This is a genomic window from Microbispora sp. CL1-1 (genome assembly GCF_012034195.1).
In the GTDB taxonomy this organism is placed as follows: domain Bacteria; phylum Actinomycetota; class Actinomycetes; order Streptosporangiales; family Streptosporangiaceae; genus Microbispora.
Genome location: NZ_JAATEK010000012.1, coordinates 115,343 through 172,321 on the forward strand (window position 1 = coordinate 115,343; position 56,979 = coordinate 172,321).

The window sequence follows — 56,979 nt, forward strand, 5'->3', positions numbered from 1 at the left end:
ACGCCCGCTCAGGCCGTCGGATACTGGGCCGACCCGGCGGAGACCGCCGAGGTGTTCGTCGACGGGTGGGTACGCACCCGCGACCTGGGCCACTTCGACGAAGACGGACGGCTGTACCTGACGGGGCGGACACGGGACGTCGTCATCGTCAACGCCAACCTCTACTACACCGGCCCGATCGAGCGGGTCCTCGCCGCGTCCCCCGGCGTCGCGGAGGCGTACGTGGTCGGCGCCCCGGACGAGGACACCGGCGAGGCGGTGCACGCGTTCGTGGTGCCGGCGGCGGGCCGGACCCCCGACCTCGACGCGCTGCGCAGGCTGGTCGGCGAGCGGCTCGGCGCCGAGTGCGTTCCCGCGGCCATCACCGTCCTCGACGAGGTGCCGCTGACGCCGAACGGCAAACCGGACAAGCGCCTTCTGGCGACCGCGATCTCCCGTGCCGGGCACGCCCCGCCGGACGAACCCGTCTGACGCCCAACCGCCGCCTACAGCGAGCGGGCCGGCTCGCCCGCGTGCGGCGCGGTCGGCCCGGAAGTGGGCTCGGCGGTGGGCCTGGAAGTGGGCTCGGCGGTGGGCTCGTGTGGCCGCGATGCCGTACGGCGCCGGGTGAGCAGCAGCGCGAGCGACCCGGCGGCCAGCCCCCAGAAGGCCGATCCGATGCCGGCGATGGAGGTCGCCGAGGCGGTGACGACGAAGGTGACCGCCGCCGCCTCCCGCAGGCCGGGCCCGGTGAAGGCGGTGGCCAGCGAGGAGGCGAGGGCCGGGAGCAGCGCGAGCCCGGCCACGGCGGTGACCAGCACCGGCGGTGAGGCCACGACGAGCGCGGTGGCGAAGGCGGCGCCCAGCCCCAGCGCGAGCTGCCCGGCGCCGAGGGCCAGGGTGGCGATCCAGCGGCGCGCCGGGTCGGGGTGGGCGTCGGGCCCGGCGGTCAGGGCCGCCGTGATGGCGGCGAGGTTGACGGCGTGCCCGCCGAACGGCGCGGTGGCCGTGCTGACGAGCCCCGTCGTCACCAGTGCGCCGCGCAGCGGCACGGAGTAGCCGTACGTCGAGAGGACGGCCGCCCCGGGCACGTTCTGTCCCGCCATGGTCACCAGGAACAGCGGCAGCGCGATGCCGACGAGGGCAGGCAGGGTCACGGCGGGCATCGTGAACACCGGGTCGGGGCGCAGGGACGCGGCCGGAAACGCGGTGCCGCTGACCGCGAGGCCGGCCACGGCCGCGACCAGCGCCCCGGGGATCGCCCACTGCCGGGCGTACCGCATCAGCACGGCCCAGGTCAGCGTGACCGGCCCGGCCAGCAGCGGAACCTCGGCCATCGCGCGGAGCGGGGCGGTGCACAGCGGGACCAGGACGCCGGCGAGCATGGCCGCCGCGATGGGGCCGGGGATCGCGGCGACGCCGCGGGCCAGCCACGGGACGATCCCGGCGAGCACGGTCAGCACCCCGCACACGGCGAAGGCCCCGACCGCCGCCGGGTAGCCGCCCTCCACGTGGCCGGTCGCGACGAGCAGCGCCGCGCCCGGCGTGGACCACGCGACCGCGACGGGCATCCGATAGCGGACGGACAGGACGGCGGCGGCGATCGCGATGCCGACGCACAGCGCGAGCAGGCCGGAGGCCGCCTGCCGGGAGTCGGCCCCGACCGCCCGCAGGCCCGCGAGGACGATCGAGAACGCGCTGGCGTATCCGACGACCGCGCTGACCAGACCGGTGAGCACCGGCTGCAGTGTCCGCACCATCATCGGCACCGCCTCTCTCACGAACACGACCGTTCCGTATACGGAACGATTTCCGGTGACACCATAGCCACGTGGGTACAGATGGGACAAGCCGGATAGACCCGGCCATCGGGCGGCGGCTGCGCGGGCTCCGGGAGGAACGCGGGCTGTCGCTGTCGGAGCTCGCCCGCAGGGCCGGCGTCGGCAAGGCCACCGTGTCAGGGCTCGAACACGGAACGCGCAACCCAACGCTGGAGACCATGTACGCGATCGCGGCGGCACTGTCGGTCCCGATGAGCGCACTGACGCTGGACCCCGGCGCCCCGGCCGGCGCCGCCTCGGCGGTGCGGGGCACGGCCGTCGTCTCCACCCTGCTGGAGGTGTTCAGGGAGCCGGGCGCGACCTACGAGATGTTCCGGCTGCGGATCGTCGCCGGGGTCGAGCAGACCTCGCCCGCGCATCCGCCCGGTGTGACCGAGCACCTGTCGGTCGTCGGGGGGACGATCAGGACCGGCCCCGCCGCCGCGCCGCTGACCGCGGGCCCGGGGGAGCACGTCTCGTGGGCCGCGGACGTCCCCCACGTCTACGCGGCCCTCGGCGGCGAGGACGCGCACGCGATCCTCCTCATCCGCACCCCTCACGACACCCCCCACGACCCTCCGGCCGGGCCGGTCGGCGGGGCAGGGAGCGTGAGCGGGTGAGCGCGGTGCCGACGGGTGGGCCCGGACAGGTGGGCGCGGGCGGGTGGGCGCGGGCGGGTGAGCACAGTGCGGGCGCGTGGGCGTCAGCGGGTGAGCAGGCGGCGCAGGCGTGAGGCCGGCGGCGCGGGCGGCTGTGCGGGCGGCTGTGCGGGTGACTGGGCGGGCGGGGGAAGCGGTGGCTCGATCAGGCCGAGCGACTCCAGCCTGCGCTTCTTGAAGTAGCGCGCGGGGCCGTGGGCGTCCACGTAGGCCGCCGCGGTCTCGCGCAGGCCGGGGTGGGCCGCGCTCTGCATGCAGTAGCCCACGGCTCCCACGAGGGCGGTGAGGTCGGCGGCGGGCGGCTCGGTGAGCGTGCCGTCGGCCTCCAGCCGGGGCAGCGTGGCGTCCACGATCGTCGCCGGGATCCGGTTGCTGTTCTCGTACGGCGTGAGCCGTTCGAGCACGAGATCGGTGCCGGTGGCCGCGACCGGCAGGCCGAAAAGCCGCCGCGCGGTCACCAGCGCGGTGGAGAAGCACCCGGCGACCAGCTCGGGGCGGTGCGCGGCGAAGCACGCCTCGGCGGGCGTCGCCTCGGGGGCCACGAGGAGATCGACCCCGAGCTCCGCGGCGACCGGCCGCAGCTCGCGGGCGTGCCGCCGCCCGGCGGCGGGGTGCGGTTTGAACAGCACGGTCCGGTGGCCGCGCGCCGCGACGCCGCGCAGCACGCGCTCGTGCAGCGCGGCCTCCTCGGCGGGCGTGATCAGGCCGAGCGCGGACAGGTACTGACCCAGGATGACCGCCTCGGCGCGGGGGGCCTCCTCGGCCGCCGCCGCGACCCGGCCGGTCACGCTCGTGAACGACGCGTCGGCCAGGGCCTCGGCCGGCACGCCGTGCTCGGCCAGGAGCAGGGGCGCGAGGCCGGGGACCAGGTCGAGGTGGAGCAGCCGGGTGATCCGCCCGGCGATCTCCCGCGGCAGCGGGTCGCGGGTCGGCCCATAGCTCATGAGGCCGTCGGAGTAGACGGTGATCGGGCAGTCCTTGACCAGGCCCGCGAGCGTGCGCGACGGGGGCACCGCGATCGACTCCAGGACCAGCTCGCCCGGCTCGCCGACCAGGTCGCGCAGCAGGCGGCCGAGCATGGGCGTCTCGATCGAGCGGGGTTTCCAGTCCGACGGGTGCAGCGGCGCGATGATCTCGTTCCAGGACAGGACGCGGTCGAACCGGTCGCGCAGCGCGGCGAACCCCGGCGCCTCGTCCAGCGCCGGGGTGACCTCCGGGATCGCCGCGTTGTTCGACACGAGGAGCACCCGGCCGCCGTCGCGGAACCGCCCCTCGTCGATCGCCGCCGCGAGCGTCATCGCGCCGAACAGCGTGGAGGCGTAGAACAGCGTGGTGTCAGGCACGCGGCCCTCCTGTCGGGTCGGGGTCCGGCAGGTGGGAGCCGAGCAGCGCGGCACGCTCGGGTTCCAGCCCGCCGAGCGCCTCGGTCAGCGTCTCGTGGGGCAGCCGGGCGAGCACCGCCCGCGCCCGCTCGTCGAACCGGGCGCGTACGGCCGGGGTGAACCGGCCGGCCAGCTCCACGTGATGGGCGAGCAGCGCGCACAGGTTGCGGGCCGCCTTCGGCAGATAGCGCGGCCCGGCCTCGTCCAGCACCATCTCGTAGGCGTCGAAGAAGTGGAGCTGCCGCTCGTCGCCGATCTGTGTGAGCGAGGCCGTCAGCCCCCGCCGGTAGAACACCCCGGCGAGGGAGACCACGGCGTACGACCGGGCCAGGCGGTGCAGCCGCCAGATCCACGGGCGGTCCTCGGCGGTGTGCAGCCCGGCGGGGAAGGTCAGCAGGTCGTCCAGCTCCCGCCGGTAGATCCCCGCCCAGGCGTAGGGGTAGTCGACCATGGTCTTGTGATCGACCGGGAGGATGCCGTCGCGGGGGTCCAGCACGACGCCGCGCCGGGGCTGCGGCGCCCGGTGCGTCTCCCGCCTGCGGCCCTCGACCTGGACGTGGTCCACGCGCACGAAGTCGCACCCGAGCCCGTCGATGGCGGCGACGAGGCGGGGCAGGTAGCCGGGCGCGAGCCAGTCGTCGGCGTCGAGGAAGGTGACGTAGCGGCCCGCGGCCAGCTTCAGCCCGGTGTTGCGGGCGGCGGCCAGCCCCAGCGGCACCGGGTTGCGGACGACGGTGAGCCCCGGCAGATCGCGCCGGAAGTCCTCGGCGACCTCCGGCGTCGCGTCCGCCGAGCCGTCGTCCACGACGACGACCTCGGTCTCGAACTCGGGCGTCCGGTTGCGCACCAGCGACGTGAGGGCGTCCGCGAGGTACGCCTCGCCGTCCCGGACCGGCACCACCACCGAGAGAGTGATCATGCGGTGACGCGGCGCAGCCGGGCCCGCGGGGCCTGCTCGCCCGGGTAGACGCGCTTCACGCCGTCGCCGAGCGCGGTCTCGATGATGCGGATGTCGCGGACCAGGTGCTCCAGGCCGGTGGGCTCCAGCGAGGCGGCGTGGTCGGAGCCCCACATCGCCCGGTCGAGCGTGATGTGCCGCTCGACGGTCACCGCGCCCAGCGTCACGGCGGCGAGCGAGATCTGCAGCCCGCGCTCGTGCCCCGAGTAGCCGACCGGCACGCCGTACCGCTGCCCGAGCGTGGTGATCATGCGGAGGTTGGCCTCCTCCGGCGGCAGTGGGTAGGTGGAGGTGGCGTGCATCATCACCAGGCGCTCGGTGCCGAGGATCTCCACCGCCGCGTCGATCTCCTCGATCGTGGACATGCCGGTGGACAGGATGACCGGCTTGCGGGTGGCGGCCAGCGCGCGCAGCAGCTCGTGGTCGGTCACCGAGGCCGAGGCCACCTTGTGCGCGACGACGTCCATCTCCTCCAGGAAGTCCACCGACGGGACGTCCCAGGGCGAGGCGAACCAGTCGATGCCGCGCTCCTCGCAGTATTTGGCGATGTAGCGGTATTCGTCGGCGCCGAACTCGGTCCGGATCTTGTACTCCATGTAGGTCATCTCGCCCCACGGCGTCTGCCGGATCTGGTCGCGCTGTTCGAGCGGCACGCAGATCTCCGGGGTCCGCTTCTGGAACTTGACGGCCTGGCAGCCGGCGTCGGCGGCCACGTCGATCAGCTTGCGGGCGATCTCGACGTCGCCGTTGTGGTTGATGCCGATCTCGCCGATCACGTATACGGGCTGCCCGGGGCCGACCAGCGACCGGCCGATCCGCACCGGCCGCGGCTGCCCGAGATGACCGGGCGCGCGGACGGGCGCGGGGGTGGTGACGGTCTCCAGCGCGGTGGACGGCCGGGCCGCGAGCACGCGGTCGGACAGCTCGCGTACGGCCCCGGCGCCCCCGGGGGCCGACAGCACGACGCGGGCGGCGGCGCGCACCCGGGGGTGGGCGTCGGGCACCGCGACCGGCCAGCCGACGATCGCCATGCAGGACAGGTCGTTGACGTCGTTGCCGACGTACGCCACCCGCTCGGGGGCCAGGCCCTCGGCGGCCAGCCACTCGCGCAGCGCGACGTCCTTGGCGCCGAGGCCCTGCACCACCGGCACGCCGAGCTTGGCGGCGCGGGCGGCGACGACCGGGTTGCGCTCTGTGGACAGCACGAGCACCTTAACGCCGGCCCGGCGCAGCAGCGCGATCCCCATCCCGTCGGAACGGCTGACCGCGACCATCTCCCTGCCGTCGGAGTCGACGAACGCACGGTCGTCGGTGTGCACGCCGTCGAAGTCGGTGACGACGGCGTCCACGTCGATCGGCAGCGGCTCGTCCACGAACGGCGCGAGCGCGCGGGCGATCTCCAGGTCCTCCGGAGTGTCGATCTCGACGGCGTGCCCGGCGGGCACCGGCTGGACCGCGACCCTGCCGAAGAAGCGGTGGCCCCGCTCCCGCAGCCCCTCCGTACGCATGACGTAGAACGCGCCGGTCTCGCGGAAGTGGGGCTCGCGGTCCTGGCGGCGCGGGCGCACGGCCGGGTCGTGGTTCACGCCGTGGCCGGCGCCGGTCCAGACGAACTCGTAGGTCTCGGTGCCGGAGAAGACCGAGTCGGCCTCGCCGTCCAGCACCTTCTCGACGGCGGCGTCGAGGTCGCGGGGGTCGAGGAACGCGCTCGTGCACTGGACGAGCACGACGATCTCGGGCGTCTCGCCGCCGAGCTCGGACAGGGCGTGCAGCACGGCGGACTCGCTGGAGGCGGTCGGGCCGCTGAGCTCGGCGGGCCGGCGCACGATCCGGGCGCCCGCGCTCCGCGCCACCTCGGCGATGCGGTCGTGGTCGGTGCTGACGACCACGTCGTCGACGAGTTCGGCGCGCAGACAGGCGTCCACCGCCCGGGCGACGAGCGGGACGCCGCCCACCTTCTCGAGGTTCTTCAGCGGGACGCCCACCGACCCTCCACGGGCGGGGACGACGGCCAGCACTCGCACGAGTGACTCCTCTACCTGCGACAACGGGGACCCCAGGGGGCCGGGGTGTCCCGAAAACTAGCCAGCAGGTTCTCCCGTACGGGGTTACTGGGCTGAACGACCAGGGGCGCTGTCCTTAACTTTGGGTGTCACCGCCCGGGGAACTTCGGGTGTCACTGCCCGGGGCGCCGCAGTCGCGGGCGGGAAGGTCGGAGACACGGTAGTCCGCGGCGAGATCGCCGGCGTCCGGCTCGTCGGCGTCCGGAAAGCAGTCGAGGGGGTCCACGGCGTCGGCGCCGGGATCGTCCGCGGCCTCCGGGGACAGCGGCAGCGTGATCACGAAACGCACGCCGGGTTCGCCGTCCGTGACGTCCTCCACCCGGATGGAGCCGCCGTGGGCCTCCACCACCTCACGGGCGATGGCCAGGCCGAGGCCCGTGCCGCCCCGGTCGCGGCTGCGTGCCGCGTCGGTGCGGTAGAACCGCTCGAAGATCCGCTCACGGTCGGCCTCGGAGATCGGCAGGCCGTCGTTGCGCACGTACAGGACGGCCGCGTCCTCGGTGGACGTGACCCGCACGCAGACCACCGTCAGCGCGTGCCGCTCGGCGTTGTCGAGCAGGTTCGCCACCACCCGGGCGAGGTGACGGCGCACGCCCCTGACCATCACCCCCGGGGTGTCGTGGAGGTGGACCGGCAGCCGTTCCGGCCGCCGCTCGATTTCGGCGACCACCAGATGGGACAGGTCGACCTCCTCCCGGGCGGTCTCGGGGACCGTCGGGATCCGTGCGAGCAGGAGCAGGTCGGCGACGATCGCCTCAAGGCGGTCGGTGTCGCGGAGCGCGGCGCAGAGCGCCTCGGCGGTGTCCTCGGGGTGCAGCCGCGCGCTCTCCAGTTGGGCGCGTATGCCGGCGATGGGGGTGAGCAGTTCGTGGGAGGCGTCGGCGGCGAACTGCCGCTGCCGCTGGATCGAGGTGTCCAGCCGCGACAGCGCGTCGTTGGCGGCCTGCGCCAGCCGGGAGAACTCGTCGTCGCCGGGCGGCTCGGGCACCCGGCCGCCGGGATTGCGGTCGGTGATCTCGGCGAGCTCCGACCGGATCGCCTCCACCGGCCGCAGCGCGCGGCCCGTGACGTTGTAGGCCGTCCAGCCCGCGAGCGCGGTGAGCAGCAGGGCCGCCAGCAGCAGCGCCGGCAGCGTGACGGAGGTGTCGAGGATCCCCGGAGCCGCCCGGCCCGCGTAGACGAGGTCGGAGCCGGAACCCGGGGAGACCCGCAGCACCGTGATGTAGAGGCAGTCGCGCCCGGCGGGGGAGCAGGCCGTCGTCTGGGTGACCTCGCGGTCGGGGGCCGGGCGTAACGGGCTCAGGCGGGGCAGGTGCTCGGCCGCCGGGCTCTCGGCGACGACCCGGCCGTCCGGCCCCGTCACCTCGATCAGGTTGATGTCGTTCCCGCCGGTCGGTATGGGATTGGGCAGGTGGCCACCGCGGATCTGCGCGGCGACGGACGTGGCGGTGTCGAGGCTCCGATCCCAGATGCGGTCCGCGACCATGTCTCGGACGAGCACGTGCACCACGATCGCGAGCGGGATCAGCAGGATCGCCGCTGTCCCGGTGGCGAGGAGGGCCAGCCGGGCTCGCAGCGACGGGGAGCGCCTGGGGAGGAGCATTACCCGAGGTTACTGATGGTCATCCTTAGGGAAACTCGCGACATCGGAAAGCTCGCCCCAAAGTTGCCCAAAGTCTCTCAAGGGGTGCAACCGGGTGCGGGTTTCCGCACCTGGTCGTACCCCGTGGGCGTCCCTGCGACTCCTCGGGAAACACCCCGGCCGTACGGGCGGCACGGCCGGGGTGCCGCTTCACGCCGCCTCGACGAACACCCCGGCCGTACGGGCGGGCACGGTCAGCGTGCCGGTCGCCGGATCGGCCGACGCCTGCCGCACCATCGGGTCGGCCGACGCCGCCTGCACCGGGTGCGGCGCGACCCGGGCGCCCTTCAGCGCGGGCACGACGGGGGCGGCGGTCTTCCCGGTGGCGTTGAACACCACGTAGATCGTCTTGTTCGCGGGATCGACCCCGGCGGCGTCGATGCGCATGACGATCACGCCGGGGATGCCCGACGGCGGGAAGGAGACCCGCCTGGCGATCTCCGCGGCCGAGCCGAGCGAGAAGGCCGGGGAGGAGTAGCGGATCCGCAGCAGCTCGCCGAACCGCGCCCGGGCCGCGCCGATCGCCGCGCAGTCCGGCTTCAGCGCGGGGTCGGCCAGCAGGGGCCGCGCGTACGGCCAGCGCGCCTCGTTGTCCCGCGCGGGCGGCAGGCCGCCCCCGAAGCCGTTGCCCTGACGGCAGTCCCACAGCAGGCGGTTGAACCAGTCGCCCGAGTCGTAGGAGTTGCGGTCGAGCGACTTCGACCGCAGCCGCTCGCTGCCTGCGTGGACGAACGCGGTGCCCTGGCCGAGCAGGACCGTCGCCAGCGAAAGCGACTGCATCCTGACCCGGTCGGCCATCGGGGTGTCCTTCGGCAGCTTGTAGGCGAGCGCGTCGAACAGCGTCTCGTTGTCGTGGGCGTCCACGTAGGTCACCGTGTCGGCGGGCTCGGCGGCATACCCGGCGGGCCCGCCGTTGTAGTCGACCTGCGAGCCCTTGACGGGCGTGCCGGACGACCCGGTGAACGCGAAGTCGCGCAGGTTGCCCGCCAGGCCCAGCTTCACCAGGTCTTCGGCGTGCGCGAGCCGGCCGTCCTGCGCCGAGTCGGCCAGGCCCGAGCCGAAACCCTGGACGCCGGGGTCGGCGTCGAACGGCGAGCCGCCGCGCACCGCGTCGCGCAGCCGGTCGCTGAACGTGCCGATCCCGGTGCCCGCCATGTTGGCCTGGGTGGCCTGCTCGAACCTGGCGTCGTCGGCCACCTCGCCGAAGTTCCAGCCCTCGCCGTACAGGATGATCGACTTGCCGTCCACGCCGTCCTTGGCGGGCGTGAGCGCGTCGAGGGCCTTGCGCACGGCCAGGATGTTCGCCTTCGGGTGGTGGCCCATCAGGTCGAACCGGAAGCCGTCCACCTTGTACTGCTTCGCCCAGGTGACGATCGAGTCGACGACGAGCCGGCCCATCATCGCGTGCTCGGGCGCGGTGTTCGCGCAGCAGGTGGAGGCGGCCACCGTGCCGTCGTCCATGAGCCGGTGGTAGTAGCCGGGGACGACGCGGTCGAGCACGCTGCCCGGGTCCTGCCCGGCGGCGTGGGTGTGGTTGTAGACCACGTCCATGACCACCCGCAGGCCCGCCCCGTTGAGCCCGGCGACCATCTCGCGGAACTCCTTGATCCGCTTGTCCGGGCCGGTCGCGTACGACCCCTCGGGCACGGTGTAGTGCAGCGGGTCGTAGCCCCAGTTGAACGAGTCGTTCGCGGCGGTCTCCGCCACGCACGCCTGCTGCCGGTCGGAGTCGGGCGGCAGCGCGGCGAGGTCGCAGGCGGGCTCGGTGCGGTCGGCCTTCCGGTCGGGCACGGTGGCGAAGTCGAAGGCCGGCAGCAGGTGGACGTGGGTGAGGCCGTCCTTCGCCAGGCTCCGCAGCTCGGTCATCCCCGCGCTGCCGGTCTCGGTGAACGCCTTGTAGGTGCCGCGCTCGGCCTCGGGGACCGTGGTGTCGGAGGCCGAGAAGTCGCGCACGTGCAGCTCGTAGATCGACGCCCGGTCCTGGCGCACCGCGGGCGGCTTCTTCAGGCTGGTCCACCCGTCGGGCCGCAGCGACCGGTCGTCGAGATCGACGATCTGGCTGCGCCCCGAGCCCGCCGAGACCGACAGGCTGTAGGGGTCGGTCACCTCGTTGGTCACGATCTTCCCGGCGGCGGGGGCGTAGACGGTGACGAGATAGGTGTAGTACCTGCCCTTCCATGACGCCGGGCCGTCGATCGACCACACGCCGGTCGCGTCGTCCCTGCGCATCCCGTGCACCGTCCTGCGTCCGCCCTCGGGACCGTCATAGAGGGCCAGCTCGACCTTCCGGGCGGTCGGCGCCCACACCGCGAGCCCGCCGCGGCCCGTCGGGCCCAGCGGGACCTTCGCGGCCCCGGCGTACAGGTCGTCGAGCACGCCGGGGATCTGCACGCCGGTGGCGGTCAGCAGCGCGCCCGAGGGCCCGCGCTCGATCGCCACGACCTGGCCGCGCAGCGCGTCGCGCACGAGGCCGGCGTCGCGCGGGTCCACCTTCAGCGCGCCGTACGCCGCCAGATGCGGCCAGGCGGCCTTCCGGGCGTCGCCGAGCGTGCCCGGCGTCAGCCGGATGAGGTGGACGTCCCCGGACAGGTCGCCCTTGGCGTACGCGATGTCGCCCGTGGGGGAATAGGCCAGCGCGTAGTGGTTCGCCTCGGCGACCGTGCCCTTCCACGCGACCGTGTCCCTGTCGATCCACTGGGCCGTGGCCTTGGACAGGTCGGCGTCCGCACCGGAGGCCGCGGGCTGCGGCAGCAGATATCCGTCCACACCTGACAGTTTCCACACCTCGTGGCCGGTCACGCCCAGGTCGAGCGACTGGTCGGCCTGCTGGTCCTTCTCGTCGCCCTTGTGGATGATCCAGCCCAGCGTCTTCGCGTCGTCCTTGAGCGGCACCTCGAACCACACGCCGAAGGCGTCGGCGCCGGCCGGCTTCAGCGGGTCGCTCCACTCGACCGAGCCGGACGCGTCGCCCCAGAAATGCAGCCCCCAGCCGTCGTAGTCGCCGTCGTCGCGGTGGTAGTGCAGCACCGCGACGTTCCGCGCCGCCGCCGCGCCGGCGTGGATCTGCGTCCCGCCCGAGTTCACGTACGCCTCGGGCTGCCGGGCCGGGACGAACGACTGATCGGGACCGGGGTCCTTGGTGTCGCCCTTGTGGACGATGTAGTTCAGCGCCGCGTCGGCGTTCTTCAGCGGCACCCGCCAGAAGGCACCGAAGGAGTCCGTCCCGTCCGGCGGGCGCGGTGCGCCCCAGTCGGTGCCCGCGCCGTCGGCGATCGCGTCGCCCCACAGGTGCAGGCCCCAGCCGTCGTACGCGCCGTCGGGGCGGCGGTAGTGGATCGTGGCGAAGCCCTCGGCGGCGGCCCGGGAGGCGTACACCTCGGGCCTGCCCTCGACGAGCCACACCTCGCCCGTGCGCACCGGGTCGACCATGCGGTCGCCCTGGTCCTTGGTGTCGCCCTTGTGGGTGATCAGGCCGACCTCGGTGGCGCCGGGCTTCAGCTTGAGCCAGGCGAAGCGGCCGAAGGCGTCCTCGCCCTCGAAGGCGACCGGCGAGCCCCACTCGACCGTCTGGTCGATGTCGCCCCAGGCGTGCAGGCCCCAGCCGTCGTAGTCGCCGCCCTCGCGCTTGTAGTGGACCACCAGGTGGTCGCGTGTGACCGCGCCCGGCTCCTCCTCCGCGGGCACCGGCCCGGCCGTCGCGGTCGCCGTGGCGGAGGCGTACCGGCCCGCCGAGTCCTTCACGACCGCCTTGTACGTGAGCGGGGCGCCCTCGGGCATGCCGGTGAGGTCGTGGAAGACGCGATAGGTGCGGCCGTTGGGCGCGTCGTCGGTGCCGAGCACCCGCCACGGCGCGTCCCCCGCCTTGACGGCGAAGGTGACCTGGGCGAACCCGTCGCCGGGCACCTCGGCGGAGATCGGCACCCGCCCGTCGGCGGCCGTGCCGCGCAGGGTCTCGCCGGGCAGCGTGAGGGTGACCCGCGGGGCCGCGCCGGGGGCGGCCAGAGGCTTGTCCGCGCGGTAGACGACGGCCGACAGCGGCGGCACGGTCACGGCCAGCGTGCCGCCGGAGCCGCTCGTGAGCCGCTGCGTCCCGCCGTACACCTGGGTGAAGGAGGCGCCGGGGGAGTAGTAGGTCGGGATGCGGACGTCCGCGGCCGTCGCGCCGTTGTTGAGCGCCACCACGAACTCGACCCGCTCCCCGGCGGCGATCCGGGAGAACGCGAACACGTTCCCGCTCGCCAGCCGCACGATCTGCGCGCCGTCCGCCAGCGCGGGGTAGCGGTCGCGCAGCCGGGCCAGCTCGGCGATCGAGATGTAGAGGGGATGGGTGGTGACGTAGTTGGCGGTCGCGTGGGTGGCGGTGGTGCCGATGAGGTCGTCGTCGAGATAGCCGGCCGTCTTCGAGGCGAACATCGGCTGCCGGGCGTCCTTGTCGCCTCCGCCGCCGGTGAAGCCCTGCTCGTCGCCGTAGTACACGACCGGCTGGCCGCGGGTCAGGTACATGAGCTGGTGGGCCAGGCGATCGCGGGCGAGCAGTGTCGCGTCGTCCGCCGAGGGGGCGTCCTGCTTGAGGAAGTAGCCGATCCGGCCCATGTCGTGGTTGCCGAGGAACGTCGGCAGCGACGAGGCGTTGGAGTCGGCGTCGGTGAAGTAGTCGTCGGCGGCGTACAGCCTGCCGAGGCTCGCGGCGTCGCCGCCGCTCGCGAACGAGCGGGCCGCCTCCTGGAAGCCGAAGTCGAGCGTGGCGTCGAGCGTGCCGGTGGTCGTGTAGCGGCTCTCGAACGCGGGGTCGGAGCTGTAGACCTCGCCGAACATGAAGAACCTGTCGTTGCCGAGCTTGGCGGCGTAGCCGTGCAGGGCGGGCGCGAAGCGCTGCCAGAACTCCATGTTGACGTGCTTGGCGGTGTCGATGCGGAAGCCGTCGACTCCGGTCTCCTTGACCCACGTCCGGTAGATGTCGGTCATGCCCTTCACGACCTCGGGCCGCTCGGTCCACAGGTCGTCGAGGCCGGAGAAGTCGCCATACTCGGAGCTCTCGCCGGAGAAGGTCGAGTCGCCCCGGTTGTGATACATCGTCGGGTCGTTCAGCCACGACGGCACCTTCGACTTCGCCGTCACCACCGGCGTGTACGGGAACGACTCGGCGGTGACCTTCGGGAAGTCGTCGCGCAGGGCGTGGTCGCGGTCGTCGAAGACCCGGCCGGAGGCGTCCACGTAGGGATAGGCGGCCTTGCCGCGATAGCCGTACGTCTTCTCCTTGTAGTCGATGACGTCGGCGGTGTGGTTGGTGATGATGTCGAAGAACACCTTCATGCCGCGCCTGTGCGCCTCCTTGACGAGGCTCTTCATCTGCGCGTTGGTGCCGAGGTGCGGGTCGATCCTGGTGAAGTCGGTGATCCAGTAGCCGTGGTAGCCGGCGCTCGCGTCCGCGCCCGTGCCCTGCACGGGCCGGTTCTTGAACGACGGGGTGAGCCAGACGGCCGTGGCGCCGAGGCCCTTGATGTAGTCGAGCTTGCCGATCAGGCCGGCGAGGTCGCCGCCCTGGTAGAAGCCTTTGTCCGTGGGGTCGTAGCCGGTCGTGAGCCGGTCGCCGGACAGCCCGCCCCGGTCGTTGGACGGGTCGCCGTTCGCGAACCGGTCGGTCATCGCGAAGTAGAGCCGTTCGCGGGACAGGTCCGTACGGAGGGCGTCGCGGGCGAGCTCGGCGTCCGGCGGCGCGCCTGCCGCGCCCGTGACCGCGGAAACCGGGGCGGACGCCGCGGGGGGAGCGGCCAGGGGGACGGCGATGAGCGCGACGGTGAGCGCGGCGGTGAGCGCGGCGCTGAGGGCCGCGGCCGTGGAGAGTGCCACGGGCACGCGCGTACGCCGGTGCTGGGGGGTCACCATGGCCCGGAAGCTACTGGCGGCCCCAGGTCTGTGCAAGACTTTGCTGCAACTTCCAGAAACATTGCAGCCATTCCGTGACCCACCGGCGTAACAGGCGCGAAACGTGTGTCCGACACTGTTGGTGTCGCAATGAGAAGGAGGTGGTGGCGATGCTGCTGCGGCTGCGGGTCTCGCTCCCCGACCGGCCAGGGGTGCTCGGCCAGGTGGCGCGCGCGTTCGGGGTGATGGGCGCGGACATCCTCCAGGTGACCGTGCTGGAGCGGCAGTCGGGCCGCGCGGTCGACGACTTCACCGTCTCCTGGTCGGGCGTGTTCGAGCCCGGTGTGCTGCGCGAACGGATCGGTGTGGTCCCCGGCACGCGGGTGGAGGCCGTGTGGCCGACCCGCGAGGTGCCCGGATCGACCCCCGACTACGACCTGCTCGGCCACGTCGCCGCGGACCCCGACCGCGCGTACGTCACCCTCGTCGACGCGGTGCCCGACCTGGTCAGCGCCGAGTGGGCGGTGGCGGTCGACTCGGCCGACGGCACGATCGTCCACGGAAGCTGGCAGGCGCCGGAGACCGTCCCCGCGGCCGACCTCACCCCGCTGCGCGCCTCGGCCTTCGAGGAGGGCGGGCTGTATCTGGCGAGCGTGCCGATGGACGGGATCCACCTGGTGGTGGCGCGGTCTCAGGGGCCCGCGTTCCACCGGGCGGAGCTGGACAAGATCGTGCGCCTGGTGGGGATCGTCTCCGTGCTGGCCGGCGGCGTCAGCCGCACCGTCTGACCGGGGCTATCGTCTGACCGGGGTTATCGTGACCGGGGTTATCGTGACCGGGGTTATCGTGACCGGGGTTATCGTGACCGGGGTTATCGTGACCGGGGTTATCGTGACCGGGGTTATCGTGACCGGGGTTATCGTGACCGGGGTTATCGGCGCGGAGGGTCGATGCGGTTGCCGTCCATCGTGAACAGCATGAGCCGGGAGACGTCGACGGCGACCCGGCCGGCGTCGCCCGCGCGCCACACGGGCCGGTTGCCGAGCCGGACGATCAGGTCCGCGCGGCGGTGCGTGCCCGACTGCGAGAGCGGCGGCGGCTCCTCTTCCTCCACCGCGGCCGAGCCGTTCAGCAGGCGGCGCATCATCGACCGGGCCTTGCCGCCGCCCGCCGCGCCGTTGAGCTGGCGGCGGTCCGGAGGCTCCGGCACGTTGACGGCCGGGATCCCGGCCTCCAGGTAGGCGAGCCACTCGTGACCGTGATACTCCAGCGTCCTGACCCGGCCGAAGAAGGTCGGGCCCTCCGTACGCTCCGGCACCGGCACCAGCCCGTCCGGCCGGATCCCCACGATGATCTGCATGCCCGTGTGCTGCGACACCGCGTACGCCCGTGGATCGGTCCAGGGCATCGTGATCTGGTGAGGGCCGAAGTCGAGCATGATGAACTGGTTCTGCGGGGTGCGCACGGTCGCCGCGAGCAGGTTGAGCTGCTGGGAGTTGAGGAACGCGGCGGTGAACGCGGTCGCGGGGTCGTTGTAGACCTGCGCCGGCGTGCCGATGTCCTGCAGCACGCCGCGGTTCATGATGGCGATGCGGTCGGCCAGGGTGAGGGCCTCGACCTGGTCGTGCGTGACGTAGATGGTGGTGACGCCGAGCGAGCGCACCAGCGACGAGATCTCCATGCGCAGCTCGGTGCGCATGCCGGCGTCCAGGTTGGACAACGGCTCGTCCATCAGGAACAGCGAGGGCTGGCGCACGATGGCGCGGCCCATCGCCACGCGCTGGCGCTGGCCACCGGACAGCGTGCCCGGCCGCCGGTCGAGCGTCTCGTCGATGTGCAGCGCCCGCGACAGCTCGACGACCCGCTGCTTGACCATCGTGGGGTCCGCCTTGGCGATCTCCAGCGGGAACGACAGGTTGCCCCGCACCGTCCGGTGGGGATACAGCGCGCCGTTCTGGAAGACCATCGCGACGTCCCGGTCCCGGGGCGCGAGGTTGTTGGCGAGCTGTCCGCCCAGCCACAGGTCACCGGAGGTGATCTCCTCCAGCCCCGCGATCATGCGGAGCAGCGTGGACTTACCGCAACCTGACGGTCCCAGCAGGACGAGGAGCTCGCCCTCGTCCGCGCGCAGGTTCATGCGGTCGACCGCGAGGTACCCCCCCGGGTAGATCTTCGTCACGTTGTCGAGGACGACGGTGCTCATGCGCGCTCGTTCCTCCCGGGCAGGCACGCCCGGATCCCCAGCCTTCGGTGTGAATGATGAGGTAGTACATCGCGTCACGGGCACTCGTGTCCATACGTGTCGTGAAAGATCCGGCATCTACATGCAACTTCTCGTTACATGTGACTTTCTCATTGCTAAAGATGGCTGTCAGGGTCGCGTTGTGACCTCCTTGCGGCCCTCTTCGGCGCGTCAAATGTAACGAAATTGCTGAAAGTTTCTGCAACGTCTTTCATCCTGCTCGCACCCCTGTTACGTTCCGCTCAAATCCCCCTGAGCAAGGAGTGCGACTCACATGAGGCGAGTCCTCACGTCCGCGGCGGTGGCCGCGGCGCTCGCTTTGGCGGTCACCGCCTGTGGCGACGGTTCCGGCGACACCGGAACGGCCCCGGCCAAGAGCGCCGCCCCCGCCGAGGTGTCCGGAACGGTCACCTGGTGGGACACCTCGGACGCCACGACCGAGGCCCCGGTCTTCCAGGAGATCATCAAGGACTTCGAGGCGAAATACCCGAAGATCAAGGTCAACTACGTCAACGTGCCGTTCGCGAACGCGCGGGACAAGTTCAAGACCGCCGCGCAGTCCGGGGCGGGCGCGCCGGACGTGCTGCGCACCGACGTGGGCTGGGTCGCGGAGTTCGCGTCGCTGGGCTACCTCGCGCCGCTCGACGGCACCCCGGCAGTCGACAAGCCCGAGGAGTTCCTGCCGGTCCCGGCGGCGAGCGGCAGGTTCGACGGCAAGACGTACGGCGTGCCGCAGGTGACGGACACCCTCGGCCTCCTGTACAACAAGGAACTACTGAAGAAGGCGGGCTACGACCAGCCTCCGGCGACGATGGCCGACCTCAAGAAGGTGGCGCTCGACGTCAAGTCGAAGACCGGAGCGGGCGGCCTCGCCCTCAACGTGGACGCCTACTTCCTGCTTCCGTTCATCTATGGCGAGGGCGGCGACTTCGTCGACGTCCAGAACAAGAAGATCACGATCTCGTCTCCGCAGAGCGTGGCGGGGGTGAAGATCGTCGAAGACCTGATCACGTCCGGCGCCGCCGTCAAGCCCGCGCTGCAGGACAGCTACACGAACGCAGAGACCGCGTTCAAGGACGGCAAGGTCGCGATGATCTTCAACGGCCCGTGGTCCAACGCGGACAACCTCGGTGGCAAGGTGTTCAAGGACAATCCGGACAACTTCGGCGTCGCCCCGGTTCCGGCCGGCTCGGTGAAGGCGGGCTCGCCGCTGGGCGGCCACGACTACACCGTGTACGCGGGCTCGAAGAACCTGGACGCGTCCTACCTGTTCGTCCAGTTCATGGCCAGCGCGGAGAGCCAGGCCAAGGTCGCCGGCAAGCTCGGCCTGCTGCCGACCCGCCAGCCCGCCTACAGCGCGCCCGAGGCGACGGCCAACCCCAAGATCGCCCAGTGGCAGAAGCCGATGGAGACGGCCGTCGAGCGTCCCTGGATCCCGGAGGCCGCCTCGCTGTTCCAGCCGCTGGTCGAGGGCTACCAGAAGCTCGCGGGCGGGCAGACGACGACCGAGCCCATGCTCACGGACGTCGCCACCGCCTACCAGGGCATCCTCAAGGGCTGGAGCCTGTAGGCGATGACGGCTGACGTCGTCGCGACGAGAAGGGCCGCGCCCCGTCCGGGGGCGCGGCGCCTTCTGTCGCGCCACTGGTACGCCTGGGCGATGACCGCGCCGGTCGTCATAGTGACGCTGGTGCTCGTCGGCTACCCCCTCGTGCGAGGCGTGTACCTGTCGCTCACCGACGCGACCGAGGGCAACATGGGCCGCACGATCGGGATGAACGTCATCCCGTCCACCTACGAGTTCGTGGGCCTGAAGAACTACACCGACATCCTCACGTCCGCGGAGTTCCTCGGCCGGCTCACCTGGACGATCGTGTGGACCGTCGTCTGCGTCGCCCTGCACGTGAGCATCGGCCTGGGCCTGGCGCTGCTGCTGAACCGGCCCATGCGGCTGCGGTCGCTCTACCGGATCCTGCTCGTGCTGCCCTGGGCCGTGCCGGCCTTCGTGTCCGCGTTCATCTGGCGCTACCTGCTGAACGGCGAGTTCGGCGTGGTCAACGCCATGCTGCGGGCCGCGGGGTTCGCCGGCGTCAGCTGGCTCGACGACCCGTTCTGGGCCAAGGTCTCGGTGATCGCCTGCAACGTGTGGCTGGGCGTGCCGTTCATGATGCTCGCGCTGCTGGGCGGCCTGCAGGCCATCCCGCGCGAGCTGTACGAGGCCGCCGAGGTGGACGGCGCCACGCCGTGGCAGCGCTTCCGCCACATCACGCTGCCGGGCCTGCGCCCGGTGTCGAGCACGGTCGTGCTGCTCGGCACGATCTGGACCTTCAACCAGTTCCCGGTCATCTTCCTGCTGACCAGGGGAGGACCGGGCGGAGCCACGGAGATCCTCGTGACGTACGCCTACCGCCAGGCCTTCGAGGGCATCAGGAACTACTCGGGCTCCGCGGCCTGGGGCATGGTGATCCTCGCGCTGCTCGTCGTCATGGCCACGGTCTACCGGCGCGCGCTCAGGCAGCAGGGGGAGGCATGGTGAGCCGGGCCGCTCCCGCCGCCGCGTGGAGCCGCGACAGGCGCAGCCCCGGCAGGTCGATCGCCCTGCATCTCACGCTGATCGCGGCGAGCATCGTGTCGGTGTTCCCGGTCGCGTGGCTGGTGCTGACCTCGCTCAAGCCGCGGACGGTCATCGAGACCGCCTCGGTCGCGCCGATCGACCACCCCACGCTCGCCAACTACACGCAGGTCCTCGGGGAGACCCGGTTCCTCACCTGGGCCGCCAACTCCGTGATCGTGTCGCTGACCACGGCGGTGCTCGGCGTGCTGCTGTCGGCCACGACCGGCTACGCGGTCAGCCGTTTCCGCTTCCCCGGCTTCCGCTCGGTGATGTGGATGCTCCTGATCACGCAGATGTTCCCCGTGGCCATCCTGATCGTGCCGATCTACAACCTGATGGCCGGGCTCGGGCTGATCAACCAGTTCCCGTCGCTCGTCATCGCCTACCTCACCTCCACCGTGCCGTTCTGCGCGTGGATGATGAAGGGCTACTTCGACACCGTCCCCGTGACGATCGACGAGGCCGGCCGGGTCGACGGCCTGACCCCCTTCGGCACGTTCTGGCGGCTCATCCTGCCGCTGGCCAAGCCCGGCCTCGCCGTGGCCGCGTTCTACTCGTTCATCACCGCCTGGGCGGAGGTCGCGTACGCGACCGCGTTCATGACGGGTGACGACAAGTACACGCTCGCGGTCGGCCTGAGCCAGTTCGTCGGCCAGCACAAGGCGGAGTGGGGCCTGCTGACGGCCTCGTCGGTGCTGATCGCGATCCCGGCGGCCGTCGTCTTCCTGCTCGTCCAGCGCCACCTCGTGACCGGCCTGACGGCCGGCGCGACGAAGGCGTGACCCTATATGAGAATCGGGGGATCCCAATGACCGAACTCGCCGTCCAGCCGTCCGCGGTCTCGACGCGGTGGTGGCGCGACGCGGTGATCTACCAGGTGTACGTCCGCAGCTTCGCGGACGGCAACGGTGACGGGATCGGCGACCTGCTCGGCGTGCGCAGCCGCCTGGGCTACCTGTCCGACCTCGGCGTGGACGCGATCTGGCTGACGCCGTTCTATCCCTCGCCGATGGCCGACTTCGGATACGACGTGGCCGACTATCGCGACGTCGATCCGCTCTTCGGCGCGCTCGCGGACGCCCAGGCGCTGATCGCCGACGCCCACCGGCTGGGCCTGCGGATCATCGTGGACGTGGTGCCCAACCACACCTCCGACCGCCACCCCTGGTTCGAGGCCGCGCTGAAGGCCGGGCCGGGCAGCCCGGAGCGGGAGCGCTACATCTTCCGGGAGGGCAAGGGCGCGTCCGGCGAGCTGCCGCCCAACGACTGGGAGTCGATCTTCGGCGGGCCCGCCTGGACCCGCGTCGAGGACGGCCAGTGGTATCTGCACCTGTTCGCGCCCGAGCAGCCGGACCTCAACTGGGAGCACCCGGAGGTGCACGAGGAGTTCGCCGACGTGCTGCGGTTCTGGCTCGACCTCGGCGTGGACGGCTTCCGCATCGACGTGGTGCACGGCATGGTCAAGGCGCCGGGCCTGCCCGACGTGGGCGCCCGGGGCCAGGCCGAGATGATCGGCGCGCAGGTCGTGCCGTTCTTCGACCAGGACGGCGTGCACGAGATCCACCGGGCCTGGCGCCGCATCCTCGACTCCTACGAGGGCGAGCGGATCGGGGTGGCCGAGGCGTGGGCGCCCACCCCCGAGCGGCTGGCCAACTATGTCCGCCCCGACGAGCTGCACCAGGCGTTCAACTTCCACTTCCTCAAGACGCCCTGGGACGCGGCGCTCTTCAAGGAGGTCATCGACGAGTCCGTGCGCACGGCGGCGCTGGTGGGCGCGCCCTCGACCTGGGTCCTGTCCAACCACGACGTCAAGCGGCACGTCACCCGCTACGGCGGCGGCGAGCGCGGCCTGCGCAGGGCGCGGGCGGCGGCGCTGCTCATGCTGGCGCTGCCCGGCTCCGCCTACATCTACCAGGGCGAGGAGCTGGGGCTGCCCGAGGTGCTCGACCTGCCCGAGCAGTACCTCCAGGATCCGCAGCGGCTGCGCGACCCCGACAGCGGGCGCGACGGCTGCCGGGTGCCGCTCCCGTGGACCGCCGCGGGCGAGCCGCCGTACGGCTTCACCCCGCCGGGCGTCTACGAGAGCTGGCTGCCGATGCCGGCCGACTGGCGCGACCTGTCGGTGGAGGCGCAGCTGCGCGACGGCGCGTCGATGCTCAGCCTCTATCGGGCCGCCCTCGCCCTCCGGCGGGAGCACCCGGAGCTGGGCGACGGCACGCTGACGTGGCTCGACAGCCCGCCCGGCACGCTCGCGTTCCGGCGCGGCGACTCGTTCGCCTGCGTGATCAACATGACGCGGGAGTGGGTGGAGACGGAGGCGCCCGGCGACCTGCTGCTGGCCAGCGGAGGGCCCGAGACGTCCGGCGAAAACGTGCGGCTCGCTCCCGACTCGGCCACCTGGTGGACCGCGAGGAATGTCTAAAGTAATGCTCATGAACAACACACGGCTCGCCGACATCGCCGCCCAGGCCGGAGTCAGCGAGGCGACGGTGAGCCGTGTGCTCAACGGCAAGGCGGGGGTCTCCCCGGCCACCCGCCAGGCCGTGCTCACCGCTCTCGACCTGATGGGCTACGAGCGGCCCCAGCGGTTGCGCCAGCGCAGCAACGGCCTGATCGGCCTGGTGATCCCGGAGCTCGGCAACCCGATCTTCCCGGCGTTCGCCCAGGCGATGGAGAAGTCGCTGATCCAGCACGGCTTCACGCCGATCCTGTGCACCCAGGAGCCCGGCGGAGCCCCCGAGGACGAGTTCACCGAGATGCTCCTCGACCGGGGCGTGTCCGGCATCGTCTTCGTCTCCGGCCTGCACGCCGACACCACCGCCAGGATGGACCGCTACAACCGCCTCACCGACCGCGGGCTGCCGATCGTGCTCGTGGACGGCTACAACGAGGCCATCCCCGCGCCGTTCATCTCGCCCGACGACCGGCTCGCGGCGCGCCTGGCCGTACAGCACCTGGTGGACCTCGGGCACGAGCGCATCGGCCTCGCGCTGGGACAGCGGCGCTTCGTCCCGGTCATCCGCAAGATCGAGGGCTTCCGCCAGGCGATGGCGCAGCTGCTCGGCCTGGCCGACGTCGACGACCTCATCCAGCACTCGCTGTTCTCCGTGGAGGGCGGGCAGGCCGCCGCCTCGGCGCTGCTCGACCGGGGCTGCACCGGCATCTTCTGCGCGAGCGACCTCATGGCGCTCGGCGCGATCCGCGCCGCCCGCGAGCGCGGGCTGTCGGTGCCCGGCGACGTGTCGGTCGTCGGGTTCGACGACTCGCCGCTGATGGCGTTCACCGACCCGCCGCTCACGACCGTGCGCAAGCCGATCGTCGCGATGGCGGCCGCCGCCGTCGAGACCCTGCTCGAGGAGATCGGCGGCACTCCCGCCAAGCACGTCGAGCTGGTCTACCAGCCCGAGCTCGTGGTGCGCGGCTCCACCAGCTCGGGCCCGCTGGTCAACCGCTGAGCCCCTGCCGGGGTCTCGCCTTCCCCGGCCCGGCGGCCACGCGAGGTCGCCACGCCGGGCTCTCCCGACCTTCCGCGGAGCGTTGCCAATGACCGATCATCCCATCGACGTCCTGGTCGTGGGCGGCGCCGGCGTCGACACGACCGTCTACGTGCCCGAGCTGCCCCTGCCGTACGCCGACACCTACGCCGTGCCGCCCGTGGTGGACCGGATCGGCAACACCGGCGCGGGGGTCGCGCTCGGCTGCCACGCCCTCGGCCTGCGCGTGAAGTTCGTCGACCTCATCGGCGACGACCCGCAGGGCGCGCTGATCCGCGGCCACCTCGCCGCCCGTGGCGTGGACTTCGCCCACGCCCCGTCGGAGGCGGGCACCCGCCGCAGCGTCCTGCTCGTGGACCCCGGCGGCAGGCGCCTGTCGCTGTTCGACCCAAGGGCCGTCCCCGGCCAGCGGATGCCGCGCGACCTCTACCTGCCCGCGCTCCGGTCGGCCCGGCACGTCCACGTCTCGATCGTGGACTTCGCCCGGCACGTCTACGCCGACATCCCCGACGGCACGACGGTCTCGACCGACCTGCACGACTGGGACGGGAAGAACCCGCATCACGAGGATTTCGCCTACTCCTCCGACGTGGTCTTCCTGTCGGCGGCCAGGCTCGGCGGGCGGCGCGAGGAGATCATGCGGGCGATCGCCGGGCGGGGCCGCGCGTCGGTGGTCGTGTGCACGGACGGGGCCGCGGGCTGCCACGTGCTGGCCGGAGGGCGGATCCGCGCCTTCCCGGCCGCGCCGCCTCCCGGTCCCGTGGCCGACAGCAACGGCGCCGGCGACGCGTTCGTGTCCGGCTTCCTGTACGGACGCCTGACCGGCCGGCCCCTGGAGGAGTGCGTACGGCTGGGCGCGGTGGCCGGGGCGCACGCGTGCACCGCGGAAGGCACGCACGAGGACCCGATCGGCCCCGACGCCCTGCTGCGCGCGCTGTCCTAAGGCTGCCCGTCAGGCTGCCCGTGAGGCTGTGCGCGGGGGTTGGTTATGGGGTGACGCCGGGCTCGCCACCGCAGGTGAGCGGTCGCGGGCCCGGCACCCATGGACGTGTCCGGGTCGCGGTCACGAGCATGGCCGCCGGCTCCGCCGAGGGAGGAAGGACGGACCGGCGAGCTTGAGGAGCCCCGGAAAGCGCCCGGGGGCGGGGCACTCGGGACCCGGCATGGCTGGGAGCGAACCCAGAGACCGGGGAGTGCTCGGGGCCCCGGCGCGGGTGGGAGCGCTCTGGAACCCGGAAGCGCTCAGGGACCCGGATCCGCTCAGGGGCGTAGCGCTCAAGGACGCAGCGCGGCGGCCTCGGACGCGAGCTTCTCGATCCTGGCGAAGTCGCCCGCCGCGACCAGGCTGCGCGGGGTGAGCCAGCTCCCGCCGACGCAGCCGACGTTCGGCAGGGCGAGGTAGGCCGGCGCGTTCGACGGGGTGATCCCACCCGTGGGGCAGAACCGCACGTCGGGCAGCGGGCCGCCCAGCGACTTGAGATACGCGACGCCGCCGGCCGGCTCGGCCGGGAAGAACTTGAGCTCGCGCACACCGCGCTCGGCCAGCGTCATCGCCTCGGTGGCCGTGGCGACGCCCGGCAGGAACGGCACGCCCGAGGCGAGCATGGCCGCGAGCAGGCCGGGCGTGGTGCCGGGGGAGACGAGGAAGCGGGACCCGGCCTCGACCGCGGCCTCCACGTCCTCGGGCGAGCGCACGGTGCCCGCGCCGACCACGGCCTCCGGCACCTCGGCGGCGATCCGCCGGATGGCGTCGAGTGCGGCCGGGGTGCGCAGCGTGACCTCGATGACCGGCAGCCCGCCCGTGACCAGGGCCCGGGCGAGGGGGACGGCGCTGTCCACGTCGTCCAGGACGACCACCGGGACGACCGGCGCGAGGTCGAGAAGGTTGCTCATACCAGCTCCACATCGGGATTTCGTTGGGCGAGCCAGGCGGCCGCACCCGTCAGCGCGGGCTGCTCGGCGGTGATCAGGACGGTGGCGATCGCGGCGGCGTACTCCGTCAGCGCCGGCGCGGTCGTCTCGAACCGGGCCCGGAACGCGCTGCCCGGGATCCGCGAGAGCAGGCGGGGCAGCACGCCGCCGCCCAGGTATACCCCGCCCCGCGCGGCGAAGGTGAGCGCCACGCCGCCGGCGAAGCTGCCGAGCATGGCGAGGAAGACCTCCACGGTCTCGGCGCACAGCGGGTCGTCCGAGGAGGTGATCTGCGCGGCCGTGCGGTCCTCGGGCGTGACGCCGCGCACGAGCGCGAGCCCGCGGTGCAGGCGCGGCAGCCCGGTGCCCGACAGCAGGTGCTCGGCGTCCACGTACGGCAGGCCGTCCGCGCGCACCGCCCGGACGATCTCCATCTCCAGGTCGGTGACGGCGGGAGCCGCGATGTGCCCGCCCTCGCCGGGCACCGGCTGCCACCCCTCCCGTACGGGCACGAGACCGGCCACCCCGAGCCCGGTGCCGGGCCCGAGCACGACCTTCGTCAGGCCGGCCGTCGGCGGCGGGCCGCCGAGCGGCACGAGGTCGTCCCCCGCCAGGTGCGGCAGCGAGATCGCCAGCGCCTCGAAGTCGTTGAGCAGCACCGTACGCGGGATGCCGAGCTCCTTGACGGACCCGGTCCATCCCGCGTTCGTCAGCCGGTATCGGTCGTCCTCGACCGGACCGGCGATCGCCAGGCACGCGGCCCCCGGCCGAACTCCGCCCGCATGGTCTGCGAGATAGGCGGCTACGGCATCGGCAAGGCCGAGATGCTGGGAAACGTCGAGTACGGCTACCGCCTCCGGCTGCCCTCCGTGCCGGGTCACCAAACCGAACCTGGCGTTGGTTCCGCCGACGTCCGCGACCAGCCAGGGAAGGCTCACGCGGCACCTCCGAAGACGCTCGCGCCGCGCTCGGCCGGGCCGACCGTGCGGCGGAACGAGGCGAACAGCTCGCGGCCGGTGCCGGCCCACTGCTCGTCGGTCAGCGGGGCGCCTTCCGGCGTACGACCGGTGAGGTCGGCGAGCACGGTGAGGGTGCCGGCGGCCGAGTCGAGGCGGATCACGTCGCCGTCGCGCAGCAGCGCGATCGGCCCGCCGTCGGCGGCCTCGGGAGACAGGTGGATCGCCGCGGGGACCTTCCCCGAGGCGCCGGACATGCGGCCGTCGGTGACGATGGCCACCTTCTGGCCGCGGTCGAGCAGGACGGCCAGCGGTGGGGTGAGCTTGTGCAGCTCGGGCATGCCGTTGGCCCGGGGGCCCTGATAGCGGACGACCGCGACGAAGTCCTGCCCGTCGAGCTCGCCCCGCTCGAACGCGGCGAGCAGGTCGAGCTGGTCGTCGAACACCTTGGCGGGGGCCTCGATCACCAGGTGCTCGGGCTTGACGGCGGAGACCTTGCTCACCGCCCGGCCCAGGTTGCCCGTCAGCATGTGGATGCCCCCGTCGGGGGAGAACGGCTCGGCGACCGGCCGAAGGACGTCGGTGTCGGTGCTGGGCTCGGTCCGCTCGTCCCACACCAGCGCGCCGTCCTTGAGCGTGGGAGCCGAGCGGTAGAGGCCGAGTCCGCGCCCGGCGACCGTGAGCACGTCCTCGTGGAGCAGCCCGGCGTCGAGCAGGTCGCCGATGAACACCGCCATGCCGCCCGCGGCCTGGAAGTGGTTCACGTCCGCCTGGCCGTTGGGGTACATGCGGGTGATCAGCGGCACGACCTTCGACAGGGCCGCCATGTCGTCCCAGGTCAGCTCGATGCCGGCGGCCGCGGCCATGGCGACCAGGTGCATCGTGTGGTTGGTGGAGCCGCCGGAGGCCAGCAGCGCGACGACCGCGTTGACGATCGCCTTCTCGTCCACGACCTCGGCGACGGGCGTGTACTCCGCGCCGTGCGGGGTGATCGCGACCGCCCGCCGGGCCGCCGCCGCGGTCAGCGCGCGCCGCAGCTCGGTGTGCGGGTTGACGAACGTCGCTCCCGGCAGGTGGAGGCCCATGACCTCCATGAGGAGCTGGTTGGAGTTGGCGGTGCCGTAGAACGTGCAGGTGCCGGGGGAGTGGTAGGACGAGGCCTCGGCGTCGAGCATCTCCAGTCGGCCGATCTTGCCTTCCGCGAAGGCCTGCCGCGCCCTGGCCTTGACCTTGTTGGGCAGGCCCGAGGTCATGGGCCCGGCGGGGACGAATATCGCCGGCAGGTGCCCGAAGCGTAAGGCGCCGATGAGCAGTCCCGGGACGATCTTGTCGCAGACCCCGAGCAGCAGGGACGCGTCGAACATGTCGTGCGACAGCGCGATCGCGGTCGCCATCGCGATCACGTCGCGGCTGTAGAGCGACAGCTCCATGCCGGCCCGGCCCTGGGTGACGCCGTCGCACATCGCGGGCACGCCGCCCGCCACCTGTGCCACGCCGCCCGCCTCGCGGACCGCCCGCTTCAGCTCCGGCGGGTAGGTCTCGTACGGCTGGTGCGCCGACAGCATGTCGTTGTACGAGGTCACGATGGCCACGCCCGGCTTCGCCGTACCACGCAGGCCGATCTTGTCCTCGGCAGGTGCGGCGGCGAAGCCGTGGGCCAGGTTGGCGCAGCCGAGCCGCCCCCGGGCCGGCCCCCGCTCACGCAGTTCGGCCCCGGCGCGGCGCACCCGCTCCAGGTAGGCCTCGCGGCTCTCGCGGCTGCGCGCGACCACGCGTTCGGTGACCTCGGTGATAACGGGGTGCGTCACGGAAGGTTCTCCTCCTGCCGGGGCCGCCGCGAGGCGGGGTCCAACTCGCCCCGGATCCTTCGTCCCGGGACGTGTGCCCGGCCTGACGTCCGGTCTTCGACCCGTTGATCGGGCACCAGGTGTCGATCGGGCACGGAAGGGACAGTATCGGGAAGTTATGCGACTTTTCAAGCCGACTTTTGTAACTTCGAATGAATAAGTCATTGAACTTAGGTGAGCTTCTGTGCTTCACTTACGCTCGATGTCACGTCTAGCCACGACCGGCGAGGTCCTCCAGCTCATCCGGAGCGGGGAGGCGGTGACGCGCGCCGACATCGGCCGTGTGACGGGCCTGTCCCGCCCGGCCGTCGCGCACCGCGTCAGCGACCTGCTGCAGCGCGGGTTGATCGTGGAGGACGCCGAGGGGCCGTCCACCGGCGGCCGCCCGCCCATGCGACTGCGCTTCGCCACCTCCGGGGGAGTCGTCCCGGTGGCCTCGCTCGGCGCCCGCCGTACGCAGATCGCGCTGTGCGACCTCGCGGGCGAGGTGCTGCACCGCACCGACCTGGACATCGACGTCGAGGAGGGGCCGGGCGTCGTCCTGCCCCTGCTCATGGACACCTGGGAAAAGCTGCTCGACGGGCGCGACGACGTCGTCGGCATCGGCCTGGGCGTGCCTGCGACCGTGGAGTTCGCCGCCGGCCGGGTCGAGAGCGCCCGCGTGATGGCGAGCTGGACCGGCGTGGTGATCCCGCCGATCATCGCCGAGCGGTTCGACGTGCCGGTGCTCGTGGACAACGACGTGAACGTCATCGCGATGGGCGAGCACCGGGTCGTCTACGCCTCGGAGCTCGACGACCTGCTGTTCGTGAAGGTCTCCACCCGCATCGGCGCCGGAGTCATCTCCGGCGGCGGCATCCTGCGCGGCGCGCTCGGCGCGGCCGGGGAGATCGGGCACATCCCCGTGCGGGACGGCGGCGGAGTGCTGTGCCGCTGCGGCAACCTCGACTGCGTCGACTCGGTCGCCAGCGGCACCGCCATCCTGCGCGACCTGCGGGCGAAGGGCCGCGACGTGATGTCGCTCGCCGACGTGACCGCCCTGGTCCGGGCAGGCGACGCGGAGACCATGGCCGTGGTGCGGCAGGCCGGCCGCTGGCTGGGCGAGGTCATCTCCGGTGCGGTCAACCTGCTCAACCCCGCCGTCGTGGTCCTCGGCGGCGACGTCGCCGAGATGTTCCAGCCGCTCGTGTCGGGCGTGCGCGAGGTCGTCTACCGGCGCTCGACCCAGCTCGCCACCCGCAGCCTGCGCATCGAGCGCAGCCGCCTCGGGCCCGGCGCCGGCATCACCGGCTGTGCCCTCATGGTGCTCGACCACGTCCTGTCGGCCCAGGCCGTCGACGCCGCCGCCCGCTGAAGTCCGCCGTCTGGCAGAGCGGCGTTGTCGGGCGGAGTGACGCTGTTGGGCGGAGTGCGCCGGCGAACACATGGCCTTCGTCGCGGCGCCCGTGAGCGGCTCGCCTGACAGGAGGCCGGACGGAACCCTGCCGCGAAGCCGCACATCACAGGATCACGCGGTTCGCGGGGTGCGCAAGGAGTGCCACGTGTTGGCCGGGCGGGCGTGATGCTCAGGGCGTGATGCTCAGGGCGGGATGCTCAGGGCATGGTGCCCGGGCAATGCCCGGCGAATGGCCGGTGGACGCCCTGGTTCGCCACGCGGGCAGCCAGGAGAGTGGAGCCATGACCGGTGCATGCACGCCGACGCGCGGCGGGGAGCGCCGCTGTTTCCCCGCTCCGGCGTCGCCGACGTGAAGGTCCGCACGAGGCGGTCCTCCGGAGACGGTACGGCGCTCCGCGGACCGCTGACAGCCGCGACGACCGGCGCCGGTCACGCCTGACGGATGCGATCGGAAGGACGACATCATGACCGTGCGCTCCTTGACGAAGACGACCATCGGACTGGGTGCGGCGTTCGCGCTGATGGCGGGGGCCATCGCGAGCGCAACCCCAGCCAATGCGCAGGTGCGGGGGGAGGTGCGGCGGGCAGTGGGGGTGCAGGGGGATGCGGGGGTGCACCCGGAGGTGGGGGTGCAGGGGGAGGTGGGGGTGCAGGGGGAGGTGCAGACGCAGGTGAGGGCGGAACCTGCCACGGCCGGGTTCGCGCCCGCCGTGAGCTGCTCGATCTCGCTGCCTCCGTCGGGCTCCTTCCTGGAGGCCACCTACTCCCAGCCCAACGCGTGCGGGAAGTGCGTGGCCGCGGGCAGCGCATATGAGGCGACCGGGAACTACCGCGCCTACTGCCGGAACCTCCGTGACGGCGGCACCGTCGTCGCGGTCCAGCTCTGGCTCTTCTGCGTGGTCTGCAGAAGCGGTGAGCCGCTTGCCAGCCGTGACCGTGATGGCCTGAGACCGCCACCCGCGGCGCGCTTCCCCGGTGACGTTCGGGAAGCGCGCCGCGGGTCGTCACGTCGGCACCGGCCGCAGGTGTCCGGGTGACCGGAACTGGGGTGACCGGCATGGGCTCGGTGATCAGTGCCAGGCGTCCAGACGCGACCGCCACCGGTGCGACCGGCAGCGGCACGCGGATCCGACCCGCACGGAGGCGGCCTCACTGTCTTGCCGGACCGGTTCGCGGCACGCGGCCGCGGCGAGCAGGGCCCGCTCCCGCCCGTCCAGGCCCAGCGCCTCGGCCAGCCGCCGAAGCGACGCGCTGCGGGGCCGCCCCACGGCGTCGCCCTCGATCCTGCCGATGGTGCGGACGTTGACGCCCGCCCGGTCGGCGAGCTGCTCCTGGGTCAGCAGCGCGCGCTCCCGCCAGGCCCGGATGAGCGCCCCCAGGCTTCGAGGCTCCTTTTCACGTATGGGTGTCGTCCGTTTCATGGCTCGACTCTCCCGGCGGCCCGAGCATGCGCCAAGGACGGCTGCGGCGGCAGGTCCGGAATCTTGGACTGTCCGTCCGTCACCCCGCCCCCGCCACGGCGAGGCGGGCACGCGACGCGGTCAGAGGCGGGGACGCGATGTGGTCAGAGGCGGGGACGCGACGCGGTCACGGGCGGAGAGCCGCCAGGTCGACGTGCCGCAGGCGGCCCGGATCGTCGATCATCTCGATCGCGGTGATCTTGTCGTGATCGAAGGTGAAGGCCAGCGCCCCGATGAGGCGTCCTTGCGGGACGATCGCGAGGCCAACGGCGCCGTCCACCAATGCGGGCCGTACGAACCGGGCGGCACGCGAGAAGGTGAGCGCGTGGGCGCCCACGGCTCGCGCACCCCGCACCGGCTCCGCGTCGCCGTCCCTGAGCAGGACATCGGGATCGAGCACGGCGAGCAGCCCGTCGAAGTCACCATGCCGCAGCGCGGCGAGGAAGGCGTCCACGACCCGCCGCTGCCGGGCGATGTCCACCTGCCGGGGCGGGGTCGCGCCCACGACCCGTCTGCGGGCCCGGCTGGCGAGCTGACGGGCGGCGGCGGGGGACCTTCCCACGATGTCGGCGATCTCGCCGAAGGGCACGGCGAAGACGTCGTGCAGGACGAAAGCGAGCCGTTCGGCGGGGGCGAGACCGTCGAGCACGACCATCAGCGCGGGACCGATCGAGTCGGCCAGCAGGGCCTCGGCTTCGGGATCTCCCGCGTCGTGGGCTTCGGCGGCGGGCTCGGCGGTGACGTCGGGAAGGGGTTCCTCACGGCGGTTGCGGCGCGCGCGGAGCATGTTCAGGCACTCCCGGGCGACGACGGTGGTCAGCCAGCCCGCGAGGTTGGCCACGCCGGCGGTGTCGGCGCCGCTGAGCCGCAGCCACGCGTTCTGCACCGCGTCGTCCGCCTCCGCGTGCGAGCCCAGCATCCGGTAGGCGACCGCCCGCAGGTGGGGCCGCTGCTCCTCGAAGCGTACGGCCAGCCCGTCTTCGTCCATCGGTCACATCCTTCCGCCGCCGGGGTTCATGGCGATGAACCCGGACCCCGCTCGGATGTGACAAGGAGCATCTCATGGCAACGATTTCGAGCAGCACCAGGAACTGGGCACGCGTGCGCGCGGCCGGCTACTGGACGTCCACCGTGGCGGTGACGGCCGAACTGGCGATCGGCGGCGTCTGGGACATCGCGCGGATTCCGTACGTCAGCGACCTGGTGACGCACCTGGGCTATCCGTCCTACTTCCTGGTGCTGCTGGGCACCTGGAAGGTGCTCGGGGCGATCGCCCTGCTCGTCCCGCGTTGCGCGCTGGTCAAGGAGTGGGCCTACGCGGGCGTCTTCTTCACCTACACCGGGGCCGTGGTCTCCCACCTGACCACCGGGTACGCCGTGGGCGAGGTGTGGGTGCTCTCCATGCTGACCGCGCTCACCGCGGTGTCCTGGGCGCTGAGGCCCTTCGGCCGCCGCACCGGCGGTCTCGCTGAGCGGTGACGGTGTGCCGCGTCGGGCGTCTTGCCGTGCGGTGACAGGGTGCCGCGTCGGCCGTCTTGCCGTGCGGCGAGAGCGTGCCGCGCCGGCCGTCTTGCCGTGCGGTGACAGGGTGCCGCGTCGGCCGTCTTGCCGTGCGGTGACAGGGTGCCGCGTCGGCCGTCTCGCCGTGCGATGAGAGCCTGCCGCGTCGGCCGTCTTGCCCCGTGGTGAGACGGTCGGCGGCGGCGTGGCCGGTTCGAACGCCGTCAATAGGAGCGCCAAGGCCGGGTAACGGAAATGTCCCCGGGGGGCACTAGGCTCTGTGCCGATCTTTCAGTGCCTCCCAGGAGTTCTTCGTGCGTGAACGTGTCCGCCGTCTGATCGAGTCGCCGCGGTTCCAGCAGGTGATCACGGTGGTGATCCTCTTCAACGCGGCCACGCTGGGCGTCGAGACCTCGGCCGAGGCGACCGCCCAATACGGCACGGAACTGCATGTCGCCGACCACGTCGCCCTGTACATCTTCGTGGCGGAGATCCTCGCCAAGATCTACGTCTACCGGTGGCGGTTCCTCCGCGACGCCTGGAACGTCTTCGACCTGCTGATCATCGGCTTCTCGTTCCTCCCCACGGCCGGGGGCCTGTCGGTGCTGCGGGCGCTACGCGTCCTGCGGGCACTGCGGCTCATCTCGGTCGTGCCGTCGCTGCGGCGGGTGGTCTCCGCGCTGCTCACCGCCATCCCCGGCATGAGCTCGATCGTCGTGCTGCTCGGCCTCATCCTGTACGTCGCCGGCGTCATGGGCACCAAGCTGTACGGCGCCGCCGCGCCCGAGTATTTCGGCGACCTGCCCACGTCGCTGTACACGCTGTTCCAGGTCATGACGGGCGACGGCTGGTCGGAGATCAACCGCCAGCTGATGGAGAGCCACCCCTCGTCGTGGATCTACTTCGTCATCTTCGTGCTGGTCTGCACCTTCGTCGTGCTGAACCTCTTCATCGCGGTCGTGGTGAGCGCGATGGAAGAGGAGGCCAGGGACACGGACGACCGCTCGACGCTGGCCGAGCTGTCGGCCCTGCGCGAGGAGATCAGGAGCCTGCGTGAGAGCCTCGGCGAACGGGTGCCCTCCTGATATCCCCGTGCCCTCCTGACATCCAGGGCCGCCAGCCGATGATCATCGCTTGCTAGACTCCGCCCATGCGGCTTCCGACGGACGCTGAGCTCCGCGCACTGCACGCGAGACACGCGCCGACGGAGGAGGCGTTCGACCTCGTCTACACGCACTGCGAGATCGTCTGCGCTATCGCCTTGCAACTGGCCGACCGCGCCGACCGCGCCGGGCTCGACGTCGACGCCGACGTGGTGCGGGCCGGAAGCCTCCTGCACGACGTCGGCGTCTACCTGCTCTACGACGAGGACGGGCGGCTCGACCACGCCGGTTACGTACGCCACGGAGTCCTCGGCCACGAGCTGCTCCGCAAGGAGGGCTTCCCCGAGAGGCTGTGCCGGTTCTGCTCCCACCACACGGGCGTGGGGATCAGCCGGGACGACGTGCTGCGACAGGGCCTGCCGCTGCCTTCCCGCGACTACCTCGCGGAGTCGGCCGAGGAACGGCTTGTGATGTTCGCGGACAAGTTCCACAGCAAGACCGACCCGCCGAGGTTCGTCACCGCGGACACCTACGCGGCCCATGTGCGCCGCTATGGCGACGACAAGGCCGAGGCGTTCGCGTCGATGTGCGCCGCCTTCGGTGTCCCCGACCTGCGGCCGCTCGCGGCCGCGTACGGGCACGAGATCGTGTGACCGCGACCGGCAGGGGCCGTGGGGCCACCGGATTCGTCCGCAGTGCTCCGGCCTTCAGTCCGGTAGAGGTGCCGCGCACGCGGCACGGGCTGGAGCCCGGCCTTCAGGCCGGCGAGCGCGTCACGGGGTCAGGACGATCCTGCCGAACACCTCTCCGGCGTCCATCTTCCGGTGCGCCAGCACGGCCTGCTCCAGCGGCAGCACCTCGTGCACCACGGCGTGCAGCGCGTCGCGCCCCGCGGCGGCGAACTGCTCGATCCGTACGGCACGCCGGTCGGAGGCGGCAACGGTGTCGGCGCTGAAGGTGGCGAAGGACAGCGACTTCCGGAACGCGGCCATCATCGTCGTGCCGAAGTCCGCCGGAGGCTGCCCTCCGACCACGCCGACGACCACCAGCCGGCCGTTCGGGTTGAGCCTGTCGAGGAAGGAGGGCAGGTCCGGACCGGCTACGACGTCGATGACGATGTCGTAGCCCGTGGGAGCGTCCTCGCCGCCCTCACCGGAGCGGTCCAGCACGTGGGTCGCGCCGAGCTTGCGCAGCCGCTCGCCGCGCTCGGCCGACGAGGTGGTGACCGCCACCGCACCGGCGCCGCCGCGAGCCGCGAGCTGTACGGCCAGGATCCCTATGCTGCCCGCCGCGCCGCGCACCAGCACCGACTCTCCGGGGGCGAAGTGGGCGTGGGCGAGGGCGAAGTGGGCCACCACACCGGAGCTGCCGAGCGTCACCGCGTCGACGGCGGACAGGTCCGCGGGAAGGGGGACGATCTCCTCGACCGGGGCGACCGCCTGCTCGACGTAGCCGCCGCCCACGCCGGTGGACGCCCACACCCGCTGGCCGATCCATGAGGTGTCGACGTCGTCGCCGACGGCGATCACGGTGCCCGCCACCTCGCCGCCGGGGATGTGGCCTTCCGTGAAACCGTAGGCGGCCAGAGCGCCGCTTCGGATCACGGCGTCCACGCCGCCGACGCCGATCGCCTCCGTGGCGATCAGCACCTGCCCGGCGCCCGGAACCGGGGCGGGGAGGTCGATGACGGCCAGACCTTCGGGAACTCCGAACGCCTTGATCGCGACTGCCTTCACTGTTGTCTCCGTGTTTGGGGATCGATCGGTCCGGGGCGGCTCAGTGCGCTTGCGGGCCGTCCCGGGGAAGCGCGGAGCTTCCACGCCTCGGACGCTAACGAACTCCGCCGTCCCGGCGGCCGAAGTGAGAACGGTGCGCGACCACTTGACTCGGATCCCGCGTCGCGACGCTCCAACGGTCCGCGAACGCATGCGCGAGCACCCGGCGAGCAGCATGCAAGAACGGTTGAGGGTGCGGCCCACGCTCTCGCCACCAGGCGGTGCTCGGATCCCGCGTTCCGACGCTCCGGATGGTCGTGAACGCATGCTCAAGCACGTGGCGAGCAGCACGCGGGAACGGTTGAGGGTGCGGCCTACGCTCTCGCCACCAGCCGGTCGATCTGGACGTCGAGCGGAGGCGCGCCGAGGCGGTTGTCGACCTCCTCGTACGGCACGGCGGGCGGCTCGTCGACGCGGATGGCGCGCAGATATTCGGCGAAGTTCTCCAGCTTCTGCCCGTCCCTGGCGAGGCCTCGGCGGAGAAGCCGCTCACGCAGCGTCGGGCCGTCGGAGCGGATCCAGATCAGGTGTACGTCCGGCCCGCCCAGCGCCTCCACCCACGCGTGCCAGAGCGCCGCGTCGTGCACCTGGGAGGTGAAGGGCCCGCCGAGCATCACCGGGCACCCGTGGGAGCGGATCTCCCTGGCCGTCGCCGTCATGCCGGCGTACTCATGCCGTTTGACGTGCTCGTCATACCACGGCCCCTCACGCTCGCCCGTGGGCCTGCCGTACGCCGCGAGTGTGGCCTCGACGAAGCCGCCGTACATCGTGTCCTTGTCGAGCAGGGCGGGCACGGGGTCGAGACGGGCCAGCAGCAGCTCGCAGACGGTCGACTTGCCCGCGCCCGGCGGACCGGACACCACCCAGACGGGAGCGGTCATCGCGGCGGCCCGTAGGGCTCGATGGGCGGATCGGAGTAGGGCCCGCCGTCCGCCGCCCCGCCGTCCACAGCCCCGGCGTCCGAGTCGCCGACCCGCCGGCCGGCCTCCTCCGTCACCCGCAGGACGTACAGGTCCGTGCGGGGATCGACCGGCACCAGGCCGTAGCCGGTGTCGACCTCGTCCTCGGCGAGGCCGAGTCGCCGCATCGCGGTCTCCAGCGTCGCGGGCGCGGTGAGCCGGACGGTGATGAGCACCTCGGCCACCGGCCCCGCCTCCCTCTGCTGGACGTCTCGTCACCGGACGGCGCGGCGGCCCCAGGCCGCTTTCGTCGCACACCGCTTCCGCGGCCCGCATGACTCAGGCCGTTTTCGCGGCGCCGCGTTGTTCAGCCCGCTTCCACGGCGCTGTGTCTGCAGACCGCCTTGGCGGCGCTGCGTTGTTCAGGCCGCCTTCGCGGCGCTGCGTTGTTCAGGCCGCCTTCGCGGCTCGGCGGCGCAGCGCGGCGATGATGCCGGCGGCGTCCACCACGCCGTACCCGTAGTCGTGGTCATACCCTACGGCACTGCGATCATCGGCCGTCCGGCGGAGCAGCGTACGGAGCTGGGCGGGCGACAGCACCGTGGCAGGCCAGCGGGAGCGTACGGCGGCGACCAGCCCGGCCGCGACAGGGCAGGCGGCCGAGGTGCCCGAGTCGGGCTCGTCGTCGCCGAGCGCACCAGACCCGGCGAAGTGCGTGTAGGCGCAGAAGTCCGGCTTGCGCTTGGTCAGCCGGCCGGGGCCCTGCGAGGAGTAGCCGACCCGCATCCCCGCCGTGTCGACCCCGCCGATCGAGAGCACGCTGGGGTGGGAGTTGGCCCCGACGATGGGCCGGTCGGGGAAGGCGCACCTGCTGTCGCGGCACTGCGTCCCGCAGTTGCCCGCGGCGAACAGGATGTCCGCCCCCGCTTCGGCCAGGCTGCCGACGATGAGGTTGAACGGATGGGCCGCGTTGTCCGAGTAGTTGCCGGGGTGTCCGGGCGGGAAGTCCCAGCGCGGAGAGAACGACCCCCAGCTGTTGGTCACCACGAGCGCCCGCGACTCGGCGGGCTGGGCGTCGAGTACCTCGCGCAGGTGCGCGTACGCGGCGATGGCGTCGGACAGCAGGCCGTCGAGCGTCGAGCCGCCCTGCCGCCGCGACAGCAGCACGGGCACGTCCACCAGCGACGCCTTGGGCGCGGCGATGAGCGCGTCGAAGGCGCACATCGAGCCGTGGTCGACCGCGAAGTCCCCCGGGGTCCCGGAGACGCCCTCGGGGCTCCAGCTCCGTTCGTGATCCACCGTCACGTCCTGCCCGCGGGCGGCCTTGACGTACGCCGCGTTGATGCCGGTGTCGACGACCGCGAGGCTGACGCCGGAGCCGTCCAGCCCCTCGGCCGTCAGGTCGGGCACGCGCAACAGCCGTTCGACGTCGTGCCAGTCACCCACGGCCGGGTCGCCCCCGCAGGTGAGCGAGGTCTCGATCACCGGGTCGGCGTACACCGCGACCACGTCGCGGCGGGTCGCGGGCAGGAGGGCGACCCTGCTGGTGACCTCGTCGTCGGCGATCTCCCCGCGGACCACGACCGAGGCGTCCTGAGGCGCCATGGAGAAGACCAGCGGCTGGTTGAGCGACAGCGGGTCGCCGCCGGGGGATGCGGGCATCGGGCGAGGCACGGCCACCGGGGCGTACGAGTGGTCGAGGACCACCCCGGGCAGGCCGTCGGCCACGTCCGACGCCGCCGCGGGGACCGACGGGTCGGCGACGGCGGCGACCAGGTCGGGGGACGGACGCAACTGGATGAGTACGCGCACGACGAGTCCACTCCGTTACTGTGCGGATCGTGACTGGGTGGATGCGTTACGTGACAACCATGCTGCATCGGGAAGGCGGCGTCCACGCCTTCCCGTAAAAACGGCCTGGTGTCGCCCGGTGGGGACTCCTGGCCGGAAGCCCCGGTCTGAAAGCCCCGCTCAGCAGCACTCCGTCCGGCAGCACTCCGTCCGGCAGCACTCCGTCCGGCAGCGCTCCGTCCGGCAGCGCTCCGTCCGGCAGCTTCGGCCGAAAGCGCCGGCCCGGCAGCCCGCGCCCGAAGGCCTCCGGCCGGGCAGCCTCGGCTCGGCGGCCCTCGGCCGGAAGCCTCCGTCCGATGCCTCCGCTAGGCGGTTCTCGCGGCGGTAGGTTCGCGGTTCTGGCTCAGCCGCGCCGTCTCAGAAGCCGCAGAGCTCCGAGAGGTTCTTGGCCGCCTTGTCGTTCGTGGTGGGCGTCGCGCGGGGGCTCGCCCCGGCGACCACCGGCGTACGGGAAGGGGACGGGCTCGGCGACGCGGACGGGGAGTGCGAGCCGGAGGGAGTGGCGGACGCCGCCGATCCGGCGGACGTCATCGGCGAGGCGGTGGCCGCGACGGTGCCCCGCTCGGCCATCGACTCCCGGATCGCCTCCCGGGTCAGCTTCCTGATCTTGACCCAGTCCGGGTTGCCGGTATAGATGAGCGGCGGCACGAACTGAAGGCTGGTGATCTTGGCGTTGCGCACCTTCATGCCGAGCGGGACGAGGTGCTCCAGCAGGTCGCGGGGGATGTCGGTGCGGAACAGATGCCGAGCAGCCGAGGCGATCTTGTTGAAGTTCGCGAGCACCGTGGCCGGGGTGACCTGCTGGGCGAGCGCACCGATGACGCAGCGCTGGCGGGCCATGCGGGAGAAGTCGTCGCTGTCCACCCGCGAGCGGCCATACCAGAGCACCTCCTCGCCGTTGAGCGTCCGGTAGCCGGCCTTGATGGTGCCGGCGGTGCCGAACTTGCCGCCCCACTTGATGTCCTGCTGGACCCGGATCTTGAGCCCTCCGACCGCGTCGATCAGGGCCGCGAAGCCGTACATGTCGACCATCGCGTAGTAGTCGATGTGCAGACCGAGGGTGTAGCCGATCGCGTCCTTCAGCGCCTGCGCGCCCCTGTTCTTGCCGCCCATGATCTGGGGGTTGTTGTCGGCGTAGTACCAGACGGAGTTGAGCAGGCCCTGCCCTTCGGCGTTGAAGCCGTTCGGGAACACCTTGTGAAGGGGGCTGCTCGCGGGGAAGCGGACGTACTGGAGGTTGCGCGGCAGGCTGAACAGGACGGTGTTGCCGGTGGCGATGTTCACGCTGGCCACGGTCATCGAGTCGGTGCGCACCCCGATCCGGTTGCCCGCCGCGTCGCCGCCGATCAGCAGGAAGTTCACGCGCGTGCGGCCGTTCCACGGGTCCTCGGCACGTACGGGGACGGGGGTCGAGCCCTCCGCCGGAGCCGTGACGTCGTCGAGTAACTGGCTGGCCGTTCTGATCGTGTTCGCGGTGAAGGCGAACGGGGCCATCACGGCCACGCACAGGACGCCCGCGACGACGCCCGACACCACCTGGCCGGTCTGCGTCAGGCGCTGTGGCCGCAGGGCGACGAACGACAGGAGCACGAGAGCGAACCAGGCGAGCGCGCACACGGCGGCTCCGGCCATGACGGCGGTCATCGTGCTGCCGCGCAGCGCGACCCCCGCGTTGTCCTTCAGGCGCAGGACCAGGATCACCAGGGCGACCAGCACGACGCCGAACGTCGCCAGCAGCGCGATCCCGGTGCGGCGGTTGCCCGCCCGCAGATGGGCCGCTCCGGGCAGGACTGCCGACAGCGCCGTCCAGCCGATCAGGGAGGCGGTCGTCAGCGGAGGGCCGAAACGCGGCTGTCCGCCGCGCGGGGCCGTCGTGGGCGGCGCGCCCAGGGGCGGCATGCCGTCCTCGCTCCGGCCATGCCGACCCGTGTCTCCACCGGCCCGACCTGCGTCCCCTGGCCGGCTCGCGTCTCCTGGTCGGCTCGCGCCAGGCTGCCCGGGACTCGCGCCGGGGTGACCACTGGGCGGCCCGGCGTCTGCGCCCGGCTGGCCCGGGTCGCCACTGTGCTGACCGGGGTACCCACCAGACTGGCCGACATCTGCGCCGAGCGGACCGGCGTGCCCACCGGGTGGGCCTGCATGGCCGCCGGGCTGGCCGGGCTTCCCGTACGGGCCTGGGTTCTCGCCGGGCGGACCTGCGTGCCCGCTGTGCTGGCCGGGGCTCGCGCCAGGCTGGCCGGGGTGCCCACCACCGGGCTGACCTGGGTCTCCGCCGTACTGACCTGGCCGCTGACCTTCCCTGGGCCCTCCGGCCTCGTCAGCGGGACCCCCGCCTCGCATGGTTCACCGCTCTCTCTTCCGAAGCTGTGGCTAGGGATTCTAACCCCCATATCCGGACAAGGTAGACGCAAACTGTGGCGTTGATCACGACACCGAGCTGGAGCCGACTACCCAGGTGTTGCACTGGTATGCCTTCGGGCGGGTGTAGCCCTGACGGAACCAGGCCGCGTTGCTGCGCGTGTTCCCGTGGTCGCGAGGCCCTCCCGGCGGGTCGCCCAGGTGGCTGTAGGCCCACAGGAGCGTGTTGCGCTTGGTGGTGTCGATCGGATACGAGGCGGCGACCGACTGCATGAACATGCCGCCGAAACACGTCGCCTGCAGTTCGTGCCGGCGGCTCAGGGCCATCTTGCCGCTCTGGGAGCTGGAGTCGAGCGTCTGCTGCCACCAGGAGTCGGAGATGCCCGTGAGGTTCTGGATGTGGTGCCCGTACTCGTGGGCCATCATGCTGATGATGATCCCGTTCCACGAGCCGAGCGGGCCGTACTCCCTCGCCATGGCCGAGGTGGAGGCGTAGATCGTGCTGTTGCTCGGGCAGTAGTACGGCACGTTGCTGCCGGGGGAGGGATAGTCGCCGCACGCGCCCCTGCCCTTGCGCGCCGCGATCATGTAGTGCGGCGGGCTCCAGTCGAACCCCACCCGCTCCAGTGCCGGCCCCCACGCCTTGCCCATGCACGTGCCGGTCTTGAGGATCAGCGCCTTGAACTGGGCGTGGTTGTAGATGCTCGCGTTCCCCGCCCGGCAGTTCGTCGTCGCCAGCGACCCGGCCCGATAGAGGCTGTTGTTCTTCGTCGTGCGGTTGAGCACGGGCTTCGGCCGCGTCGTGGGCTGAGAGGTCGGCTTCGACGTCGGCTTCGAGGTGGGCTGCTCGGACGGTTCCGTGCTCGTGGTGGCGTCGTCCGTGGGGAACGGCGAGAAGGTGAAGCTCGGGATCGCGACCGGCGAGACCGTCTCGGTGTGGTGCGTGAGGCCGGTCAGCGCGCCCACGACCACGATGAGCACGAAGACCAGCGCCAGCACGCCCATGAGCGCGCCGATGACCGCCCCTCCGCCGGACTTGCGGCGGGGTGGCCGCCAGGCGGGCGGCGGATAGGGGGCGCCGGGCCCGCGCGGGGGAGGCGGAGGCTGCGGAGCCCACCCCGGCCCCTGGGGCGGCGCCGGCTGCTGCGCCGGTGGCGGTGGCACCTGGAACGGCGTGCCCTGTGGTGCTGCCAGGGGTGCCGGCTGGGGCATCGGCTGCGGAGGTGCCTGGGGCGGCGCTTGGGGCGGTGCGGCCTGGAACGGCGCCGCTTGGAACTGCATGCCCTGCGCAGGGCCGGGGGACGCCGTGCTCCCCATCGATCCCGGGAAGTCCTGCGGATATCCGGGCCCGCCCGGCGCGTACGCCTGGCCTCCCTGGTGGCCCGCCGCCCCGTTCGGCGCGTACGGTGCGCCGGGTTGCGGGGCCGCCGGGGCAGTGGGGGACGGCGAGGGTGCGTAGGGCTGCCCGTAGGGCCCGGCGTACGACTGGGCCGGCGGTTGCGCAGAGGGGTGCGCGGGGGCTTGCACAGAGGGCTGCACAGAGGGCTGCGCAGAAGGTTGCACAGGCGGCTGCGCGAAGGACTGCGCGGGAGGCTGCGCGTGCGCTCCGGCACCCGCCGCATCCGGCCACCCCGAAGCCTGTGGCTGAGGCTGTGCGCCGCCCTGGAACTGCGCCCCACCCGGAGAGTGTGCGCCGCCCTGGAACTGCGCCTCACCTGAGAACTGTGCCCCGCCCTGGAACTGCGCCCCACCTGAAAACTGCGCCCCGCTGTGGAACGGTGCCTCACCCTGGAACGGCGTCCCTCCCTGGGGGCCGGACTGGTAGGGCGTCGCGCCGGGATAAGGGGTGCCCTGCCCGTAGGCGCCGCCTTGCGCGTCCGCCCCGGCCTGAGCTCCCGGGCCGTAGGGCGGTGTGCCCTGCCTGTAGGCGCCGCCCTGCGCGTCCGCCCCCGCCTGAGCTGCTGGGCCGTACGGTGGCGCGGCCTGCGAATAAGGGCTGCCGCCGTTCGGTCCGGGATACGGAACCCCGCCCTGCGGCTGAGACCCGGGGTACGCCCCGGAGCCCTGCGGCTGGGGCCCGGGATAGAGACCATCGCCCTGCTGCATGCCGGGGACGGCGGGAGCGCCCTGGGAGGCGGCGTTAGCCGGATAGGCCGGGCCGGGAGACGGGGCCGGGTACGCGGGCGGGCCCTGGGGGTGCGCCCCGGGCGGGTAGGGCGTGCCGTACGGCTGACCTCCCGGCGGCTGGGAGCCGTTCTGCGGCTGCGCCGGCGGCGGGTAAGGAGTGGTGCCGGGCGCCTGCTGCCATGCGCCGCCCTCGAGTCCGCTCCACCCCTGCGGGCCGTACGGCCCCGGCGTCGCGCCGGGTGATCCCGATGCGTCCGGTGCGCCGGGCACGGCCTCCTGCTGCGGCGAGTACGGCGGCCCCGAATAGGGATAACTCTCCCCCGGCGGCTCCTGGGGAGGGTGCTGCTGCGCCACGACTTTGCCCCCTTTGTGGATTTGGGGCAAAAGAATACTGAAATCTCATCCATCACGGATGTAGCAGATGTCGGGCACGATGTGTAATCGACCAGCGTGATCTCTGCGATGTTCCGGAATCGCCGGGCTCGTCTGCCCTAGCGTTTTTCGCATGAATCTGCAGCAGCTCCGTTATGTGGTCGCCACTGCGGAGCACCGCACCATGACCGATGCCGCCAGATCGCTCTATATCGCGCAGCCTGCTCTGTCCCGCGCGATACGCGACCTGGAACGTGAACTCGGAATGACGCTTTTCGCCCGCTCGGGCCGGGGGGTCGTCGTGACGGCCCAGGGACGCCGGGTGGTGAAGCTGGCCCGCGAGGCCCTCGACGCGGTGGCCGAGATCGAGGCCCTCGCGACGCAGACCAACTCCTCCGGCGCCGAACTGCGGATCGCGTCCACCCCGAGCCTGGAGCCCGGCCTCGCCGGGCGTCTGCTGCCCGCCTACGCCGCCGAGCATCCGGGGATACGGGTACAGATCGTGCGGTGCGAGGGCCGGGAGGCGGTGGTCAGCGCGGTCCGCGAGCAACGGGCCGATCTCGGGCTGACCGACCTCCCGGTGCCCACCGACCTGGTGAGCCACCCGCTCGAACGCCAGGAGATCGTGCTGATCTCCCCGCCCGGCCTCGACCTGCCCGACCCCGTCCCCGTGGCCAGGCTCGACGGCATGCGGCTGGTGCTGCCCTCCCCCGGCAGCCCCCGCCGCAGGGAGTTCGACCAGATTTTCGCCACGCACGGCGTCCGTCCGGTCCCGGCCGTCGAGTCCGACGAGCGCCGTGGCTGGCTGCGGACCGTACGGGAGGGCCGGGCCTCGCTGCTGTGGTACCGGGGCATGGCCGAGCAGGCGGCCAGGGCGGGCCTGGTGATCCGCTCGCTCGATCCCTCGCTCCGCAAGATCATCGCGGTTGTGCACGCCCGGCGGCGGCTGCCCGCGATGGCGCAGCACTTCGTGGCTCTGGCCGAGGGCGGCTCGGCGGCGTGACCACATGCCGTCTTTTTGGACCGTTCCATGACCGCGTCTCCGGCGGGCAAGCGAGAGGACGCCGTACCGCTAGGGAGTGTCTGACAAATGCTGCCCGCCGCGAGCGCGTAGGTGGATGCGTCGCAAGGCGGAGGAGGAGCTCGCGGAGGCTGCGGGCGGCGAATCCGCGCCCCGCGGAGATTGCGAGCCTGCGAGCAATCTTCGTGGGTGGGGTGAGAACCCAGCGAGGCGCCGCCTGGGCCACGCGCAGCGGGGCCATGATTTGTCAGCACGACCTAGTACGCTGGCCGCGATGTCCACTTCGCCGATGCCCGCCGAGGCGCCCGGCCTGTCGGCCGTCCTGCGCCTGCGCGGCCGTGCCTTCGGTCCCGGCGACTTCGCGGTCATGGCCGTGGTCAACCGGACCCCCGACTCCTTCTACGACAGGGGATCGACCTACGCCTTCTCGGCCGCGGTCGACGCCGCCTCCCGCCTCATCGAGGAGGGTGCGGACATCGTGGACATCGGCGGCGTGAAGGCCGGTCCCGGCACGGAGGTCGATCCGGCCGAGGAGATACGCCGTGTCGCGGAGGTCGTCGCCGCGGTGCGCGACCGGCACCCCGATGTGATCATCAGCGTCGACACGTGGCGGTCGGAGGTCGCCAAGGTCGTCGCCGAGGCCGGGGCCGACCTGCTCAACGACACCTGGGGCGGGGTGGACCCCCAGCTCGCCGAAGTAGCCGCGGCGTACGGCATCGGCCTGGTCTGTGCGCACGCCGGGCGGGTCGAGCCGCGCACCCGCCCCCACCGCATCGCGTACGAGGACGTGGTGGCCGACGTGGTCGCGTACACGACGGACCTCGCCGAGCGCGCGGTCGCCGCGGGAGTCCGCCGCGACGCGATCCTGATCGACCCGGCCCACGACTTCGGCAAGAACACGTGGCACTCGCTGGAGGTCAGCAGGCGGCTCGACGAGCTGACCGCCACAGGGTGGCCGGTGCTGGTGGCCGTCTCCAACAAGGACTTCGTCGGCGAGACACTGGGCGGCCTGCCCGTCGAGGAGCGCCACGCCGGCACGCTGGCCACGCTCGCCGTGTCGGCGCTGCAGGGCGCCCGGGTGTTCCGCGTCCACGACGCGGCGAGCGCCCGTACGGCTCTCGCTGTCGTCACCCGCCTCTCCGGCGCGCCCTCCTAGCCCCTCGATCCGGCGAGGCCGGGCGGAGGGACCGGAGCTTTGTTCCGGCGCGGTGACCGCAGCGAAGGCCTGAGACCGGGCCCCGCGGCAATTCCGAGCTTGCGAGGATTCGTGGGTGAAGCCGAGCGGGCTTCGCGAAGACCAGAGCTCCTGTTTCCCGTGGGGTGACCGGCCCTGCCGCCTGCAACCGCTCACGACCTGCCGCGTGTGTCCGGCGGGCCCCCGAGGCGGGCGCAACCGGACCGGCCGCGACGAGACCGGGCCGCGATCAAAGCGGTGGACAGGGCGTTCGGGCTGTGGCTAACGTGTCGGCCATGTCGAGCCCCGAGGCGTCGAGACGCTAGCCACCGGTCATTCGGTGGCTGAGCCGTCGCACCCCTGAACTGTCGCGCCGCTGAGCCCTCGTATCACTGAGCTGGTCGCACCACTGAGCGGTCGCAGTACTGCGTGGGCGCGTCGTCCGTCGGGCGCCGAGCCGCGGCGTGGGTGGCATGTCCTGCCGCGTGCGTCTCGCGATATGCCGGGCCGCACGTGGCTCTGCACATCGCCCTGTCGCTCGGCACTTCACGCGGATCGCCGCCTCCGTCGCCGCCCGGCATCGCCGTAGGGGGAGCGCTTTCGCGCCCGTCGCAGCGCCGCTGCGGGGTGTCTGCCACCGAATCACCGTCGTACGGGCCGTTTCTCCTGGGGCTCCGCGCACGATCGTCTTCGACTGCTCCTGCCGCCGGACCCCGGGTTCGTTCGCGCGTTGATCCCGCGTGCCCGGCCGGGTGCTCCTCTCGTCGTCCGGCTGTGGTCCGCAGCGGCTCACCGCGTGCTCATCGACGTTCGCGATCCCCTTCGTGGGCCTTCGCGACCTTTACGACGCGGTGGAGTTGTCATGCCAATCGCCATCTACATGCTCGGACTGGCGGTCTTCGCCCAGGGAACCTCCGAGTTCATGCTGTCGGGCCTGGTGCCCGGCATAGCCCGCGACCTTCACGTGTCCGTCCCCGCCACGGGGGCGCTGACATCGGCCTTCGCCGTGGGGATGATCGTGGGCGCGCCCCTGACGGCCGTCCTCGGCTTCCGGTGGCCGAGACGGCGGGCGCTGCTGGTCTTCCTGACCGTCTTCGTGGTCGTTCACGTGGTGGGCGCGGTCACCACGAGCTTCGGCGTTCTGCTGGCCGCCCGCGTCGCCGGAGCGCTGGCCAACGCCGGATTCCTGGCCGTGGGTCTCGCGACGGCGACCGCCATGGCGGGGCCCGGCGCCAAGGGCCGGGCCGCCTCCGTACTGCTCGGCGGGATCACGCTCGCCTGCGTCGCCGGGGTGCCGGCCGGTGCCGTGCTCGGCCAGGTATGGGGCTGGCGCTCGGCGTTCTGGGCGGTGGCGATCGTCTCGGTGCCGGCCGTCATCGCGATCGCGGTCGCCATTCCGACCACGCCAACGGTGACGCCCCTGCCATCGGAGACGGCTACGCGCCCAGAGGCGGCCACGAACCCGGGGACGGCCATGCCGTCCGAGGCGGCCGTGCCCGGTGCGCGGCGCGAGCTGAGAGCGTTGCGCCGTCCCCGGCTGCTCGTGACCCTCGTGCTCGGCGCGCTGGTGAACGGCGCCACGTTCTGCACCTTCACCTTCCTGGCTCCGGTGGTCACCGAGGTCGCCGGCTACGGCCCGCGGTGGGTGCCGGTGCTGCTGGCGATCTTCGGCCTGGGATCATTCGCCGGTGTGACGATCGGCGGCAGGATGGCGGACCGGCGGCCGATGCGGCTGCTGGTGCCCGGCGGCCTGGCCCTGACGGCAGGCTGGGTCGCATTCGGCATGGTCGCGGGCGACCCGGCCGCCGTCCTCGTGCTCGTCTTCGTGCAGGGCACGCTGTCCTTCGCCGTCGGCTCCACGCTGATCACGCGGGCGCTCTACGAGGCGTACGACGCGCCGTCTCTGGGCGGCTCGTTCGCGACCGCCGCCCTCAACGTGGGCGCGACCGCCGGGCCCCTGCTGGGCGGGGCCGCCATCGGCGCCGGGCTGGGCTACCGGTCTCCCCTGTGGGTGAGCGCGCTGCTGGTCGCGCTGGCGCTCGCTGTGGCGGGAGCGGAGCGGAAGGGAACGAGGACCACAGCGAAGGCCTGAGACCGGGCCTCGCGGAAGTTCCGAGCTTGTGAGGAGCTTCGCGGGTGAGGCCGGGCAGGCTCCGCAAGGACCGGAGGTCCCTTCCGGCGCAGTGACCGACCCCGGCGCAGTGACCGACCCCGGCGCGGTGACCGACCCCGGCGCGGTGACCGACCCCGGTGTCGGTCAGACCGCCCCCGCCAGGCCCTTTGGGCCGGTGAGTCAGGAGTACAGCACCGAAAGGAAGCGGACGAGGATCGCCTCGCGGGTGGCGGCAGGCAGGGCGTCGAGCACGGCGTTCACCACCGCCATCCCGGGCTGTGCCGGCGTTCCCGGCTCCGCTGTTCCCGGCTCCGCTGTTCCCGGCTCCGCCGTCGCGGTGAGGTCGATCCCCACCGACGCGGCGAGCTCGGCGAACGTGGCGTCGTCCAGCGCGTCGAGGTCGAGTGACGCGATGAGCTCGGGCAGGCCCTCGGGCACATCGGCCGGCCCGCGTCGCCGGGCGGCGTCGGCGGCCTCCGCGATCACCTCCAGCATCGGGTCCACCCCCGCCAGCGTCACACCGGTCACCGTGATGTGGATGTTGGCGGGGATCCCGGCGTACGACAGCTGGGGCTGGAGGAACCAGCCGAGCCGGCGCGCCTCGTCGGCGAGGACGAAGACGTCCACCTCGGGGGAGCCGGCGATGGCGACCAGCGCGGTCTCGGGCTCCCCGAGCACCCGCAGCCCGGGGATCTTCGCCACGCCCTCGGCCAGCCGCCGGGTCGCCTCCAGCGTCCTGCGGCCGAGCTCCAGGTAGCCCTCCCGGCCGAGGGCCTGCAGGGTGGCCCAGGCGCCGCCGAGCGGTCCGGCCGACCGCGAGCTCTGCACGGTCGCGTTGATGATCGTGTAGCCGGGCCAGGCCGCCGAGGCGAAGTAGGCCCGGCGGCGCAGCTCCGCGTCGCGGAACAGCAGCACCGACGCCCCCTTCGGCGCGTACCCGAACTTGTGCAGGTCGCACGAGATCGAGGTGACGCCGGGCACGCTCAGGTCGAACGGCGGGATCGCGGCGCCCGCCTCGCGCAGCCACGGCAGCAGCCAGCCGCCGACGCAGGCGTCCACGTGGCACGGCACGCCGCGCGCGGCGGCGAGCACGGCGACCTCCTCGACCGGGTCGACCACGCCCTGCGGGTAGGAGGGGGCCGACACCACCGCCAACGCCGTACGGTCGTCGAGCGCGGCCTCGAACGCCGGGACCGAGGCCCGATAGGTGACCGGGTCGACCGGCACCGGCACGACCTCCATGCCGAGGTAGTGCGCGGCCTTGTGGAACGCCGGGTGCGCGGTGACCGGCAGCACGACCCGGGTCGCGCCGGGCCTGGCGTCGCGGGCGGCCTTCACCGCCAGCATGATCGACTCGGTGCCGCCGCTGGTGAAGATCCCCGGCGCGCCGGGACGGCCGAGCAGCTCGGCGACCGCCCCGACCACCTGCCGCTCCAGCGCGACCATGCTGGGGAAGGCCGTCGGGTCGAGCATGTTGACTTCGAGCATCTCCGCGTACGCCCGCTGCGCGGCCTCGTGCACCTCCGGCAGGCCGGTGTCGTAGACGTAGGCCGTGACCTTGCCGCCGCGCACCGGCAGGTCGGCCTCCTTGAGGGCGGTCAGCTCGGCGAGCAGTTCGGTGACGGGCCTGCCGTGATCGGGAAGCAATGGATCTCCTCAACGTGCTAGGGGGAGCCGGACGACGGCGCGCAGTCCGGGGGAGGCGTCCTCCAGGTGGACCGTACCGCCGTGGGCCTCGACCGTGGTGCGCACGATCGCGAGTCCGAGCCCGGCGCCGCCGTCGTCGCGGCTGCGCGCGTCGTCGAGCCGGGTGAACCGGTCGAAGACCCGCTCCCGGTCCTCGGGCGGGATGCCCGGCCCGTCGTCGGTGACGGTCAGCTCGGCGGTGTCCCCCTCGGCGTGTACGCCGATCCGGACCGCCGACGCCGCGTGCCGCAGGGCGTTGTCGACCAGGTTGGCGAGCACCCGCCGCAGGTCGACCGCGTCGCCGAGCACGACGGGAGGCGCGCCGGGCGGCAGGTCGAGGTCGAGGCCGTGCCGCTCGGCCGTACGGCGGGCCATCTCGGCCAGGTCGACCGGCTCCCGCCGGCCGGCGCGGCCCTCGTCGAGCCGGGCGAGGGCGAGCAGGTCCTCGGCGAGGCGGGACAGCCGCAGGGTGTCCTCCAGCACCCCTTCGGCGGTCTCCTTCCAGTCCTGGCCGTCCGGGTGGCTGAGCGCGACCTCGAGCTGGAGCCGGATGCTCGCGAGCGGGCTGCGCAGCTCGTGTGCCGCGTCGGAGACCAGCGCCCGCTGGCGCGCGTCGGCCTCCTCCAGCCGCCCGAGCATGTCGTTGAGCGTGGTGGCGAGCGCGTGCACCTCGTCGTGCGCCTCGGGCACCGGCAGGCGCCGTGACCGGGCCGTGGCGCCCACCTCGGCCGCGCCCCGCCGCAGCAGCGCGATCGGCCGCAGCGTGCGCCCGACGACCAGCCACGAGACCGCCGCGAGCAGCGCGAGCAGGAGCGGCATGCCGGCGATCAGCACGTGCCCGATGGTCACGAGGCTGCGTTCCACCTCGCCGAACGACCGGGCCACGATCACCGTCACGCCGCGGTCCGCGCTGAGCGCCCGCACCCGCAGCGGCCCCGGCAGCGCGTACGGCCGGCCGTCGAGGAACAGCGGCGTCCCGGTGCGTACGGCGGCCTCCCGGGCCTGCGCGGACAGCAGGGGGACCAGGCGGTCGGTGTTGGGGGTGGCGTCGACGATCCGCCCGTCCCGGTCGAGCACCTGCACGATCGTGTTGTCCACCGAGACGACGGGATCGGACAGCCGGTTCGCGTCCGACAACGCGACGATCTCACGTCCCCGCTGGTATACCTGCTCGTCGATGCCCTGGACGAGCGCCCTGCCGAGCACCGCGACGAACACGTACGCCGACCCGGCGAGGGCGAGGGCCAGCACGGCGGTGGCGGCCGCGGTGACCCGGAACCGCAGGCTCTGCCGCCGCCACCACGTCACTGGGCGGATGAGCAGGCCGGACACCGGGCTGGAAACAGGGCTCGGCACAGTTCCGGACACAGTTCCGGACACAGTTCCGGACACAGTTCCGGACACAGGGCCGGGCACAGAGCCGGACACACGGCTGGACACAGGGCCGGACACGGCTCAGCCGCCGTCGCTCGCGAGCCGGTATCCGGCCCCGCGCACGGTCTGCAGGGCGGCGCGCCCGAACGGCGTGTCGATCTTCCTGCGCAGATAGCCGACGTACACCTCGACCACGTTCGGATCGGTGTCGTAGGTGTCCCACACGTGCTCCAGGATCTCGGGCTTCGACACCACCTCGCCCGGCCGGCGCATCAGATATTCGAGCAGGGCGAACTCCCTGGGCGTCAGCTCGACCGGCGCCTCGCCCCGGGTGACCGTACGCGCCGCCGGATCGAGCGACAGGTCGCCGGCGCGCAGCACGGCGGGCCTGCGGCCGCCGCCCCGGCGCAGCAGCGCCCGGAGCCGGGCCACCAGCACCACGTACGAGAACGGCTTGGTGAGGTAGTCGTCGGCGCCGAGGTCGAGCCCGTCGGCCATGTCGTATTCGCCGTCCTTGGCCGACAGCATGAGGATCGGCACCCAGTTCTCCTCCGCCCGCAACTGCTTGCACACGTTGTAGCCGGACATGCCGGGCAGCATGATGTCGAGCACGACCACGTCGTAGTCGCCGACGCGCGCCAGGTGCAGGCCCTCGTTCCCGTCGTGCGCGAGGTCGACGGCGAAGCCCTCCGCCTGCAGCCCGCGGCGCAGCGCCGCCGCCATCCGCCGCTCGTCCTCCACCACCAGAACCCGCATTGCCCCAGTGTGGCCCCTTTTGGACGTGCGGGCGCGGCCAGTCTGAGAGACCTCTCAGTCCGTCTCAGCGTCGGCACAGGAACGTCTCGGCAGTCTCGGGTCATCAGCTTTCCGCACATAGTGGGAGATGTGAAATGGCGAAGAGAGCCCGCGCCGTGAGGTGGGGAGTGCCGGTGGCGGCGGTGGCCGTCGTGGCGGCGGCCGTGGGGACGGGGCCGGTGATCGCGGCGGTGCGCAGCGAGCCGTCCCTGCCCGACCGTACGGCGGAGCAGTTGCTGGCCGACGTCGCGCGCACCTGGCAGAACGGCCGGATGCCGCAGATGTCCGGCACGATCGTCGAGACGGCGTCGCTCGGCCTGCCCGCGCTGCCCGGCCTGTCCGGGTCGTCCGGAGGACCGGGGCCGTCCGGCGGGGCCTCGCCGGCGTCGCTGCTGTCGGGGTCGCACCAGCTCAAGATCTGGTACGCGGGGGAGGACAGGTTCCGCCTCATGCTGCCGGGGGAGATGAGCGAGACCGACGTCGTCGCCAACGGCGGCACGGTCTGGCTGTGGGACAGCGCCGCCAACACGGCGACCCGTCTCACCGTCCCGGCCGGGTCCGGCGGCGAGCACGGCGGGCCCGGTGGGCCTGGTGGGCCTGGTGGGCCTGGTCGGCACGGCGGGCACGGCGGGCCCTTCCCGATGCGCTCCGGAGCCGCGTCGCCGTTCGCGACGCCGGACCAGGCCGCGCGGCAGGCGCTGGAGGCGGCCGGCACCGACACCGCGATCAGCGTCGGCGACGACGTCACGGTCGCGGGCCGCGCGGCCTACCAGATCGTGCTGACGCCGAAGTCGGCCGACTCGCTGATCAGGGATGTCCGGGTGGCGCTCGACGGCGAGAAGCTGATCCCGCTGCGCGTCCAGGTGTACACGAAGGGGGCGGCCGAGCCGGCCTTCGAAGTCGGCTTCGAGTCGCTGTCGTTCACCGCTCCCGCGCCGGAGAACTTCTCCTTCACTCCGCCGGCCGGAGCGAAGGTCGAGGAGGGCACGGCCACGCCCCCGGCGGACCACCGGCCGGAGGCGGCCGCCGAGGCGCACGACCGCGGCCGCGTCGTCGGCTCCGGCTGGGACAGTGTCCTCGTCACCTCCCTGCCGGAGACCCCTGCCCAGAAGCCCGACGCCCCCGCCCAGAAGCAGGACGAGAAGGGGCGTGGCGGCCTGGACGTGGCCGCGCTGCTGGACGGCCTGAAGGGCGCCGCCACCCCCGTCAGCGGGGAGTGGGGCAGCGGCCGGCTGCTGAGCACCAAGGTGGTGTCGATCCTGATCACCGACGACGGCCGCCTGCTCGCCGGCGCCGTCACCCCGGAGGCCCTCTACCGCGCGGCCGGTGTGAAGGGATGACCGAGCCCACGCACCGCGCGCGAGCGGGAATCCGGGCGGGAATCCGGGCGGGAATCCGAGCGGAGGTCGCGGGGGACCGGCGGGACGCGGTGACGGTGGGCACGCGCGCGGGGGCGTCACGGGAGGACACCGGGGCGCCCCCGCCCTCCGCCGGAACCTCGGACGCGGACGCCATCGTCACGTCCGGTCTCACCAAGCGCTTCCGCGGCGGCCAGGTGGCCGTCGACGGCGTCGGCCTGGCCGTGCCGCGCGGCTCGGTCTTCGGCTTCCTCGGCCCCAACGGCTCGGGCAAGACCACGACGATCCGCATGCTGCTCGGCCTGGTCGCCCCGACCTCGGGCACGTGGTCGCTGCTCGGGACGCCCATGCCGGACGGGCCGGCCCGGGCGCTGCCACGCGTCGGCGCGGTGGTCGAGGGGCCGGCCTTCTATCCGTACCTGTCGGGCGAGGCCAACCTGCGCCGCCTCGACGCGGCCGATCCGTCGGCCGACGCGCGTACGGCACCGGCCAGGATCGCCGCGGCGCTGGAGCGGGTGGGGCTGACGGCGGCGGCGGGCAAGCGCTACCGCACCTACTCGCTCGGCATGCGCCAGCGCCTGGCCATCGCGGCCGCACTGCTGGTGCCCAGGGAGCTGCTCGTGCTCGACGAGCCGACCAACGGCCTCGACCCGCAGGGCACCCGCGAGGTCCGCACGCTGATCAGGAGGATCGCCGAGGACGGCACGACCGTCTTCGTCTCCTCCCATCTGCTGAGCGAGGTCGAGCAGATGTGCACCCACGTCGGTGTCATGCGCGCCGGCCGGCTCGTCGCCCAGGGCCCGATCGCCGCGCTGCGCGCGTCGGGCGAGGAGCCGCGCCTGCGGGTGGAGACGCCGGACACGGACGCGGCGGCGGCCGTGCTGGCCGGGGCCGGGCTCGGCGACGTACGCGTCGCGGACGACGAGGTCACGGCGGTCATCGGCGCCCGGGCGCCGGAAGAGATCTGCGCGCTGCTCGTCGGGGAGGGCGTGGCCGTGCGCGGGTTCGGCGTGGTGCGTCCCACGCTCGAAGACGTCTTCGTCGGGCTGACGGGGGAGGGGTTCGATGTCGATGGGTGAGAACGGGACCGCGGTGTCGGAGGCCCGGCCGCCGGTGCGCCAGGAGGCGGCACCGCCGAGGGAGGAGCGGACCCCCGCCGAGTCCACCCGGCCCGCCCCGGGCCCGGCGCGGCACCTGACGCGGCTGCTGGCCTCCGAGATCGGGCTGACGTTCCGCCGCCCGCGCAACCTCGCGATGCTCGCGGTGCTCGCGGTCGTGCCGGTGGTGGTCGGCATCGCGGTGCGGGTCGCGTCGGACGGTGACGCGGGGGGCTCGATCATCGGACAGATCGCGGGCAACGGCCTGATGCTGACCTTCGCCGCGTTCGTCGTCATGATGCCGATCGTGCTGCCGCTGACCGTGGCGGTCGTGGCGGGCGACGCGATCGCCGGCGAGGCGGCCCAGGGCACGCTGCGCTACCTGCTCGTCGCCCCGGCCGGCCGCACCAGGCTGCTGCTGGTGAAATACGCCAACATCGTGGTCTTCTGTCTCGCGGCGTGTGCCCTGGTGGCGGTGTCGGCGCTGGTGACCGGGCTGGTGCTGTTCCCGGTGGGGCCGGTGACGCTGCTGTCGGGCGCGACGATCCCGGCGGCCGACGCCCTGCTGCGCGTCGGGGTGGTCGTCCTGTACGCCGCCGCGGGGATGGCCGCGCTCGGCGCGGTCGCGCTCGCGGTCTCCACGCTCACCGAGGCGCCGATCGGGGCGGTCGCCACGAGTGTCGTGCTGGTGGTGGTCAGCCAGGTGCTGAGCGCGATCCCGCAGGTGGCGGCCGTACGTCCGGTCCTGCTGACCTGGTGGTGGAGCGCGTTCGACGGGGCGTTGCGGGCGCCGATGGCGTTCGACGAGATGGGGCGAGGGCTGTTCGCCTTCGCCGCGTACGTCCTGGTTTTCGGCTCTTTCGCCTGGTCACGCTTCACGAGTAAGGACATCACGGCGTAAGTGCTGCCCTTTACCGTTCTTTATCGCTAGTGTTGCCGCGGACCTCTCACCCAAGGTGGTGTTCATGCGGCACTTCTTCGGGCTGCTCCTTGGCGTTGTCGTCGCGGCGGCTCTTCTCCTCGGTGGTGGATGGGCGTCCCAGGAGCTGGTCCGGGGAGCGGCGCAGATCGTCGACCCGGCCAAGGACACCCGGATGCTGATCGCGGTCGGAGCGATGGCGGTCGTGGGCCTGCTGCTCGGGCTGGTGCTGGTCGGCCGGGTGTCACCGCTGGCGACGTTCGTCCCCTCGATGGCGCTGCTGGCCTGGACCGTGGTCTACGTGCTCGACGTGTCGCGCGCCGCGAGCCTGGTGCCCACCGGGCCGTCGGTGCAGGCCGAGCTGCTGCAGGCCGGCCGGGGGATGCTCATGCTGCTGTCCACCGGCGTGTACGCCCTGCTCGGTGTGGCGCTGTTCCTCCCGGTGCTCATGCCGTCGCGCTGGGCCCGTCCGGAGCGGGACGAGGAAGAGGAGGAGTACGAGGAGTCGTACGGCTTCTGAGATAGAGGTCGGCCACGACGTCCTCGATCGAGGCGCGTCCCGGCGCGGTCGCCCGCAGCTCGTCCACGGTGCCGTCGAAGGCCAGCCTGCCGTGGTCGATCAGCAGCACGCGCCGGCACAGCCGCTCCACGTCGCCCAGGTCGTGGGTGGTCAGCAGCACCGTCGTCCCGTGCTCCGCGCATCGCCGCCGCAGGAAGTCGCGCACCTCCGCCTTGCTGACGACGTCGAGCCCGATCGTCGGCTCGTCCAGCACGAGCACGGCGGGGTCGTGCAGCAGCGCGGCGGCGATGTCGCCGCGCATCCGCTGGCCCAGGCTGAGCTGGCGCACCGGCGTGGCGAGGAAGCCGCCCAGGTCGAGCCGGTCGCACATGTCGTCGAGGCGCTCCCGGAACACCTTGCGATCTACTTTGTAAAGGAGCCGGACCAGCTCCAGGCTGTCCCGCAGCGGCAGGTCCCACCACAGGGTCGTCCGCTGGCCGAAGACGACGCCGATCCTGCGGGCGAGAGCCGTACGCCGCCGGGACGGATCGAGACCGGCCACCCTCACCCGGCCCGACGTGGGCGTGAGGATCCCGGTCAGCATCTTGATCGTGGTGGACTTGCCCGCGCCGTTCGGGCCGAGGCACGCGACGAACTCCCCGGCCGCGACCCGGAAGGACAGGTCCCGTACGGCGTGCACGATCCGGCCCCGGACCCTGAAGGTCCTGCCGACCCCGTCTGCCTCGATCACTCGTCTCAGCTCCCCGTCGATCGGTAGCGGCGGATCCCCGCCCGCCACGCGAGCGCGGCGACGGCGGCCAGTGCGAGCGCGGCGGCGGGGGACAGCAGGCCCGTCCAGGACGGCAGCCCGAGCGGATCGGGCCGGCCGAGCACATAGAGGCCCGGCTGCCAGTTGACGAACGCCAGCGGCAGCCCGAATGTCAGCCCCCGCACGATGCGGGGGTCGTAGACGCTCAGCGGATACTGCGTGAGCGTCGCCCCGCCGTACGTGAACGCGTTGGCCACCTCGGGAGCGGCGGTGAGCAGGAACTGCAGCGCGCCGCCGAGCGTGAAGAGCGCCGCGAAGATCACGATGCCCGAGACGACCATGACCGGCACCATCCAGACGCGGCCGAGCGGGACGTCCAGCCGCGACAGGCCCACGGCGAGCACGGCCCCCGCCTGGATCGACCGGCCGATCCGGTGCGGCGTGAACCGGTCGGAGGCGACCTGCACGAAGGGCGACGCGGGCCGGATCAGCATGACGTCGAGCGTGCCGGACACGATGTGCCGGCTGATCCTGTCGAGATTGCCGAACAGCAGGTCGGCGAGCGCGAAGGCCAGCTGCGACGCGCCGTAGAGGAACATGACCTCGGTCAGCCCGAAGCCGGCCAGCCTGTCGGTGTTGGCGAAGATCACCCAGATGGCCGCGATGTCGAGGCCGCCGACCACCGCCCCGCCCGCCGTCATGAGCGCGAACGACACCGGATATTGCGCCGCCGCCCGCGTCCACGTCCAGGCGAGCAGCGCGTACGTCCTGATCACGGGCGCTCACCCACCCTGGATCACGACCTTCCTGCGGGCGGCGCCGGTCATCAGCGCGCCCAGCGCCAGCAGGACGGCCGCCCACAGGGCCTGGAAGCCGAGGGCGCGGGCGGGATCGGCCGTGCCGAGATAGACGTCGGCGGGCACCTGCGCCATCGCCGACCACGGCAGCGCCCGGGACAGCTCCCCGAACCACCCGGGGAAGATCGACAGCGGCAGCATGAGCCCGCTGAAGAACGTCGTGAGCACCATCGACAGCACCGCGAGACCCCGGTCGTCCATCACCCAGCAGGTGGCCAGCGCGACGATGTAACGCCACGCGAAGCTCACGAGCACGCCCAGGGCGACGCTCAGGAGGAACGCGGCCGGGGCGTGCGGGGCGACGATGCCGAAAAGCAGCGCGCCCACGAGGGTCGGCGGGCCGCCGCGGACGGCGAAGAGATACACCGCCCGGCCCAGATCCTCCGACAGGCACCACAACTGCAGGGACGCCGGGCGGACCAGGTCGAGCGCGACGTCGCCGGTGCGGATCCGCTCCGGCAGGTCGAGGCCGCCGCCGAAGAGCTGCATCGGGCCGATGAACGCCTGCGTGAGGAAGGTGAAGGTGACCGCGCCCGCCACGTCGTACCCGCCGAGGCCGGGACGGGCCTGCCACAGCGCGATCAGCACGTACGCGCGGAGCACGCCGAAGACGGTGTTGGTGAACGCCCCGGCCAGCGCGGCGGCCCAGTAGGTCGCGTGCCTGCGGAAGCCGTACCAGGCCAGCCGCGGGTAGAGGGCGACGGCGGCGCCGTGGCCGGGGATCACCGTCATAAGTGCCTCATATCCTGGGCTGTTACCTTGTCGTAACCTTGCCGTAAGGGGAGTGAAACGTGCCTAGCGGTAGAACGGATGACCTAACAGGGAATGTCCCTTTTGGGAGGCTTGCATGGGACATGAGCTGAATGTAGACATACGCCCGGAATATCCGGTCAGCTGGCAGGCCGCCGCGATCAACGGAGTCCTGCGGGGCACCATGAAGCCGATCTCCACCATCCTCGTGCGCAACACCGCGGGAATGGCCGTGGCCAGCCGCATCATGTGCCTCGGCGAGCGGGTCCCCGGCATCCTCCCCAAGCACGTGTC

General features: G+C 72.5%; 47 protein-coding genes (2 of these 47 only partly in view). 23 read left to right on the plus strand and 24 right to left on the minus strand.

The window, feature by feature from the left end:
• Positions 1–471, plus strand: partial view of a fatty acid--CoA ligase family protein gene (locus HCK04_RS17095; RefSeq protein WP_142648326.1) — the 3' portion only. It extends 1,020 nt beyond the left edge of the window; 471 of the gene's 1,491 nt are visible here — the last part of the coding sequence; its start codon lies off the left edge, out of view; it ends in the stop codon at positions 469–471.
• Positions 472–485: 14 nt separating this feature from the next.
• Here the strand turns inward: HCK04_RS17095 and HCK04_RS17100 are convergent, their stop codons facing one another.
• On the minus strand, positions 486–1,766 hold the full coding sequence (locus HCK04_RS17100; protein ID WP_312845747.1) for a benzoate/H(+) symporter BenE family transporter: 1,281 nt from the start codon (positions 1,764–1,766) through the stop codon (positions 486–488).
• 44 nt (positions 1,767–1,810) lie between these two features.
• Here HCK04_RS17100 and HCK04_RS17105 point away from each other — a divergent pair, with 44 nt between their 5' ends.
• Positions 1,811–2,419 carry a helix-turn-helix domain-containing protein gene (locus HCK04_RS17105; protein WP_221889927.1) on the plus strand — a complete coding sequence of 203 codons (609 nt, stop codon included), beginning with the start codon at positions 1,811–1,813 and terminating at the stop codon, positions 2,417–2,419.
• Positions 2,420–2,502: 83 nt separating this feature from the next.
• On the opposite strand, the gene HCK04_RS17110 is transcribed toward HCK04_RS17105, so the two are convergent.
• The 5 genes from HCK04_RS17110 to pulA form a co-directional block, all read right to left on the minus strand.
• Positions 2,503–3,801 (minus strand): alpha-2,8-polysialyltransferase family protein, encoded by a 1,299-nt coding sequence (locus HCK04_RS17110; protein ID WP_260617308.1) that lies wholly within the window; start codon positions 3,799–3,801, stop codon positions 2,503–2,505.
• Positions 3,794–4,759, minus strand: a complete 966-nt coding sequence (locus HCK04_RS17115) for a glycosyltransferase family 2 protein (RefSeq protein WP_142648327.1) — start codon at positions 4,757–4,759, stop codon at positions 3,794–3,796. The genes HCK04_RS17110 and HCK04_RS17115 overlap by 8 nt, the downstream gene beginning before the upstream one ends.
• Entirely contained in the window at positions 4,756–6,822 is a 2,067-nt protein-coding gene (locus HCK04_RS17120; RefSeq protein ID WP_142648328.1) for an N-acetylneuraminate synthase family protein, read from the minus strand. Before HCK04_RS17120 ends, HCK04_RS17115 begins: the two co-directional genes overlap by 4 nt.
• Positions 6,823–6,937: 115 nt before the next feature.
• Entirely contained in the window at positions 6,938–8,464 is a 1,527-nt protein-coding gene (locus tag HCK04_RS17125) for a HAMP domain-containing sensor histidine kinase (RefSeq protein WP_142648329.1), read from the minus strand.
• Between the two features lie 189 nt (positions 8,465–8,653).
• Positions 8,654–14,389, minus strand: coding sequence for a pullulanase-type alpha-1,6-glucosidase (gene pulA / locus HCK04_RS17130; RefSeq protein ID WP_142648330.1), 5,736 nt, complete (start codon positions 14,387–14,389; stop codon positions 8,654–8,656).
• A gap of 149 nt (positions 14,390–14,538) precedes the next feature.
• On the opposite strand from pulA, the gene HCK04_RS17135 reads away from it, so the two are divergent.
• Positions 14,539–15,156 carry an amino acid-binding protein gene (locus HCK04_RS17135; RefSeq protein WP_142648392.1) on the plus strand — a complete coding sequence of 206 codons (618 nt, stop codon included), beginning with the start codon at positions 14,539–14,541 and terminating at the stop codon, positions 15,154–15,156.
• A gap of 143 nt (positions 15,157–15,299) precedes the next feature.
• Here the strand turns inward: HCK04_RS17135 and HCK04_RS17140 are convergent, their stop codons facing one another.
• Positions 15,300–16,571 (minus strand): ATP-binding cassette domain-containing protein, encoded by a 1,272-nt coding sequence (locus HCK04_RS17140; protein ID WP_142648331.1) that lies wholly within the window; start codon positions 16,569–16,571, stop codon positions 15,300–15,302.
• 313 nt (positions 16,572–16,884) lie between these two features.
• Here HCK04_RS17140 and HCK04_RS17145 point away from each other — a divergent pair, with 313 nt between their 5' ends.
• The 6 genes from HCK04_RS17145 (at position 16,885) to HCK04_RS17170 (ending at position 23,661) form a co-directional block, all read left to right on the plus strand.
• Positions 16,885–18,180 carry an extracellular solute-binding protein gene (locus HCK04_RS17145; protein ID WP_142648332.1) on the plus strand — a complete coding sequence of 432 codons (1,296 nt, stop codon included), beginning with the start codon at positions 16,885–16,887 and terminating at the stop codon, positions 18,178–18,180.
• Positions 18,181–18,183: 3 nt separating this feature from the next.
• A complete protein-coding gene (locus HCK04_RS17150; protein ID WP_142648333.1) occupies positions 18,184–19,146 on the plus strand; it encodes a sugar ABC transporter permease in 963 nt (320 codons plus the stop codon).
• The gene (locus HCK04_RS17155) at positions 19,140–20,006 is read left to right on the plus strand and encodes an ABC transporter permease subunit (RefSeq protein WP_142648334.1); all 867 of its coding nucleotides are present in this window, start codon (positions 19,140–19,142) and stop codon (positions 20,004–20,006) included. The genes HCK04_RS17150 and HCK04_RS17155 overlap by 7 nt, the downstream gene beginning before the upstream one ends.
• 26 nt (positions 20,007–20,032) lie before the next feature.
• Entirely contained in the window at positions 20,033–21,646 is a 1,614-nt protein-coding gene (locus tag HCK04_RS17160) for a glycoside hydrolase family 13 protein (protein WP_142648335.1), read from the plus strand.
• A 10-nt stretch (positions 21,647–21,656) separates the two neighbouring features.
• Positions 21,657–22,679: a LacI family DNA-binding transcriptional regulator gene (locus HCK04_RS17165; protein WP_142648336.1), complete on the plus strand. Its 1,023-nt coding sequence runs from the start codon at positions 21,657–21,659 to the stop codon at positions 22,677–22,679.
• Between the two features lie 88 nt (positions 22,680–22,767).
• A complete protein-coding gene (locus HCK04_RS17170; RefSeq protein ID WP_142648337.1) occupies positions 22,768–23,661 on the plus strand; it encodes a PfkB family carbohydrate kinase in 894 nt (297 codons plus the stop codon).
• Positions 23,662–23,993: 332 nt separating this feature from the next.
• Here the strand turns inward: HCK04_RS17170 and eda are convergent, their stop codons facing one another.
• The 3 genes from eda to edd are packed head-to-tail and all read right to left on the minus strand — an operon-like array spanning position 23,994 to position 27,393.
• A complete protein-coding gene (gene eda / locus HCK04_RS17175; protein WP_142648338.1) occupies positions 23,994–24,611 on the minus strand; it encodes a bifunctional 4-hydroxy-2-oxoglutarate aldolase/2-dehydro-3-deoxy-phosphogluconate aldolase in 618 nt (205 codons plus the stop codon).
• Complete coding sequence (locus tag HCK04_RS17180) at positions 24,608–25,567, minus strand: glucokinase (protein ID WP_142648339.1); 960 nt, start codon at positions 25,565–25,567, stop codon at positions 24,608–24,610. The genes eda and HCK04_RS17180 overlap by 4 nt, the downstream gene beginning before the upstream one ends.
• On the minus strand, positions 25,564–27,393 hold the full coding sequence (edd, locus tag HCK04_RS17185) for a phosphogluconate dehydratase (RefSeq protein ID WP_142648340.1): 1,830 nt from the start codon (positions 27,391–27,393) through the stop codon (positions 25,564–25,566). Before edd ends, HCK04_RS17180 begins: the two co-directional genes overlap by 4 nt.
• Before the next feature lie 241 nt (positions 27,394–27,634).
• On the opposite strand from edd, the gene HCK04_RS17190 reads away from it, so the two are divergent.
• Positions 27,635–28,786, plus strand: a complete 1,152-nt coding sequence (locus HCK04_RS17190) for an ROK family transcriptional regulator (RefSeq protein ID WP_142648341.1) — start codon at positions 27,635–27,637, stop codon at positions 28,784–28,786.
• A gap of 506 nt (positions 28,787–29,292) precedes the next feature.
• On the plus strand, positions 29,293–29,865 hold the full coding sequence (locus tag HCK04_RS17195; RefSeq protein WP_168066000.1) for a hypothetical protein: 573 nt from the start codon (positions 29,293–29,295) through the stop codon (positions 29,863–29,865).
• Positions 29,866–29,898: 33 nt separating this feature from the next.
• Here the strand turns inward: HCK04_RS17195 and HCK04_RS17200 are convergent, their stop codons facing one another.
• Both HCK04_RS17200 and HCK04_RS17205 read right to left on the minus strand, forming a co-directional pair.
• On the minus strand, positions 29,899–30,249 hold the full coding sequence (locus HCK04_RS17200; RefSeq protein ID WP_142648342.1) for a helix-turn-helix transcriptional regulator: 351 nt from the start codon (positions 30,247–30,249) through the stop codon (positions 29,899–29,901).
• Between the two features lie 166 nt (positions 30,250–30,415).
• The gene (locus tag HCK04_RS17205) at positions 30,416–31,276 is read right to left on the minus strand and encodes a sigma-70 family RNA polymerase sigma factor (RefSeq protein ID WP_142648343.1); all 861 of its coding nucleotides are present in this window, start codon (positions 31,274–31,276) and stop codon (positions 30,416–30,418) included.
• A gap of 74 nt (positions 31,277–31,350) precedes the next feature.
• Here HCK04_RS17205 and HCK04_RS17210 point away from each other — a divergent pair, with 74 nt between their 5' ends.
• From HCK04_RS17210 to HCK04_RS17220, 3 genes are all read left to right on the plus strand, one after another.
• Entirely contained in the window at positions 31,351–31,767 is a 417-nt protein-coding gene (locus HCK04_RS17210; protein WP_205830359.1) for a DoxX family protein, read from the plus strand.
• A gap of 335 nt (positions 31,768–32,102) precedes the next feature.
• Positions 32,103–32,873 carry an ion transporter gene (locus HCK04_RS17215; RefSeq protein ID WP_142648344.1) on the plus strand — a complete coding sequence of 257 codons (771 nt, stop codon included), beginning with the start codon at positions 32,103–32,105 and terminating at the stop codon, positions 32,871–32,873.
• Positions 32,874–32,938: 65 nt separating this feature from the next.
• Positions 32,939–33,544 (plus strand): HD domain-containing protein, encoded by a 606-nt coding sequence (locus tag HCK04_RS17220; RefSeq protein ID WP_142648345.1) that lies wholly within the window; start codon positions 32,939–32,941, stop codon positions 33,542–33,544.
• Positions 33,545–33,664: 120 nt separating this feature from the next.
• Here HCK04_RS17220 and HCK04_RS17225 read toward each other — a convergent pair whose 3' ends face one another.
• The 5 genes from HCK04_RS17225 to HCK04_RS17245 form a co-directional block, all read right to left on the minus strand.
• On the minus strand, positions 33,665–34,627 hold the full coding sequence (locus tag HCK04_RS17225; protein ID WP_142648346.1) for a zinc-binding dehydrogenase: 963 nt from the start codon (positions 34,625–34,627) through the stop codon (positions 33,665–33,667).
• Positions 34,628–34,980: 353 nt separating this feature from the next.
• On the minus strand, positions 34,981–35,547 hold the full coding sequence (locus HCK04_RS17230; protein WP_142648347.1) for an AAA family ATPase: 567 nt from the start codon (positions 35,545–35,547) through the stop codon (positions 34,981–34,983).
• Positions 35,544–35,810, minus strand: coding sequence for a hypothetical protein (locus HCK04_RS17235; RefSeq protein ID WP_260617309.1), 267 nt, complete (start codon positions 35,808–35,810; stop codon positions 35,544–35,546). Before HCK04_RS17235 ends, HCK04_RS17230 begins: the two co-directional genes overlap by 4 nt.
• A 205-nt stretch (positions 35,811–36,015) precedes the next feature.
• Positions 36,016–37,377 carry a S8 family serine peptidase gene (locus HCK04_RS17240; protein WP_142648348.1) on the minus strand — a complete coding sequence of 454 codons (1,362 nt, stop codon included), beginning with the start codon at positions 37,375–37,377 and terminating at the stop codon, positions 36,016–36,018.
• Positions 37,378–37,773: 396 nt separating this feature from the next.
• On the minus strand, positions 37,774–39,315 hold the full coding sequence (locus HCK04_RS17245) for an LCP family protein (protein ID WP_142648349.1): 1,542 nt from the start codon (positions 39,313–39,315) through the stop codon (positions 37,774–37,776).
• Positions 39,316–39,333: 18 nt separating this feature from the next.
• Between HCK04_RS17245 and HCK04_RS17250 the strand changes: the two genes are divergently transcribed.
• Positions 39,334–39,840 (plus strand): hypothetical protein, encoded by a 507-nt coding sequence (locus tag HCK04_RS17250; protein WP_142648350.1) that lies wholly within the window; start codon positions 39,334–39,336, stop codon positions 39,838–39,840.
• On the opposite strand, the gene HCK04_RS17255 is transcribed toward HCK04_RS17250, so the two are convergent.
• A complete protein-coding gene (locus HCK04_RS17255) occupies positions 39,841–40,986 on the minus strand; it encodes a neutral zinc metallopeptidase (protein ID WP_142648351.1) in 1,146 nt (381 codons plus the stop codon).
• Between the two features lie 1,420 nt (positions 40,987–42,406).
• On the opposite strand from HCK04_RS17255, the gene HCK04_RS17260 reads away from it, so the two are divergent.
• The 3 genes from HCK04_RS17260 to HCK04_RS17270 all read left to right on the plus strand — a co-directional run bounded on the left by HCK04_RS17260 (position 42,407) and on the right by HCK04_RS17270 (position 46,560).
• A complete protein-coding gene (locus HCK04_RS17260; RefSeq protein WP_142648352.1) occupies positions 42,407–43,276 on the plus strand; it encodes a LysR family transcriptional regulator in 870 nt (289 codons plus the stop codon).
• A gap of 292 nt (positions 43,277–43,568) precedes the next feature.
• Positions 43,569–44,450: a dihydropteroate synthase gene (gene folP, locus HCK04_RS17265; RefSeq protein WP_142648353.1), complete on the plus strand. Its 882-nt coding sequence runs from the start codon at positions 43,569–43,571 to the stop codon at positions 44,448–44,450.
• 880 nt (positions 44,451–45,330) lie between these two features.
• The gene (locus HCK04_RS17270) at positions 45,331–46,560 is read left to right on the plus strand and encodes a Cmx/CmrA family chloramphenicol efflux MFS transporter (RefSeq protein WP_142648354.1); all 1,230 of its coding nucleotides are present in this window, start codon (positions 45,331–45,333) and stop codon (positions 46,558–46,560) included.
• A gap of 201 nt (positions 46,561–46,761) precedes the next feature.
• Here HCK04_RS17270 and HCK04_RS17275 read toward each other — a convergent pair whose 3' ends face one another.
• The 3 genes from HCK04_RS17275 to HCK04_RS17285 all read right to left on the minus strand — a co-directional run bounded on the left by HCK04_RS17275 (position 46,762) and on the right by HCK04_RS17285 (position 50,397).
• On the minus strand, positions 46,762–48,228 hold the full coding sequence (locus HCK04_RS17275) for an aspartate aminotransferase family protein (protein WP_142648355.1): 1,467 nt from the start codon (positions 48,226–48,228) through the stop codon (positions 46,762–46,764).
• A 9-nt stretch (positions 48,229–48,237) separates the two neighbouring features.
• Positions 48,238–49,623 (minus strand): ATP-binding protein, encoded by a 1,386-nt coding sequence (locus HCK04_RS17280; RefSeq protein ID WP_260617310.1) that lies wholly within the window; start codon positions 49,621–49,623, stop codon positions 48,238–48,240.
• Positions 49,624–49,722: 99 nt separating this feature from the next.
• Positions 49,723–50,397, minus strand: a complete 675-nt coding sequence (locus tag HCK04_RS17285) for a response regulator transcription factor (RefSeq protein ID WP_142648356.1) — start codon at positions 50,395–50,397, stop codon at positions 49,723–49,725.
• A gap of 134 nt (positions 50,398–50,531) precedes the next feature.
• Between HCK04_RS17285 and HCK04_RS17290 the strand changes: the two genes are divergently transcribed.
• From HCK04_RS17290 to HCK04_RS17305, 4 genes are all read left to right on the plus strand, one after another.
• Entirely contained in the window at positions 50,532–51,776 is a 1,245-nt protein-coding gene (locus HCK04_RS17290; RefSeq protein WP_168066003.1) for a DUF2092 domain-containing protein, read from the plus strand.
• Positions 51,773–52,873, plus strand: a complete 1,101-nt coding sequence (locus HCK04_RS17295) for an ABC transporter ATP-binding protein (protein WP_142648359.1) — start codon at positions 51,773–51,775, stop codon at positions 52,871–52,873. Before HCK04_RS17290 ends, HCK04_RS17295 begins: the two co-directional genes overlap by 4 nt.
• Positions 52,860–53,792: an ABC transporter permease gene (locus HCK04_RS17300; protein ID WP_240971509.1), complete on the plus strand. Its 933-nt coding sequence runs from the start codon at positions 52,860–52,862 to the stop codon at positions 53,790–53,792. Before HCK04_RS17295 ends, HCK04_RS17300 begins: the two co-directional genes overlap by 14 nt.
• A gap of 64 nt (positions 53,793–53,856) precedes the next feature.
• Positions 53,857–54,330, plus strand: a complete 474-nt coding sequence (locus tag HCK04_RS17305; protein ID WP_142648360.1) for a hypothetical protein — start codon at positions 53,857–53,859, stop codon at positions 54,328–54,330.
• Here the strand turns inward: HCK04_RS17305 and HCK04_RS17310 are convergent.
• The 3 genes from HCK04_RS17310 to HCK04_RS17320 are packed head-to-tail and all read right to left on the minus strand — an operon-like array spanning position 54,257 to position 56,667.
• Positions 54,257–55,060, minus strand: coding sequence for an ATP-binding cassette domain-containing protein (locus HCK04_RS17310; protein ID WP_142648361.1), 804 nt, complete (start codon positions 55,058–55,060; stop codon positions 54,257–54,259). The genes HCK04_RS17305 and HCK04_RS17310 overlap by 74 nt on opposite strands.
• A 5-nt stretch (positions 55,061–55,065) precedes the next feature.
• A complete protein-coding gene (locus HCK04_RS17315) occupies positions 55,066–55,854 on the minus strand; it encodes an ABC-2 family transporter protein (RefSeq protein ID WP_142648362.1) in 789 nt (262 codons plus the stop codon).
• 6 nt (positions 55,855–55,860) lie between these two features.
• Positions 55,861–56,667 (minus strand): ABC-2 family transporter protein, encoded by an 807-nt coding sequence (locus HCK04_RS17320; RefSeq protein WP_142648363.1) that lies wholly within the window; start codon positions 56,665–56,667, stop codon positions 55,861–55,863.
• A gap of 115 nt (positions 56,668–56,782) precedes the next feature.
• Here HCK04_RS17320 and HCK04_RS17325 point away from each other — a divergent pair, with 115 nt between their 5' ends.
• Positions 56,783–56,979: the start of an alpha/beta hydrolase gene (locus HCK04_RS17325; RefSeq protein ID WP_142648364.1), read on the plus strand. It continues 784 nt past the right edge of the window; the window shows 197 of its 981 coding nt (coding positions 1–197); it begins with the start codon at positions 56,783–56,785; the stop codon falls past the right edge of the window.

What these genes read in the sequence shown, in the direction of transcription:
- HCK04_RS17300 (WP_240971509.1), top strand. Translation starts at nt 52,860, where the DNA reads ATGTCGATGGGTGAGAACGGGACCGCGGTGTCGGAGGCCCGGCCGCCG.
- HCK04_RS17195 (WP_168066000.1), top strand. Translation starts at nt 29,293, where the DNA reads ATGACCGTGCGCTCCTTGACGAAGACGACCATCGGACTGGGTGCGGCG.
- HCK04_RS17255 (WP_142648351.1), bottom strand. Translation starts at nt 40,986, where the DNA reads ATGCCCCAGCCGGCACCCCTGGCAGCACCACAGGGCACGCCGTTCCAG.
- HCK04_RS17145 (WP_142648332.1), top strand. Translation starts at nt 16,885, where the DNA reads ATGAGGCGAGTCCTCACGTCCGCGGCGGTGGCCGCGGCGCTCGCTTTG.
- HCK04_RS17220 (WP_142648345.1), top strand. Translation starts at nt 32,939, where the DNA reads ATGCGGCTTCCGACGGACGCTGAGCTCCGCGCACTGCACGCGAGACAC.
- pulA (WP_142648330.1), bottom strand. Translation starts at nt 14,389, where the DNA reads ATGGTGACCCCCCAGCACCGGCGTACGCGCGTGCCCGTGGCACTCTCC.
- HCK04_RS17115 (WP_142648327.1), bottom strand. Translation starts at nt 4,759, where the DNA reads ATGATCACTCTCTCGGTGGTGGTGCCGGTCCGGGACGGCGAGGCGTAC.
- HCK04_RS17135 (WP_142648392.1), top strand. Translation starts at nt 14,539, where the DNA reads ATGCTGCTGCGGCTGCGGGTCTCGCTCCCCGACCGGCCAGGGGTGCTC.
- HCK04_RS17245 (WP_142648349.1), bottom strand. Translation starts at nt 39,315, where the DNA reads ATGCCGCCCCTGGGCGCGCCGCCCACGACGGCCCCGCGCGGCGGACAG.
- HCK04_RS17305 (WP_142648360.1), top strand. Translation starts at nt 53,857, where the DNA reads ATGCGGCACTTCTTCGGGCTGCTCCTTGGCGTTGTCGTCGCGGCGGCT.
- HCK04_RS17320 (WP_142648363.1), bottom strand. Translation starts at nt 56,667, where the DNA reads ATGACGGTGATCCCCGGCCACGGCGCCGCCGTCGCCCTCTACCCGCGG.
- HCK04_RS17295 (WP_142648359.1), top strand. Translation starts at nt 51,773, where the DNA reads ATGACCGAGCCCACGCACCGCGCGCGAGCGGGAATCCGGGCGGGAATC.
- HCK04_RS17150 (WP_142648333.1), top strand. Translation starts at nt 18,184, where the DNA reads ATGACGGCTGACGTCGTCGCGACGAGAAGGGCCGCGCCCCGTCCGGGG.
- HCK04_RS17260 (WP_142648352.1), top strand. Translation starts at nt 42,407, where the DNA reads ATGAATCTGCAGCAGCTCCGTTATGTGGTCGCCACTGCGGAGCACCGC.
- HCK04_RS17270 (WP_142648354.1), top strand. Translation starts at nt 45,331, where the DNA reads ATGCCAATCGCCATCTACATGCTCGGACTGGCGGTCTTCGCCCAGGGA.
- HCK04_RS17140 (WP_142648331.1), bottom strand. Translation starts at nt 16,571, where the DNA reads ATGAGCACCGTCGTCCTCGACAACGTGACGAAGATCTACCCGGGGGGG.
- folP (WP_142648353.1), top strand. Translation starts at nt 43,569, where the DNA reads ATGTCCACTTCGCCGATGCCCGCCGAGGCGCCCGGCCTGTCGGCCGTC.
- HCK04_RS17250 (WP_142648350.1), top strand. Translation starts at nt 39,334, where the DNA reads ATGCCGACCCGTGTCTCCACCGGCCCGACCTGCGTCCCCTGGCCGGCT.
- HCK04_RS17210 (WP_205830359.1), top strand. Translation starts at nt 31,351, where the DNA reads ATGGCAACGATTTCGAGCAGCACCAGGAACTGGGCACGCGTGCGCGCG.
- HCK04_RS17200 (WP_142648342.1), bottom strand. Translation starts at nt 30,249, where the DNA reads ATGAAACGGACGACACCCATACGTGAAAAGGAGCCTCGAAGCCTGGGG.
- HCK04_RS17290 (WP_168066003.1), top strand. Translation starts at nt 50,532, where the DNA reads ATGGCGAAGAGAGCCCGCGCCGTGAGGTGGGGAGTGCCGGTGGCGGCG.
- HCK04_RS17155 (WP_142648334.1), top strand. Translation starts at nt 19,140, where the DNA reads ATGGTGAGCCGGGCCGCTCCCGCCGCCGCGTGGAGCCGCGACAGGCGC.
- HCK04_RS17285 (WP_142648356.1), bottom strand. Translation starts at nt 50,397, where the DNA reads ATGCGGGTTCTGGTGGTGGAGGACGAGCGGCGGATGGCGGCGGCGCTG.
- HCK04_RS17170 (WP_142648337.1), top strand. Translation starts at nt 22,768, where the DNA reads ATGACCGATCATCCCATCGACGTCCTGGTCGTGGGCGGCGCCGGCGTC.
- HCK04_RS17125 (WP_142648329.1), bottom strand. Translation starts at nt 8,464, where the DNA reads ATGCTCCTCCCCAGGCGCTCCCCGTCGCTGCGAGCCCGGCTGGCCCTC.
- HCK04_RS17165 (WP_142648336.1), top strand. Translation starts at nt 21,657, where the DNA reads ATGAACAACACACGGCTCGCCGACATCGCCGCCCAGGCCGGAGTCAGC.
- HCK04_RS17205 (WP_142648343.1), bottom strand. Translation starts at nt 31,276, where the DNA reads ATGGACGAAGACGGGCTGGCCGTACGCTTCGAGGAGCAGCGGCCCCAC.
- HCK04_RS17230 (WP_142648347.1), bottom strand. Translation starts at nt 35,547, where the DNA reads ATGACCGCTCCCGTCTGGGTGGTGTCCGGTCCGCCGGGCGCGGGCAAG.
- HCK04_RS17160 (WP_142648335.1), top strand. Translation starts at nt 20,033, where the DNA reads ATGACCGAACTCGCCGTCCAGCCGTCCGCGGTCTCGACGCGGTGGTGG.
- eda (WP_142648338.1), bottom strand. Translation starts at nt 24,611, where the DNA reads ATGAGCAACCTTCTCGACCTCGCGCCGGTCGTCCCGGTGGTCGTCCTG.
- HCK04_RS17190 (WP_142648341.1), top strand. Translation starts at nt 27,635, where the DNA reads ATGTCACGTCTAGCCACGACCGGCGAGGTCCTCCAGCTCATCCGGAGC.